The organism is Clostridium hydrogenum, assembly GCF_021432385.1.
Classification (GTDB): Bacteria; Bacillota; Clostridia; order Clostridiales; family Clostridiaceae; genus Clostridium_S; species Clostridium_S hydrogenum.
Genome location: NZ_JAEACT010000002.1, coordinates 1 through 57671, shown reverse-complemented (window position 1 = coordinate 57671; position 57671 = coordinate 1). Strand labels below are relative to the sequence as shown.

The window sequence follows — 57671 nt, the reverse complement described above, 5'->3', positions numbered from 1 at the left end:
AAGTAATTCCAGAAGGGAAATCTTAGTATACTTAAGTATTGTATATGGAATAACATATCTAGCTTTTTGTATTTTTAAAATTATTGGCGTGGTTTTTTGCAAAGTCGACTAATATTAAAAAATACTTTTATTAGTTATTTATTCATTGGAATATGTTGGTCTGTATTTCATTTTCCACAAATATTTGACGGTCTAATGTATCCTGGTAATTTAATAAAAGGTCTTATTATACACACATGTATTTTAGTCTCATTTGGTATACTACTATGCTATATGAGAGAAAAATCAGCTTCACTTATCTGTACTTCAGTAACTCATGGATTATTTAATGTTCTAATTTATACCAAGGCAACAGATGTAATTTCAAGAGGTAATCAGATAATTGAAGGTGTTTTATGGGCAAGTTTATTATTTATAATGGTTGTAATATTAAGGTTTAGAAAGGACAATTAAATTATGTTACATGCGAAAAATTTTATTAAAAAATATAAGCATTTTTTATCTGCTTTCATATTTCTATTTTTAACACTATGGTTTTTTTATTTAAAGAAAACAATAATTCCAAAGCATATAATGGAAGCGCATTTAGATGCAAAAATACCTTTTGTAAGACAGTTTGTTTTAGCTTATTATTTTTGGTTTGCGTATATGGCTATTGGACTTTTGTATCTTGGATTTGTATCAAAAAAAGATTTTTATAAATTGGAGCTATTTCTTTCGTTAGGAATGGTTATATCCTTTATAGTTTTCATATTTTATCCAAATGCACAATTTCCAAGGCCAATGGTGAAAGGTGATGATATATTTTCTCATATGGTTAATTTTATTTATAATCATGATGGTACAAACAATGTATTTCCAAGCATTCATGTTTGTAATGCACTTGGAGTTCATATTTGTCTAATAAATTGTGAAAAATTAAAAGAAAAAAAATTGGTGAAGAAATTATCACTAATGGCATCCTTATTGATTTGCGCTTCAACTGTATTTATAAAACAACATTCTATAATAGATGTTATCGGGGGCATGATACTTGCAGGTATAATTTATTTAGTTATTTATAAGCTTCCAAAACTGCATCGAGAAAAACAAGGAGTAGCCTACGAAGAGCAATAAAAGGATCTATATAGGTACCTAAAACGGTAATAACATTTAAAAGTGCTATTGCTGTTTTGTTTTTTTACAGTATATTTTCTTTAATATGCCTAACTTAAAAAATTTTTTGGTTTGTTATTGACAAAAACAATTAAATTGTGTACAATTAGATTGTAGTCAATTGAAATGATAATAGAATAGCAAGTTAAGAAAATATTTTATAAATTTATTATAAAAAAATTATGGTTTAAATTTAAAGGAGGATTTTGAATTATGGAAATTAAAGCTGTTAAATTGTATGAGGGTGGATTTATGACACAGGATTTTGCTTTTGGAGGTAGTGGAGATAAAGCTATGTTAGATGAGACAAAACAATATCCATCTAGTCTTCAAAATTATCTTATCGATACAGGAAAAGAAGTTATTTTAGTAGATACAAGTGTTCCGTCAGAGTTACCAGAGATGCCGCCAAAGGAAGGACAAAAAATATATCAAGGACGTAAGCTTCAAGATTATTTGTCTGCATTAGATTCACTTGGATATAAAAAGGAACAAGTCACTAAAATATTATTAACTCATAAACATCCAGATCATTCTGGAGAATTAAGAAGTTTTCCTAATGCCAAGATTTATCTTTCAGAAAAAGAAGCAGATGATTTGAAATTAACTGGTGAAAATGTAGTAAGAGTTGCATTTAAGGATGGTTCATATCACAATTTTGATAAAAGTGAAAAGATTGCAGAAGGTATATATCTTGTTTCAGCACCAGGACATACTAATGGAAATTCAATTGTAATTGCAGAAAAAGACGGTATATTCTATATGATGCATGGGGATGTAACTTATACTGATGCTGCACTTTTAGAAAATAAATTATCTATTGTGTTTGAAGATAAAGAAGCTGCCAAGAAAACTCTTGAAAATGTAAGAGAATTTATAAAAAATAATCCAACTGTTTATCTTTCAACACATACACCAGAAGCACTTAAACACTTAGAAGAAAAAGCTATTATGAAATTATAGAATTAAAGATATACCATTGTGAAACTTAAAATTTATGTGTACCAAAATGCCGTCTTCTAGGCATTTTGGTGCATATGAATTTTAATAGTTGAGCTGGTATATCTATAAGTACCTGCATGACTTCGTTAAGATGTCTTATGCAGGTTTTTTATATGATATACTAAAGATAAACCACCTTGAAACTTAAAATTTATTTGTATCAAAATGCCGTCTTCTGGGCATTATGATGCACATGAATTTTAATAGTTGAAATGGTTTATCTATATATAAATATTCTAAAGACAATGAGGTTTTGTATGAATGATAATCTATATAACGATTTATGGCTAAAGCTTTTGAAAAATAATAGTGCCAATATTGATGAAAAAAGCATTTTTTTGCTTCGAGATATTTTTCAACCAAGGACATTAAAAAAGGAAATGCATTTTTTGGAGGCTGGTGAACGATCTACTGAAATGGGTTTTATTTCTAAGGGAGTTTTTCGTTCCTATTACATTGATAAGGCGGGAAATGATATAACAAAATATTTTTATATGGAAGGTGGAATATTATTTTCTTATGAGGCACATCTTTTTCAAAAAGAAGCTGAATATTATATACAAGCGTTGGAAGATAGCGAAATTCTTGTAGCCAAGATTTCAGACTTTGAGAAGGTAGTTGAAGGAAATTATAATCTGCTTTTATTTTATAAAAAAATGATTGATAAAACTCTTGTCATGAAAGAAGAGCATGCAAGCAGCTTTAAATTATTAAATAGTGTAGAACGATATAAAAAGTTTATTTCTAAATATCCAGCTTTAGAAAGGCGAATTAAACAATGCTATTTAGCATCTTACTTAGGAATAACTCCTGTATCACTTAGTAGAATAAGAAAAAAATTAAACATTAACAAATGATAATGAAGAGATCTTCCAAGTGTTTTATAATGTAGAAAAGTTTTTGAGGCTGTCACACAAAATTATTTTATAAATAAATTTTAAAAGTTACATATTAAATAATCTTAGTGTGACAGCCCCTAATTGGAGGTTATCTTTATGAACAATGAAATAGTTGTATTAATTACTGGATGTTCTACAGGGATTGGCAGAGAATTGTGTGAAGCATTATCAGATAGGGGCTGCACTGTTATTGCAACAGCAAGAAATGTTGAAACTTTAAGAGATTTGAAAGCTGCTTTAAAATTGCATATAGATGTTACTGAGAGGGAGTCTATTAATGCAGCAATAAAGGAAGTAATGTTGCAATTTCATAAAATTGATATTCTTATAAATAATGCAGGATATTCAATTCGAGGGGCTTTAGAAGAAATTAATGTGGATGATGCTAAAAATATGTTTGAGGTTAATGTGTTTGGCATAATGAATATGATCCAAGCAGTTATTCCACAAATGAGAGAGAAAAAGTCGGGTAAGATTATAAATATTGGCTCAATTTCAGGGAAATTTGCTCAGTCTATTAATGGGGCTTATTGTGCATCTAAATTTGCAGTTGAGGCATTAAGTGATACATTGCGCTTGGAATTAAACGATTATAATATTCAGTCAACGGTTATTGAACCAGGACCTATAAAAACTAATTTTTTTAAGACCTTGTCTGACAATTCAGATAGCCTTATGTCAAATGAAAAATCATTTTATTCACGTTTTTATAAATCCGATGTTAAATATAGAAAAAATCAAAAACAAGCGAGTCCTACGGAAACCGCAAAAGTTATAAGTAATATAGTTTTGAAAAGAAAGCTTAATTTACGGTATAAAGTTTCAGTTCCATTTTTATATAAATTAATAGCGCATTTTCCTGATTGGTTAAGGGAATATTTAATGAGAAGGCGATAAAATGATGAAGAATATTTTGACTATAATATAAATAACTTGACTTACTATAAGCAATATGCAATAATTAATATATCGGGTTACTAAAAGTAATTAAATATTGTAATAATACAACAAGAGTAAAAGTAAGTGCGAAAGCGAGGTTTTATAGATGAAGGTTGAAAAGGAAACATTAATAAAAGATGTTGTAGGAATAGGACCAGAAGCAGCTCAAATGCTTATGGATTTTGGTATGGGATGTATTGGTTGTCCTGCATCTCAAGCGGAAAGCATAGAAGAAGCATCTATGGTTCATGGTATTGATGTAGAAGAACTACTTAAAAGTTTAAATAGTATTAAAGCATAAAGGAGAGAATAAAATGGAAGATAGTAAAGTTGTATGTGGATGTCATAAAGTTACTGAGGATGATTTAAAAAATGAAGTTAAGAATGGAGCAAAATCTTTTGAAGAAGTACAGGCTGTTACAAAAGTTGGAACTGGATGTGGACATTGCTTAGAAAATAATAAAGAATTAGTAAATGAACTAATTATTAAAAGAAAACTTGATGGAAATGAGATAGTATGTGGCTGCTTTAAGGTTAAAGCTGAAGATGTAGTTAATGCAGTTAAAAATGGAGCTAAATCTTTTGAAGAAGTACAGGCTATTACTAAGGTTGGTACAGGCTGCGGTAGATGTGTAGAAGGAAATAAAGCATTGGTTGATTATTTATTGAAAAAATAGAGAGGAATAATGGCATGGACTATTTAAACAGCATAGAAAAGACCACTAGAGAAATATGTGAGGAATGTCCATATAAAGGAACAGAAAAGTGCAGTTGGAGAACGTGCAATATTGGCTTTGTTCAATATGTTGCTAAAAACATTAAAAACAATTCTACCAATGTTATAGAGGATGGAGAAAATTTAATACCTAAAAGTGATTTTAAATACTATGATGAGAAAGTTATTGCGCGAGGTATAGCTAACACATGCAGGCTATGTAAAGAATGTAATGAAAATCATAATGAAAATTGTGTTATAGCCTTGATAAGACGCTCCTTGGAATGGACTCAATTGAGATATAAGATTGAGTATCCTGGCAATGTACTTACATATCTAATGAATGTATCTAATGAAAAACCACAATTTGCAAAATTAATAAAAGAAGAATATACGAGAATAGAATAAATTATTATTTAAGCTATTATGATGCAAAGATAGTTATTTTATATTAGAAAATTTAAAGAATAGGCTATGTTTTAAAAGAAAGTTGATATGAGCTTATGACAGTAGGCATCTTAAAGAAAATAACAAGTTCAACTTTCGGCTAGTTTTGTGTAATACTTCGTCACTGTAGCACGTTAAGACAACCAGTATTAGCGTGTTACAATTCCTTGTATTACACAAAACTATCTCTCAATTTGGACTTATTATTTTTTTAAAATGCCTTAATGGGCTCTAAGAATTGCTCGTTTATAATTTGCTACTCATTTAGATGTATCGTCCTGATGCCTAAATGGCTTTGACCGTCCTAGTCAAAATTACGCAAATTATAAACGAGCAATCCTAAGAGCCCATAAAAGTGAGCATATCACATCAACATTCTTTTAAAAATAGCTAAACTTACTAAAGGAAGCTATGTTTTAAATAAGTGTGAAAATCAACACTTATTTAAAACATAGCCAAAGAGTGAAACAGCATTAGTATAGATATACAACTTGGAACATTGAAATTGCAAGTACCAAGTTTATCCTGACAAATTACAATTTAACATAGAGTACGGAGTACAGAGTACAACGAAGGATGATTTTTCTCCGTTAACACTGAGAAAAATCTAAAAACTTATTTTTTTATTGCTGCGCAATCGCGCCATACATGGTGCTCAGCGAAGCTGACAACATTAAGTTTAAGATTTACCTAAGCAAAGCGAAAGGTAAATCATCCTTCTTTGTACTCTGTACTTTGTACTTTGTACTCTGATTCAAATTGTAATTTAACAGGATGAATTTCGTATAAACAATTTTAACTTTTTAAATTGTTTATCCATAACGAGTATTATTGCTGTTTTTTTGTTATTGTTTTTATTATTGTAATATAATGGTCTTAATGCAATACAATAATTCATATTATTAAATTAGAAGTAAGTTATGTGAATTTAAAAATAGCCTAAATAAAAGGAATGAATACTACTGGAGAAATGGCAATGTTCTAACTAATAGTTTTAGGGGGTATACACATGGATAAGCGTTTAATGTTTAATGAAGATGTAATAAACTATGATAAGTGGCGTCCAATCTATTGTGAGGAACTGTTTAACGATATAATTGAATATTCTGGGCTTGATCAAAATAAAAAGGCAATTGAAGTTGGAATAGGAACTGGTCAAGCGACTACACCGTTTCTTAAAACAGGTTGTAAATTGACAGCAGTTGAACTAGGTGGAAATTTTACCGAATATGTCAAAGAGAAATTTAAACAGTATAAAAATTTTAATGTATGCAATACTTCATTTGAAGATTTTCAGTTTGAGGATAATAGCGTAGATATAATTTATTCAGCGACAGCATTTCATTGGATACAAGAAGATATAGGTTATAAGAAAGCATTTAAATTATTGAAGGATGGAGGAACTTTAGCTGTATTTTGGAACAAACCATTTGTAAAAAGAGAAGATGATCCATTGCACCAGAAAATTCAAGGAATATATCAAAAATATAGACCATCAACTGCTAAATTTATAGAAAATAATACGTTAAGATATAAGAAAATATCAGAAACTATAAAATCCTTTGGGTTTAAGGAAGTTGAAGTAAAATTATATCATGGAATGCGCAAATTTAACGGTTGTGATTATATTGGTTTGTTGAATACGTATTCAGATCATATAGCTATGCCAGAGTTTACAAAGCAATTATTTGAGAGCGAAATTGAAAGTGCTATTAAAGAGTATGGTAATGTTTTAAAAGTGTATGACACGATAGATTTATATTTGGCAAGGAAAAAAAGTTAAATTTAATTTAGAATATGATGGATGGGACTGGAACAGTAAAATTATTTTATACACAAATTTTAAATATTGCGAACCTTTATTCAGAGTACAACTGACAGAGTACAGAGTACAGTGGAGGATGCTTTTCTTCCGCCTTGCTACAGAAAATCTTATAACTTATTTTTTGATTGCTTACGCAATTTTAATATTTCTTGTTTTCATCTTAAAATTCCGTAGGCACGGAGGAATTTTTTCCTTAAACCACTGTAATTGCGAAGTAAGAGCGTTTTGGAACGATTTAAATGGCATCTTATAAATCTTAGAGGAATATTTTCAAAAGACTTAGAACTTTCAATTGTCTGAACGTTAGTGAGTTATTGAAAGTTCTTAGGCTTTTAAAAATATTCCTCTTAGATTTATTGAGGCAATTTAATGTTCCAGAATGCTCTTACTTCGCAATAGTTTTAAGTTATGTACTAAATAATCCTAGTACAGCAGCTCTTTAGCTATTGACAAAATATAGAAGAGTGTGTACGATAGTAAGTGTACTTACTATATTGAGAGGTGAAAGAAAATATGAAGTTAAATGAGTCTTTTGGATACATTATTAATAGAACAGCTAGAAATATGAAAAAGAGCCTGGATGCGGAGATTAAAAGATTTGATATAACTACATCACAATGGTCAATATTAAAATTATTATCAGAACAAGATGAGTTAACACAAGTTGAGATAGCAGAAAAGTTATCTTCAGATAAGGCGACAACGGGTTCTGTAATTGACAAGCTTGCCAATAAGAAATTAGTTTATAGAGAGCAGTGCGAAAGTGATAAAAGGGCATATAGAATATGTATGTCACCTTATGGAATAGAACTTGTAGATAGGCTTAGTTATGAAGCTGTTAAGTGCAATAAAAAAGCTTTAGAAGGATTTAATGAAAATGAAGTGCAGCAATTAGTAGAGTATTTACATAGAATTGATAATAATTTGAATAAGGAGGCAAAATAATGTCTTGGAAGTTGGAAGTATATAGAGCCTTTTTTCTTGCCTTTGGTGTGTTTCAAGTGATTGCGAATTTAAATTATTTATTACTAAAAGATGGAATAAAACTTGCAAGAAAACAGCATCAAGAGATTCCGAGTACAGTTACTGACAAACAAATGAAAATCAAGGTTACATTAATGTTTAGCTTTGGAATAGTGTTTTTGTCCAATGGAGTAGTCTCTTTTGCCACACATAGTCTTAATCAAACTTATTATGTAATAACTTTAATTTTGTTTGCGGTATATGCATCAGTGGAAGCATTGTATTATAAGTACTGGAGAACTTTTGGATTTTCAATTATAAGTATTTTATTACTTATAGGATTTATAATGTTATAGTTTGCAGCTTGTAAAATATTGGACTATCTAAAGAAGTAGAAGATTATATTTTAAGCTTAAATTAAGAAACTTTAATACTCCTTATTTTAAAATCATAATATTATAATAAGGAAAGTGATTATTAAGGAGTAAAAATATTGGTAGCTATTCTTTTTTTGATATTAGTGGGTATATCAGCATATTTTGTTATGAGTTATAATAAAAAAGTAGAAGATCAAAAGAGAAAAATTATGCTTTTATCAAGGCAAAATAAGAATCTTAAAAATGATTTTGAAAGTAAAATTTTAGAATCAAAACAGCAAGAAAATGTTATTATAAAATTTTCAGCAATTGAATGTACAAAAGGCGTTGTAAATAAGGAAACGGATTTATTAATTGCACCAATTGACAAATCACCTATGCTTGGAAAAGTTTGCAATGGGTTAAGTGTTGAAATACTAGACTCAGGAAGCATAGGGGGAAGTATTTGGTATGAAATTAGATTTGCTTTAAGTGAAAATATAAACAACAAAGGATGGGTACATGCGGAAGATGTGATATTGGCAGAAGATATTATTCCACCAAAATAGTTAACTTTATTGATAATTAAGAGATTTATAGCAAATAATTTTAATCGTAATATAAAATTATTTGCTAATTAAAGCATCAATTACATCAATTCTAAAAATATTTTTTGCAATACACCAAAATTCCGTAGGTACGGAGGAATTTTTACATTAAACTACGTGTAATGCGAAGTAAGTGTATTGCAGGATGATTTAAATAAAATTGTATAAATCTTAGATGAAAAACTTTAAAGGACTTAGATGTTTCAATTGTCTGAGCATTTTTTCAGCGAGTTATTGAAACGTCTTAGGCTTTTAAAGTTTTTCATCTTAGATTTACCAATTTTATTTAACATCCTGTGATATACTTACTTCGTAGAATTGCTTATGCTATTATTTCTTCAAAATTAACTATAAATTTATCTGCTTCATTTTTTATATCTTGCATTTGTGCTAGAGCGTAATCATCATGAACGCCGACTACTTTTGCACCTGCTTTTTTAGCAGAAATTATAGCTGGTAATATATCTTCAAATACAATGCATTCAGATGGAGAAACCCCTAATTTTTTTGCTGCAAGTATATAAATATCGGGAAAATCTTTACCCTTGTTAACTTCATCTGTTGTAGTTATTGAGTCAAAAAAATCATAAATTTCAAGTTTTTTTAAAACAGCTTCAATGAGCATCAAACAGTTGCTTGTAGCAAGTCCTATTTTTGTGCCATTTGCTTTAAGATGTTTTAAGTATTCTTTTACACCATTTTTTAATGTAACATCATTAACATAGTGAGAATATGCCATGTCATTCCACTCTTTTGTGATTTCGTCTATTGAATCTGGAAGATGAAAGCGATTCTTAAAGTATTCTGCAACTTGATAAAAATTCATATGCTCTATATCAGAACGCAAATTATTTGGTATTTCAAGATTCCTTTTTTTTAGAAATTCAACATCTATTTTTTCCCATACCCACATTGAATCTATAAGTGTTCCATCCATATCAAAAATTGCGGCTTTTATTTTCTTTGACAAATTTATCACCTCAATTAATTATAACATTTAATTATATGAAAATGTATATAATTATTGAACACAAGCTTCCGAGAATAGTGCCAAAGATGGTGTCTGTTGGGTAGTGTACGCCTAAGTATATTCTAGAGATTCCTACGAGAGTACTTAGAGTTATGAAAATCCATGATAAGCTTGGAAAGAATAGGCTTAGCATTACAGACATAGTAAATGCTGAAGTTGTATGACCAGAAGGAAATGAATATTTATCTACTCCAATTTTTTTTGCATTTAGGTTATCAAACTTTACATATGGGCGTAATCTATTTACATTTATTTTTATTATATTAGATAGCAGTGTGCTTAATATCATTGAAAAAGTTACTTCTATACCAAAGTTACTTTTAGAAGAAAGAGTTAAAATAAGTGAAATAATACAAAACGAAATCCCAAAGGTTGTAGAGCCAATATAAGTTATGAGGGTCATGAATTTGTCTAGAAAGCTGCATTTTGCTTTGCAGTGTATAATTCGTAAAATTGTCACATCATTTTTTTGGATGTGAGATAAAATTTTATTCATAGTATTTAAGCCCCCTTTTTAAATATAATACTAAGTGTATATAAGAGTAGAGAGTAAAAGGTATAATTAGGTAACAGATGTTATAGGTTTCACAATCGCTTGCGTAAGGAAGAAATATACGTTTGTATTCCCCTTTTACTCTTTACAACTTATCTACGTTCATAATATATTATATTTGATATATGTTAAGGTTGTTTTAACTAATGTGAAATTTAAGATAAATATCTAAAATTCTCTTTCTAATATCTTTACTTTTTCTTCATCTTTAAAATCATCAGTAGAAGTTATGCCAAGTCTCTTTAAAATATCTTTCATGCAATCATTGTCAAGTGAAATTTTTATTTCAGAGTTTTCGGCAACTTCATTTACAGCAGTGGTTCCGTCCTCTTTTGAAACAAGAGCCTTTGGACCACCAACACAGCCACCAATGCACCCCATTCCTTCAAGAAAATTCGATTCAAGTATTCCATTTTGAGTATCACCTAATAATTGTTTACATTCTTTTATTCCATGAACTTTTATAGGCTTAAAGAGTTTACCCTTACTTGGAAAAAGTTTTGTAACAGCTTCGCCTACAGCAGTTGATACGCCACCAGTACGAGCGTATAGTCTGCCTTCTCTTGATGCATAGCTAGTTGATTTGTCAGGTGACAGTTCCGATGGATTTATATTTAAAGCTTCAAATATTTGCTTTGTTTCCTCAAAGGTCAGGACAAAGTCGATAGCTCCAATAAGATCTTTTTCTCTTATTTCTGCTTTTTTGGCAATGCAAGGTCCAATAAAAACAACCTTACAATCAGGATTTAATTTTTTTATAACTCTTCCAGCAGCAATCATTGGAGAAACTGATGGTGAAACATGTTTTACTAAGTCACCATATACTTTTTTTAGCATACCTACCCAAATTGGGCAGCAGCAGGAGGTTATAAGAAAGTCATCCTTTGAACTAACATGTTCATCAAATTCTACTGCTTCTTTTAAAGTAAGCATATCAGCAAAAAAAGCAACTTCAATCATATCGGAAAAGCCAACTTGCTTAAAGGCTGTTCTCAATTTATCAAGTGTTACATTTTCGCCAAATTGACCTGAAATCGCTGGAGCAACAGCAGCTATTACAGTTTCGTTGTTTTTTAACAATTCCATTATTGGCAAAAATTCTGTTTTATCCATTAATGAATTACTAGGGCAAGCATCAATACATTTTCCACAATCTGTACAGAGTTCAGAAGCTATGTATGTTTTTTGCTTTTCCTTGTCTAATAGTATTGCATCAAAAGGACAAGACTTTTGGCAGGAGGTTTTGCCAGTACTATCAGTACAGTTCATGGAACAATCATTTATTTTTTCGACAATTTTCGAACTATGATTATAATTCTTAATTGTTGTTTTTAAAGAGTTTATAAAGTCATCTGTGTTAGTAAATTCAACTTTTGTTCCACATAGGGAAGATATTACTTTAGCTAGTTCCTCTTTGTTTACAGAATCGTCTGAAAGTACGTGATAAACAAAAGAATCGAAAGTGTTTGAATAATAAGAATCAACTAAGGACTTAAATAACTCATTGTATTTTTCAATCAAAATAATCACTCCTTTAGCCTTTAGTATATCCAATTTTAAATGTATCTATTTTGTAAAATATAATTAAATTTTGAATTAAAAGTGGACAAAGAAATCATATTGTTATAAAATTTATTATTGTAGGTAAATAAATAATTTACTGACACGCTATGGGAAAATATAGGGGGGAACTAGTAGTGAAAAATATCGTAAAAAAGGTACTTGTATGTGTTGTTACAGCGTTTTCAATTCAACTATTAGTAGGAGGAAAATTTGTTTTTGCAGAGACAACTAATGGACAAGCTAACTCAGAAAACTTAGTGCAGCAAACAACAAATTCTTCGAGTGCAAACGGAACTAACCAATTTTCAGAAAAAACTGATGTATATTTGGGTAAAATTTGGACGATAAGTTTAAGCAAGCCAGTGGATGCTTCTTCTGTTAGTACTGATACAATTAAAGTTGTTCAGAAGGGAACAAATGTTGCTGTTGGAGTTAACTTGCATGTACAAAGTGGAGATCCAAGTAAAATAACAATAATTCCTAATGATAATTATAAACCTTCTACAGAATATTCGGTTATTATTTCAAAAAACTTAAAGTCACAGGATGGTTCTAATTTAAAAGATGATGTTACAATGGATTTTAGAACTCAAGATTTACCGACATCTGCTGATGATACAAATACGACAGCCATGCAATTTGATAATTATACACTTCCAGATCAAGTAACAGCTAAATTCCCTAATGGAACAACTAAGCAATGGAATGTTCAATGGAATAATGCTACTGTTGATACTAGTATTGTTGGAACCTATACTTTTACTGGTCAATTGGAAGGAACAAATGTAAATGTAAATTTAAATTTAAATGTTACACCTTATCAAATAACTTCTGCAAGTAATGGGACAAGAAATCAATCTGCTATACAAATAAGTCATCTTAATTATTTAATGGCAAGTAAGGCAAATAGAGATTCGGTTGAAGATGCAGCTGCAAAGCTTAATTACAATAGTGAAAGCAATACTTGTGTTTATTTTGCAAGTGAATCATATAGAAGAGTTGGACTTAATATACCTACTTCAGTTTGTAATACTCATGGACTTATTAATCAACTTACAAGTTTTGGATGGCAAAAAGATTCTAATAAGGACGATTTAATTCCTGGAGATCAATGTTTTACAAAAAATGATGGTACAGGCTATCCTACGCATACATACACCTTTGTAAAATGGGTTGATGATAATGATCATACATGGGCTTATATTGTTGATAATCAAAGAAGTTCATTTGGGGATGGATTACACAAAAGAGATATATTGCTTGTTGATACAGATCAATTTGATAAATTTCAATTTTTTATGTACAAACCAAACTAGATCAGAGTACAGTTAAGGTTCATTTACCTTTCCTTACGTCAGGTAAATCTTAAACTTAAATGTTGTCAGCTTTGCTGAACAACATTGATAATATAGCGATTGCGTAAGCAATCAAAATAAGTTTTAAGATTTTCTGTAGCAAGGCGGAAGAAAATCATCATTCACTGTACTCTGTACCCTGTCAGTTGTACTCTGAATAAATATTTTGGTTTAACTATTGATTTTTTATCCAAGTTCATATATAATAGTACATGTTTGCGGGGTGTGGCGCAGATGGGAGCGCGCGTGGTTTGGGACCATGAGGTCGCAGGTTCAATCCCTGTCACCCCGACCAAAAAAAACCTCTTATTATTTAAGAGGTTTTTTTTATATCATAATTAGAAGTTATCCATTTCGTTTAGTTTCGGGGTGTAGCGCAGTGGTAGCGCGCATGCTTCGGGAGCATGATGTCGCAAGTTCAACTCTTGTCACCCCGACCATGGCGAGTATTCTTATAGCATTTGAAAGTGATATAAGAATACTCGTTTTTTATATGCTTATATTTTAATTTGTGGAGAGGAGTAGTTTACAACTGCTTCTTTTTTTACTAAAATGATGATTTTGCAGGTGAATACCTTTATAGATAAAGCAGTTCAACTACCAAAATCAATTTGCATCATAATTCCCAGAAGACGGCATTTTGATACAAATTAATTTTGAAGTTTCAAGTGGTTTATCTTTAGCTACTGTTCTTTTGAGTGAATCAGATTGGAAAGTTGAATTTTGTTTGTTACTTTAAGCTTTTTATATATGCTCTGTACATGGTTATCCACAGTTTTAGGTGAAATAAAAAGGCTCTCCGCAATTTGTTTATAGGTAAGACCAGTCAATGTTAATTCGATGATTTCACTCTCCTTATTTGTGATGCAATACTTTTTAATAAAATATTCGGTTAGTTTATTCTCGGCAATGTAGGCTGGAGTATTGAAGTAAGTGTATGACCATATCAAAGTACCTATGTTTATTATAAAAAAGTAAGTTGGTAAAGAGAGCAGCTTAAACACTTGAGAGTTCTTAAATATATCAACTTCAGAGCAGATATATTCTAAGGCAAGAAATGGTAAAAAAGAAAGTGTTATTATAGAAAATATCCTGCTGGCATGTTTTAGTTCCTTGTCCGTTATCTCATGGTAGTTTGTAATTACCATCAGGGCTTCATATGTAATAACGGTAATCAAGGAAGCCTGTCCGATATACTTCAATATGGAAAGTCCGGTGTTCATATAACATATGGTAATTGCAATCAATTGAAAAGCGGTGATTATCAAAATTAGAATTTGTTTTATTTTTGAAACGCGTTTTCCAAGCAATGCATGGATGAAAAGTAAACCGAAGAAGGTGCTGAATGAGGTGCCAAGTACATCCATGCTGTCAGAAATGATTGACAAAAAAGCCACAGTGCTATTTGTGCGGGCAATATACAAATTTAAGGCAATCATAGACTGAATAATGAATAGGGAAACATCCAGCCCGATAAAATATTTGAGTGCTTTTTTCGTATGTCCTATATTGATAAATACTGCAAGGGTGATGGATGCTACCCCAGCGAACAGCGAGATAATGTAAAAAAGCAGTTGAAAGTCCTCCAATGTATTTCTCCCTTCTATTTATTTCATGATATTAATTATAATATTTTATCAAAGCGGTTTCAAGCAAGGGATAGAGGCAAAACGCTATGTTTCCTTGTCTAGGGGGAAATTCCCTAGGTCTCAATTATAAAAAAACAGGTGATTTTCCTTATTGTTAATCATGTTTTCAAATGTTGTAATAATAGAGACAAAGCGCTTAAGCTTGAAGAGTTGAGAAAGAATAAATGGAGGATAAAGAATAAAATGAAACTTATACATGTTATTATCATTATATTTTGTGTTATTGCGGCAGGTGTTGTTGCCATCGTTCTGGCAATTAAATTCGCACCTAAACATCTGCATCGAAAAATCATCAGGGGCATAGGTATGGGGTTGGTGGGAGTTATTCTACTTTCAATTATTGGTACAGTTGCCGTCATAAGATATGTTCCCACTCACTTAAATGTGCAGTATAAAAGCGCACCACGGTATTACACAACAGCCAAACCTATTGGAAAAGCCCTTGTCATTTATCAGCCTGCATGGACCAATATTACACAAAATGCTGCAGATGCATTGGCTGAAAGTCTTAAAGATAAAGGTTATGATGTAACGGTAAATTATCCAGGAAGCTTCCTGCCTCATGACGTTTCAAACTATGATGTTTTTGTCTTCGGAACACCCATATATAACAGCAAGGGATCTTTGCTTGTGGTGAACTACCTGAAGAGTCTGAAAGGGTTTGCTGGCAAAAAAGTAATCCTTTTTACCACGGGATCTACTACTCCAATGGAAAAAGATCGAGTTTACGATGGCATTGAAAATTATATTAATCATGCATCCAGCGTGCAGCGTATCAAATTTTCAAACAAGACGAATAATAGACAGCTTGCAAATGCTACGGTGGACAAACTATGCAAAAACAAATGATATGGTTGCTACTAATATGATTTTTCTCCGCAAAGCTGATATTATATAAGTTATAAGAGGTTGTAGCATAAAATTATTTTATACACACATTTTAAACATTGGGAACCATTATTCAGAGTACAACTGACAGAGTACAGAGTACAGTGAAGGATGATTTTCTTTCGCCTTGCTACAGAAAATCTTATAACTTATTTTTTGATTGCTTACGCAATTTTAGTATTTCTTGTTTTTATCTTAAAATTCCGTAGGCACGGAGGAATTTTTTCCTTAAAACACTGTAATTGTGAAGTAAGAGCGTTTTGGAACGATTTAAATGGCATCTTATAAATCTTAGAGAAATATTTTCAAAAGCCTTAGAACTTTCAATTGTCTGAACGATAGTGAGTTATTGAAAGTTCTTAGGCTTTTAAAAATATTCCTCTTAGATTTATTGATGCCATTTAATGTTCCAGAATGCTCTTACTTCGCAATAATTTTAAATTATTGTTTAAAAACACTTATCAAAGGGTAAACTACGTACAAAGTATTAAAGTTTAATCGCATTTCAAAATTTTATATAAGGAGTGTTTTTATGGCTAATTTTTTAATTTCAGCGGTAGTTGATATAGTGCTAATTTTTGCAGCATATTTTATATTTAGAAGTGTTATAAGCGGACCAACAAGACATAAAATATATGAAAAATTTATAAGTTCTTTTGCTAGGTTTGTCATATATGTTTTTGTGGTGTCAGCGTTAATAACTGGATTGTCTGCTTTTATTTTATATAAAACTAGATATGTTGTTTATTTAAATATTATAGCACCTGCACTTGTATCTATTTTTATAGGCTTTATAGTATCTACAGTTCCAACAAGGGGAATAGGCGACAAGGGAGCAAATAAAAATAAGGTTAAAGCCAAGGCACACTAGGGGTAATTTTGATTTGAGTTGCATTATTAATAATAATTTTTTATGTACAATTTTTAAATACTAAGAACCAATTAAATCAAAGTACAGAGTACAAAGTACAAAGAAGGATGATTTACCGTTCCTTACGTCAGGTAAATCTTAAACTTAACTGTTGTTAGCTTCGCTGACAACAGTAATGATGCGATTGCGTAAGCAATCAGAATAAGTTATAAGATTTTCTGTAGCAAAGCGGAAGAAAATCATCATTCACTGTACTTTGTACTTTATACTTTGTACTTTGGTTTTAAGAACATTTCTCCAACTTCAACAACATTTCCTGCACCAACTGTAAGTAGAAGATCTCCGTCAGTTAATGTTTTATTTAAGTAAGCTACTATTTCATCAAAACTGTGGAAGTTTTTGCAAGAAATATTTTTTTCTCTTATTGCATCCCCAAGCATATCTGAACTTACTACTCCAGTATCTTTTTCTCTTGCAGCATATATATCAGCAAGAATAAGTTCATCTACATTTGAAAAGGCATTTGAAAATTCTTTAAACAAGCTTAATGTTCTTGAATAAGTGTGAGGTTGGAATACACAGTATAGTTTTTTATGAGGGTAATTTTTTGCAGCGTCTAAAGTTGCCATTATCTCAGTTGGGTGATGTGCATAATCATCTACAACAGTAACACCATTTTTAACACCTTTAAGCTCAAAACGTCTGTGCGTACCACCGAAGCTTTGGAGGCCTGAAACAATTGAATCATATCCAATCTTGAGGACTTTAGCACAAGCTATACTTGCAAGAGCATTTAATACATTATGTTTTCCTGGTACATTTAAATTTATATGAAATAATAAGGTAGAATTTTCATATACATCAAATGAACCACAGCTATGATCATTATATGTTATATTTTTAGCTGTTATTGTACCATTTTCTATTCCAAAAGTTACAACTTTGCACTTTGCTTTTGAAGCAACCTCAGCTGTTCTTGCATCATCTGCATTTGCGATTAAATAACCATCATTAGGTATTAGAGTTACAAACTTAGAAAAAGTATTTTGGATATCATCAATGTCTTTGTAGTAATCTAGGTGATCTGCATCAATATTAAGAATTACACCTATATAAGGGAAAAACTGAAGAAAAGATGCTTTATATTCGCAGGCTTCGGTAATAAAGTATTCACTTTTTCCAGTACGTACATTTCCGTTTATTATATCAAGATCTCCACCAACAAGAATTGTAGGATCAAGATTTTCTTTTAATGTAATATGTGAAATCATAGAGGTTGTTGTTGTTTTACCATGGGTTCCTGATATGGCAACATTATATTTATGACCCTTCATTATTAATCCAAGAAATTCTGCTCTAGTCATAAGTGTAATATTTAACTCTCTAGCATGCATTAGTTCAGGGTTATCATCTGATATGGCAGCAGTATAGATTACAAGATCTACATTATTTATATTTTCAGCTTTTTGACCTATATATATTTCAGCACCATTTTTTTTGAGGTTATCTGTAGTAGGTGAATTTTTCGCATCAGAACCAGAAACTTTATAGCCTCTTTCAAGAAGAATTTCTGCAAGTGCGCTCATGCTGACACCGCCTATTCCAATAAAGTGAACTTTTTTATTCATATCATGTTTAAAACTAAATGACATAAGACTCAACTCCTAAAACTTAGTCAATTCACAATTCACAATTCACAATGCACAATTAATGTTGATTTTTTTACGTTAACGTAAAAAAATCTAAAATTATATTTTAAGATTTTCTGTTACAACAGAAAATCATCCATCATTGTGAACTGTGAATTGTGAATTGTGCATTGTTTTTTTACATTATAATTATATACGAATATACAAAAAAACAATACACAAATTAAAAAAAGTTTTATGTTTTAAGAATAAAGTATTGCTTAAGGAGGAAAATAAGAATAAAATATGAATAATATAAGCGACAAGTTGAGTATAGTTCGTATGTAAATATTATGAAATAGGTGATAAGCATGGAGAAATTCAGCAGAAATCAGAGAATTTCCGCTATAACTAAAATATTAATTGATAATCCTAATTGCAGTATTAACTTAAGTACATTCACAGAGTTATTTAATGCAGCAAAATCAACCATAAGTGAAGATATTGTAATAGTAAGAGATAGTCTTGAACGGTTAAATTATGGTAAGATTGAAACTATTTCTGGTGCTGCAGGTGGTGTTAAGTTTATATGTGATGTATCAAATTCGAAAATACAAGCATTTGTTACAAATTTGTGTTTAATTTTAAGAGAAAAGGAAAGAATAATACCAGGAAACTTTTTATACATGACAGATATAATGTCCGACCCTAAGATAATACATGATGCAGGGCTAATACTTGCTTCTAAATTTAATCATAAAGATTTAGATTATGTAGTGACAGTAGAAACAAAAGGTATTCCACTTGCATATGAAGTGGCAAAGCTATTAGGGGTTCAATTAGTTGTCATAAGGAGAGAAAATAAGGTTACAGAAGGACCAACTGTTACTATAAATTATGTGAGTGGTTCTGGAAAAAGAATTCAGAGTATGTCCTTATCAAGAATGTGCATGAAAAAGGGAAGTAAGTGTATATTTATTGATGACCTAATAAAAGCGGGCGGAACAGCGTTAGGAATAATAGATCTTTTAAAAGAGTTTGATAGTGAACTCCTTGGTACAGGTGTACTCGTTGATAATACAGAAAATCCTGAAAAATTAGTTCAAGAATATTATTCGATTGTTCAATTTAAAGGGATTAGTGAAGATGGTTTACCAATAATAGAACCGTCTGTATAATATAAATAATATAATTTTCAAAAAATTAAATTTTTTTTTAAAATTAAGAAGGAAATACACAATAAATATAGAATATTTATAATAAAATCATAAGGTAAAGCATCTTTGGAGGTGTATTGTATGCAAATTACTGATGTAAGAATAAGAAAAATTACCACAGAAGGAAAAATGAAAGCTATTGTTTCAGTGACTTTTGATAATGAATTTGTTGTTCATGATATAAAAGTTATTGAGGGCCAAAATGGACTTTTCATAGCTATGCCTAGTAGAAAGACACCTGATGGAGAGTTTAAGGATATAGCACATCCAATAAACACTTCAACTAGGGAAAAAATTCAGACTGCTATATTAGGCGAGTATGAAAAAGTAAAAAATGAAGAAGAAACAAAACCTGAAACTGAAGAATAATAAAAGGGAGTTTTTAAAACTCCTTTTTATTTTGGAAAAAAATTTGCGAAGCAACTGAACCAAAGTACAAAGTACAGAGTACAAAGAAGGATGATTTACCTTTCCTTGTGTCAGGTAAATCTTAAACTTAACTGTTGTCAGCTTCACTGACAGCAGTAATGCCGCGATTGCGTAAGCAATTAAAAAATAAGTTATAAGATTTTCTGTAGCAAAGCGGAAGAAAATCATCCTTCACTGTACTTTGTACTCTGTACTCTGTACTTTGAATAAAGATTCGCAATAATTTTAGACTATATATTAAGTACTCCCACTATTGAAATTATATTCTCAATAAAATATAATAAAATATGGGCTATATGTATACAAATTATAGCTAAATATTAAAGTTAAAATAATCTATACTCTAAATTAAATAACGAGAGGAGTTGAAAATCGTTAAGCTGAAATTAAGCTTGGCGATGTCAATATGTATAAGTGTGCGTTAATATTAGCCGCAGGTAAAGGTAAAAGGATGAAATCGGACTTGCCTAAGGTTCTTCATAAAGTATGTGGTAAGGAAATGGTAAACATAGTAATAGATACTATGAAAAAATCTGCAATAAATGATGTGAATGTAATAATAGGAAAAGGAGCAGAACTAGTTAAAGATGCAACAGCTAACATGGAAGTATCTTATTCTTTTCAAGAAGAGCAATTAGGAACAGGTGATGCTGTAAAAAGTGCCAAGGAATTTTTGAAGGGAAAAAAAGGTACAGTTGCAGTATTTACAGGTGATGCTCCTTTAATAACAGAAGCTTCAGTAAAAAGTATACTTGAATTCCATGAAAATGGTGCATATGAGGCTACCATTACAACATCAATTATTGATGACCCTACAGGATATGGTAGAATAATTAGAAATTCAGATAATTCTGTAAAGAAAATAGTTGAGCATAAAGATTGCAGTGAAGATGAGCTTAAGGTTAAAGAAATAAATGCAGGAATGTATTGCTTTAATATAGAAAGTCTTATGGAAACTTTGGAAAAATTGAAAAATGATAATGCTCAAGGTGAGTACTACTTAACTGATGTTGTTGAAATTTTAGAGAGTGAAGGAAAGAAAGTTGGAGCTATATGTGTTCCGTTTGAGCAAACTTTAGGTGTAAATTCAAGAGTACAGCTTTCAGAAGTTGGTCAAATAATGAAAAAAAGAATAAATGAATTTCACATGGAAAATGGAGTTACAATTATAGATCCAAATAATACATACATAGGATTAGATGTTCAAATTGGTTCGGATACTATAATATATCCAGGTAACGTTCTTGAAGGAAATACAGTTATTAAAGAAAATTGTACATTATATCCTAATTCAAGAATAGATAATAGCACTGTAGAAAAAGGTGTTGTAATTCAAAGCTCAGTTATACTTGATAGTCACGTTGGTGAGAATACTACGGTTGGACCATATGCGTACATTAGGCCAGAAAGTAAAATTGGAAGTAATGCTAGAATTGGAGATTTTGTTGAAATTAAAAAATCAACTATTGGAGATAATACTAAAGTATCTCATTTGACATATATAGGTGATGCAGAAGTTGGAAGTGGATGTAATTTTGGATGCGGTACTGTAGTAGTAAATTATGATGGAAAAGTAAAACATAAAACAATTATAGGTAATAATTCATTCATTGGTTGTAATACAAATTTAGTATCACCAGTTACAGTAGAAGATAATACGTATATTGCTGCAGGATCAACTATAACAGATAAAGTTCCAGAAGGTTCACTTGCAATTGCTAGAGCAAGACAGGTGGTAAAAGAGGGATGGAATAAGAAAAAAGGATTGAGTAAATAATTTTAGGAGGGTTTTATATATATGATAAACCATGGAAAAAATATTAAAATTTTTACTGGAAATTCTTATCCTAAACTAGCAAATGATATTGCAGATATAATAGGAGTTACTGTTGGAGAGTCAAAAGTAAGTAAATTTAGCAACGGAGAAATTTCAGTTGATATCAATGAAACGGTAAGAGGTACAGATTTGTTTTTGGTTCAAACCTTGTGTGAGCCAGTAAATGATAGTATCATGGAACTTTTAATTATGCTTGATGCTTTTAAAAGAGCTTCGGCAGGAAGGGTAACAGCAGTTATTCCACATTATGCATATGCAAGACAAGATAGGAAAGCAAAAGCTAGACAGCCAATTACAGCAAAATTAATGGCAGATCTTATTCATGCAGCAGGTGCTGATAGAGTTCTTACTATGGATCTTCATGCACCACAAATACAAGGCTTCTTTGATATACCGGTGGATCATTTAGAAGGTGTTCCAATAATTGCAAAATATTTTAAAGGTTTAAGCATACCAGAAGATGAAATTGTTGTAGTTTCACCAGATATAGGTGGTGTAAAGAGAGCTAGAAAGTTTGCTGAAAAACTTCATGCACCAATTGCAATAATAGATAAAAGAAGACCTAAACCAAATGTTTCAGAAGTTATGAGCTTAATTGGAGACGTAAATGGAAAAAGGGCTATATTAGTTGATGACATGATTGATACAGCAGGTTCAATTGTAAATGCAGCTGAAGCACTCATAAAAATGGGCTCAAAAGAAGTTTACGCTTGCTGCACACATGGAGTTCTTTCAGGACCAGCAATTGAAAGGCTTGAAAAATCGCCTATAAAAGAAGTAGTTACTTTGAACACTATACCAGTTTCAGAGGATAAACTTATAGATAAAATAAAAGTATTATCAGTAGCACCAATATTTGCAGAGGCTATAAGAAGGATTTACGAAGACATTTCGGTAAGTAAAATTTTTCATGAAGAATAGCTAAGGCAGAGTACTTATTTACGTTAAAGGTTGGGGCTGTTGCACGAAATTATTTTACACACAAAGCTTAAACATTGCGAACCATTATTCAGAGTACAACTGACAGAGTACAGAGTACAGTGAAGGATGATTTTCTTCCGCCTTGCTACAGAAAATCTTACAACTTATTTTTTGATTGCTTACGCAATCGCTATATTATCAATGTTGTTCAGGGAAGCTGACAACAGTTAAGTTAAAGATTTACCTGACGCAAGGAAAGGTAAATCATCCTTCACTGTACTCTGTCATCTGTACTCTGTACTCTGTTTTTAATGAACAATTTGTAACATTGATGATTAAATTAAAAAAGTGTGATAAATTATAATTATATATTTGTTAGGAGGGTGACTAAAATGGATAATTCACTCGGTAAAGTATTAATAGTTGATGATGACGAAAATATAAGTGAAGTTATGAAATTGTATCTTGAAAGTAGTGGATACTCAACTAAAGTATGTAGTGATGGAAAAGAAGCAGAGGAAAAATTTTATGAATACAAACCAGATATAGTTCTTTTAGATATAATGCTTCCCAAAATAGATGGGGTTGATGTACTTAAATGGATAAGAAAAGATTCTAATACTCCAGTTATAATGCTTACAGCAAAGGGTGAAACTTTTGATAAAGTCTTAGCTTTAGAACTTGGTGCTGATGATTACATAGTCAAACCTTTTGAACCCAAGGAATTAATAGCTAGAGTTAAAGCAGTACTTAGAAGAACAAGTATGGATGTAGTTTCAAAACAAGAATTAACTTTCGAAGAATTAAAAATAGATATAAGTTCTTATACTGTTATATACAAAGACGAAGAAATAAAAATGCCTCCAAAGGAATTTGAGCTTTTGTATTATCTTGCAAATAATAAAAATAAAGTTTTTACAAGAGAACAATTACTTTGCGAGGTATGGGGATATGATTACCCAGGTGATTCAAGAACAGTTGATGTTCATGTAAAAAGACTTAGAGAAAAGCTAAAAGGCGGCAGAAATTGGCAGATAGAAACAGTGTGGGGTGTTGGATATAAATTTGAGGTGAAATAATTATGAAGAATGGATTATTTTCTAAAATGATAGCAGCATACACTATTATCATTTCACTCAGTTTTGTTATTACCTCAGCTATATTATCCTTGTGGTTTCAAAATTACTATATGGATCAAAGAAGAAGTCAAATTAGCACAGAAGCTGAAATTGTTAAAGGGGTAGCCTTAGCTTATCTTGATGGAAGTGCATCACAGCAGAGAGCAAATGCTACATTGGAAAATGTAGCAGAATATTTGAGCAGTGACATAAAAGCAGATATGTTTATAATGGATATGTATGGTTATATATATGCTGTTTCTGATACTAAATATAACAATCTAATTGGAAAACAAATTCCAAATTCTGATTTAAATGAGCTTAGGAAAAGTGACAATAAGCTCATAGAAAGAGTAAATGCATATAACAAAGTTTTTGGTAAAGCGGTTGATACATATGAAATACCTATATTTTTTAATGGTGATTTTAGTGGAGCAATAATGATTAATACTTCCGTTACAGATATAAAGCATCCATTAAAAAGGGTATACATAATAATATGGATATCTGCCATATTTGCTATAATTACAGCATGCTTTGTTTTATACTATTTTTCTCAAAAAATCATAATTAAACCACTAGAGGAAATAAACAGTGTTGCTAGAAAAATAGCAAAGGGAGAAGTGGAAAAAAGGGTAAATATTAAATCTGATGATGAAATAGGTGAACTTGTTGAGTCATTTAATTTCATGGCTGATTCCGTTGAAAAGGTAGAAAAAAACAGAAGAGAGTTTATATCAAATGTTTCACATGAAATAAGATCTCCAATAACATCTATAAAGGGCTTTATTGGAGGAATACTCGATGGAATAATACCAAGGGACAGAGAAAGATATTATTTATCGCTTACATACGATGAAATTAATAGGCTTACGAGGCTTGTAAATGATTTGTTGGATTTATCGGCAATAGAGGCTGGTCACTTAAAGTTGAATGTTGTAAAGCTAAATATTATTGAGATGATAAAAAATACAGTGATTAAATTTGAAACTAAAATCAATGAGAAAAAGCTAAGTGTAGATGTATGCTTTGACTATGATGAATTATATGTATTAGGTGATGAGGATAGGATAAATCAAGTTCTAACTAATCTTATTGATAATGCAGTAAAATATGTAAATGAAGAAGGAACAATAAGAATAACCACAAAGGTAAAATTCAATAAGGTATATATATCTATATATAATAATGGACCTCAAATAAATGGTGAAGATTTTAAACATATATGGGATAGATTTTATAAATCTGATAAGTCACGTACAAAGAAAATGAGTACAGGGCTCGGGCTTCCAATTGTAAGGAGCATACTTACTCAACATGGAGAAGATATATTTGTTGAAAATAAAAAAGAAGGTGGAGTTGAATTTACCTTTTCTCTTAAAGTTGTGAAATGACAATTTATTGAATTATCATAGTTTATTCATAATTCTGTAAATTAGTAAGTGTATAATATAATGAAATCTATACTTGAACTGAGTTTAACCTATAATAAATAATCCTATGTGGAGGTGCACTGATTGTTAAAGGATGATAATGAAATAAAGGATGTTGCTTGGAAGGAAGTAGATATAAACGAGAAGGATGATAATAATATAGGTAAAATCAATTTTAGGAGAAACAAAAATAAAGCTAGAATGGCTGGAGCTTTGAAGTTTCTTTTAATGCTTGTTGTTGCTTCTGCTTCTGGTGCTGTTACAGCTACTTATATTGTGAATACAAAAAGTTCTGAATTAGCAGCCAAAAATAACACTCCTATATTTCAAAAGAAAAAAGTGGTGAGCGATAATACAAATTATGAGATTCCCGCTAATTCTATTAATAAAGTAGCAGAGGATGTTGGTCCAGCTATAGTATGTATAACAAATAGTGCAGATGATTCTAGTGGAAAGGATGAAAAACAGAATATAGCATCAGGCATAATTTTTAAATCTGATGGATCTATAATAACTAATTATCATGTTATAGAAGGTGCAAAGAAAATAACCGTAAAGCTGTCTAATGGTAAGAATGGAAAGGTGTTTAATGCAAAACTTATTGGCTATGATGTGCCTACGGATTTGGCCATAATAAAAATAGATGCTAAGAATTTACCTACAGTAACATTTGGAGATTCTTCAAAGCTTAGAACTGGTGATGTAGCAATAGCAATAGGCAATACTTTAGGTGATGAATTTAAAGAAACAGTTACTGCTGGTATTGTAAGTGCAACTAATATGAGTGTAAGTGTCCCTGATAATGATACGGGAGAACCGGTTAAGTATAACATTATTCAAACGGATGCAACTATAAATTTTGGTAATAGTGGTGGGGCACTTTGTAATGAAAAGGGAGAAGTCATTGGAATAAATAGTCTTAAAATATCTCCTGAACACAGCAGTGATGGCATAGGATTTGCTATATCAATAAATGAGGTTAAACAAATAATAGACCAGCTTATTAAGAATGGAAAAGTAATTAGACCGTTTCTCGGAGTAGTTGTAGGAACATCGATTCCAGATAAAAACAATGGAATTAGTGGTGCATATATAAAAGAAGTTTTACCAAATGGCGGAGCTGAAAAAGCAGGGATAAAGCCAACGGATATAATAGTAGAATTAGATGGAATAAAAGTTGTAAATAGTGATGATATACGTGATATACTTTATAGTAAAAAAATTGGAGATAAAATTCCTTGCAAGGTATATAGAGAAGGAAAATATAAAAAATTGCAAATCGTATTATCTCAAAATAATGAATAACAGAGAGTAGTGATAAAGTGTTTTTAATAATTGGTCTCGGAAATCCGGGAAAAGAATATGAAAAAACAAGGCATAATGTTGGCTTTGATGCTTTAGAGGTAATTGCAAAAGAGTATAATATTGATATAAATAGGATAAAATTTAAAGGTGTATATGGAGATGGGAAAATAGGTAATGAGAAAGTTATACTTTTAAAGCCAGCTACGTATATGAATTTAAGTGGAGAAAGTGTCATAGAAGTATGCCAGTTTTATAAAATCCCAAATGAAAATATTATAGTTATTTATGATGATATTAGCTTTGAGGTTGGAAGAATGAGGATAAGAAGAAAAGGAAGTGCTGGAGGGCATAATGGAATAAAAAGTATCATACAAAACTTGTCTTCAGATGAATTTATAAGAATAAAAATTGGAGTTGGTGAACCACAAGGTGATCTTGTTAAACATGTATTAGGACGTTTTGCAAATGAAGATAGAGCTAAATTAGAAGAAGTATTTAAAGTAGTTCCTAAAGCAGTTGAATGTATTATGAACAATGATGTTGAAACTGCAATGAACAAATTTAACTGCTTTAAAGTTGAGTAGTTTAAGAGGTGTTAAAATGCGACTTAATGGGCTTATGCAGCCTCTGAAAAATGATAAGAGATTTCAAGATGCTGTTTATAATATTAATAATAATATATTTCCTGTAGAACTATGTGGTATTTCGGAGTCAGGCAAAAGCTATTTACTTAGCGGATTGTATGAAGAAACAGATAGTCCATTTTTAGTGGTTACAGATAGCGATGTTGAAGCAAAAAAGATATATGAAGATTTGTCTTTTTATATGTCAAATGTGTATTATTTTCCTACAAAGGAAATTGTTTTTTATAACATATATGCCGTATCCGGAGATTTAAGGTGGGAACGATTAAAAGTTATAAGACAAATGATTTCTAAAGGTAAAAGGATTGTGGTAACCTCTATAGAGGCATTAGCTTCAACATACATACCAGTGGAATTATATAAAAAATATACATTTAAATTATCAACTGGAGATAATTTAAATCTTGATGATTTTATAATTAAATTAATTCAAAGTGGATATGAAAGAGCAGAAGTTGTTGATGGAAAAGGACAATTTTCTCTTAGGGGAGGAATTCTCGATATATATTCACCTATATCAAATGTTGCCTACAGAGTAGAGATGTTTGGTGATGAAATTGATTCTATTAGAAGTTTCAATGTTGAATCACAAAGGAGCATAGAAAAAGTAAGCAAAATAGAAGTATTTCCAGCAAAAGAAATAATATTGCCAAATGAAAACATTGAAAAGGGTTATGAAAAGATAAAAAGTGAATTAGAACTTTCTATAAAAAGATTTAAAAGCAATAATGAAAATGAAGCTGCAGATAAACTTAATAAATTGATAGAATATAATCTTGAGTTACTTCAAGAAAAGGCTGGATTTGAGACTATAGACAGCTTTTTGCCATATTTCTATGATGGTATGTCTTCATTTTTCGATTATATGAAAGATGCTATTATTTTTGTAGATGATTATGAAAGGTGTAAGGGAAAAATAAAAAGTGTCTACTATGAATTTGAAGAAAATTATAATAGCTTTCTTCAAAGGGGAGATATACTTCCGGGACAAGGTAATTTAATTATACCAAAAGAACAAATTACTTCTGTACTTGAAGAAGATAAGGTAGTAAGATTATTTTCACTTGAAAGATCATCTTCCAAAATTCCATCTAGTAGAATTTTTTATTTTAAAGAATCTACAATGCTAAGTTATAACGATCAATTTGATATGCTTATAGCTGACATAAAAGAAAAAAAGGAAAATCAATATAGAATCTTAATATTAAGTGGAACAAAGGCTAAAGGTGAAAGATTAGTTGGTACTTTAAGAGATAGAGGGATAGAAAGTATATACAGAGATGATGTTTCTGTTATAAATAGAGGAGAAATTGTAATTACCTATGGAACACAACTTAATGGGTTTGAATATTCCGAACTTAAACTATGTGTAATAGCTGATAAAAAAGTATTTGGAGAATCTAAAAAGAAAAAGGTTAGAAGAAAAAATCAAAAAGGTGCAAGCAAAATTAAAAGCTTCACAGAATTAAAACCCGGAGATTATGTTGTACATGTTAACCATGGTATAGGAGTATTTAAAGGTATTAAACAGCTTGATGTTCAGGGACATAAAAAGGACTACTTAGAGTTGACCTATGCAGTAGATGATAAGCTTTACGTGCCAGTTGAGCAGCTTGATTTAGTTCAAAAGTATGTTGGAAGCGAAGGAAAAGCTCCTAAAGTAAGTAAGCTTGGTGGCAACGAGTGGATAAAGGCAAAGAATAAGGTAAGGAAATCTATAAATGAAATTGCAGATGAACTTGTAAAATTATATGCTGTAAGAACAACTGTATCTGGTTTTAAATTTTCAAAGGATACTGTTTGGCAAAAGCAATTTGAGGATGAATTCCCTTACAATGAAACTCCAGATCAAAATCTAGCCATAGAAGAAATTAAAAAGGATATGGAAACAGGCAAAGTTATGGATAGGCTTGTATGTGGAGATGTTGGTTATGGAAAAACAGAAGTTGCAATAAGAGCTGCATTTAAAGCAGTTATGGATGGCAAACAAGTTGCGTTTTTAGTACCAACTACTATTCTAGCAGAACAGCATTATAATAATTTTAAGAAAAGATTTGCAGATTTTCCGGTTACAATTGATATGATTAGCAGATTTAGAACAGCTGCTCAGCAAAGAGTTACATTAAAAGAGCTTAAAGAAGGTAATGTAGATATAATTATAGGTACACATAGAATTTTAAACAAAGAAATAAAATTTAAAGATTTAGGGCTTTTAATAATTGATGAGGAGCAAAGATTTGGTGTTAACCATAAGGAAAAGCTAAAACAGTTTAAAAAGAATATAGATGTAATTACTTTATCTGCAACACCTATTCCTAGAACACTTCATATGTCACTTACTGGTGTTAGGGATATAAGTGTTATTGAAACACCTCCAGAAGAAAGATATCCTGTTCAAACTTATGTAGTTGAATACAATGATCAACTTATAAGAGATGCTGTAATGAGGGAATTTAATAGAAAAGGGCAAGTATTTTTCGTCTATAACAGAGTTGAGTCTATAAGAGAAATGAGTGCATATATAGCTAAATTAATACCAGAAGCTAGAATAGCAATAGCTCATGGGCAAATGACAGAAAGAGAATTAGAAAAGGTTATGCTGGAATTCATGAATAATGAATATGATATTCTCCTATGTACTACAATAATCGAAACAGGTATAGATATACCCAATGTAAATACGATGATAATATATGATGCAGATAAAATGGGACTTTCACAGCTTTATCAGCTTAGAGGGAGAGTCGGTAGGACAAACAGGATGGCATATGCGTATTTCACATACAGGAAGGATAAAATACTTACAGAGGTTGCAGAAAAAAGGTTAAAGGCTATAAAGGAATTTACAGAACTTGGCTCTGGTTTTAAAATAGCAATGAAGGACTTGGAAATAAGGGGAGCAGGTAACATAATGGGTTCAGCGCAACATGGTCATATGGCATCTATTGGATATGATTTATATTGCAGAATGCTTGAAAACACTATTAAGCAAGTAAAGGGAGAAATAGATAAAGAGCCAGTAGAAGCCACAGTTGAACTTAAAGTTGACGCCTATATACCTTCATCTTATATACAAGATGAAACGCAAAAAATTTCAATATACAAAAAAATAGCATCAATAGATTCGTATGAAGAGTTATTGGATGTTCAGGAAGAACTTGAAGACAGATTTTCTGATATACCAAAGTCGGTTGATAATCTTATGCAGATAGCGTATTTGAAAGGTATAGCAAGTAAACTTGGTATACTTACTGTAAAAGATAAGAATACTAGTATAGAACTTGAATTTGAAAGTAATGAAAAAATTAACGAAAGTTTAATAAAAGGAATGCTTAACAATTATAATAGGACAATTACCTTTAAAATGGGTGAAAAGCCGATTATAGTATATAGTTTAAGTGCAATAAAGAGGGAAGAATTGCTTGAAAAATTAAAGGAACTTTTACAATATATGAATTCACTAGTTGAAACAACTTGATTTTATGATACAATAAAATCTGTGTTTATAATTAAATTCTTAAATAAATATGAGAAACGGGGTAATGGTATGAAAAATGCTAAAAAAATAATAACTGCATTAATCGTTGGAATGTTTGCATTTTCGGCTGTCGGATGTGATATGATAGCTAAAACACCAGAAGGAATATCAAAAAGCGTAGTAGCAAAGGTAAATGGAGAGAGCATAACTAGAGGAGAACTTGATGAAGCTGTTGATCAGCAAGGAGTAATTGCTCAAATCGAACAAGAATATGGCGCAAATTACAAAAGCAATGCAGATGCAATGGCTGCTTTAAAGCAACAAAAGGAAACTATTCTTGACAATATGATTACTGAAGTGTTATTTCTTCAAAAAGGAAAAGAAAAAAATTTAATTCCTAGCGATACAGAACTAAATAAAGAAGTAAATACGCAATATCAAACATACAAAAAAAATTATAAAACAGACGCAGAATGGAAAGCAGCATTAAGTCAAGCTAAATTAACAGATGCTACATTTAAAGAACAAGTAAAAAAATCAATTAAACTTCAAAAGGTTGTAGCTTACGTAGAAAAAGGTATAACAATATCGGATGCAAAAGCAAAAGCATACTATGATAAAAATCCAAGCAATTATACTGAGAAGACAAATACTGTTAATTTGTCACATATTTTACTTAAAACAGAGGCTGACGCACAGCAGGTTGAAGCTAGAATTAAAAAAGGAGAAGATTTTGCAACTATAGCAAAGTCAGTTTCTACAGATACTGGTTCAAAAGCTAGCGGCGGATCATTAGGAGATATTCCAGTAAATACTCAAGATTATGATGCAACATTTATGGCAGCAGCTCTAAAATTAAAAGCTGGAGAAGTAAGCCAGCCTGTTCAAACTCAATTTGGATGGCATGTAATAAAGTGTAACAGCAAGACAAATTATCCTGTTAAGCCATTTGATAGTGTTAAAGCAGATATCAAGAATACACTTTTAACACAACAAAAACAGACTGTATTACAAAGTACTATAACTAGTTGGAAAAAGGCAGCAAGCATTACAAAGTACGATAAAAACATAATATAGCATAAAGAACCATGCATTTTAGTGCATGGTTCTTTTTTTTATAGGTATACCAGTTCAACTATCGAAATTCATGTGCACAATAATGCTCAGAAGACAGCATTTTGGTAGAAATGAATTTCGAGTTTCACAGTGGTATATCTTTATATGAAGAAAACTATGCATATATGCATAAAATTTCAAAATAAGTAGGATACTATAAACGTAAAAATATTTTGTATAAAATTTAGGAGGGAAACAAGTGATGAAAGCAACAGGAATTGTTAGACGTATAGACGATCTTGGAAGGGTTGTAATACCAAAGGAAATAAGAAGAACACTTAGAATAAGGGAAGGAGATCCTTTAGAAATATTCACTGATAGAGAAGGGGGAGTTATTTTAAAGAAATATTCTCCAATAAATGAATTAAGTGATTTTGCAAAAGAATATGCAGAATCATTAAATGCATCAATTGGCCATATTATAGCAGTTGCTGATAAAGATGCAATAATTTCTGTTAGTGGATCAGCTAAGAAGGAATATATTGATAAACGTGTAAGCGATGAACTTGAGAATTTAATGGACGAAAGAAAAACTTATAATATGTCAGAAGAAGGAAAAGCTGTACCTTTATATGAAGATGATGAAGCTGAAGGAAAATATACAGCTCAAGTAATAAGCCCAATAATAGCTGGAGGTGATGCAGTAGGTGCAGTAGCTATATTCTCCAAGGATGAGGATACAAAGTTTGGAGACCTAGAAATAAAAATGGCTGAAACAGCAGCTTCATTTTTAGGAAAACAAATGGAACAATAGGAATAATACCTTCAAAATTTAAATAATAATATTAAGGTATACTATGAATTTTAGTTATTGGTTATTATACATAAATTAATAATCAATTGACTCAATTTTGCACATACAAGATTGACTAAATACTTAAATAATGCGAAACCTTTTTTCAAAGTACAAAGTATAAAGTACAGAGAAGGAAGATTTTCTTCCGCTTTGCTACAGAAAATCTTAAAACTTATTTTTTAATTGCTTATGCAATCGCGGCATTAATGTTGTTCAGCGAAGATGACAACATTTAAGTTTAAGGTTTACCTGACGTAAGGAAAGGTAAATCATTCTTCATTGTACTCTGTACTTTGTACTCTGGTTTAAAGTTTCGCATTAATTTTAAAGTGTGAAAAGCGGTTAATTAAAGATAAACCACCGTGAAACTTGAAATTCACTTGTACTAAAATGCCGTCTTCTTGGCATTATGGTGCACATGAATTTCAATAGTTGAACTGGTATATCTATAACGTTAAAACTTGTAGTCAGAATTAAATATGCCTTATATAAATTTTGGAGGTATTTTATTATGAAGAAGCAATCTTTAATAAAAGGTACAATCATACTTGGGGTAGCGGGGATAATTGCAAAATTTTTAGGGTTATTCTTTAGATTGCCACTTGTTATGCTTATTGGCGATGAAGGAATAGGCTATTATCAAATGTCATATCCTCTGTATACCTTTTTCCTTGCAACAGCATCAGGAATACCAGTAGCTGTATCAAAAATGGTTTCAGAAAGAAATGCTGTAGGGGATAGAGAGGGAGTACTTATTGTTCTTAGAAAGGCAATACTTATGATGAGTATTCTTGGAGGAGGATTTACGATATTCCTTCTAGTATTTTCTAAAAATTTAGTTACATTTCTTAATTGGGATCATAAATCGTTTTACTCTTTGCTTGGAATATCTTTTGCACCATTATTTATTTCTATAGTGACTCCATTTAGAGGCTTTTTTCAGGGACTTCAGAATATGACACCAACTGCTGTTTCGCAAATAATAGAGCAAATAGGTAGGGTTTTGGTTGGAGTTGGACTAGCATACCTTCTTTTAGGAAAAGGAGTTGAATTTTCAGCTGGTGGTGCTGCTTTTGGTGCTACTTTTGGAGCAGTTATTGCTGGAATATATTTGATAATTAAATATGTTAGAACTATAAAGCAATTTGGAAATTTAAAAGTTAAAAATGATATGTCTGTTTTAACTAAACTCATATATACAGCTATTCCAATATCTATTGGTTCTGCTGTTAGTAGTGTCATGAGTTTATTGGATTCAATACTTGTTCCTCAAAATTTAATAAAAGCAGGTTTTAGTTATAAAGGAGCAGCTGAATTATATGGACAACTTACCGGAAAAGCTTTTGTATTAATAAATGTGCCACTTACATTATCAATGGCATTATGTATATCAATTGTGCCTGTTATTTCCGCAGCATTTGTGTTAAATAGAAGGACTGAACTTATAAGTAAGCTGGAAACTTCACTTAGAATATCAATGGCGATAGGGATTCCTTCATTTTTAGGATTATTTTTTATGGCTAATCCTGTAATGAATTTAATATTTCCTGGACATGCCTCAGGCAGTTATATTTTGAGATATTTAAGTATAAGTATACCATTTATTGTTCTTTCGCAAACAACTACAGCTATTCTTCAAGGCGTGGGCAAATATTCATTGCCTGTAATTAACCTTTTGATTGGTTGTACGGCGAAAGTAATTATAACCTCTAATTTAGTACCTTTACCGTCATTTAATGTATACGGCGCTATTATAGGGACTATAGTTGGTTATTTGGTAGCAGCTATACTTAATTTAATAGCAATAAAGGTTAATTTTAAGGTTAAATTAAAATACTATGATATTATAATAAAACCTGCCTATGCATCAGCTATTATGATATTAGGAGTTGTATTTCTTTATACGTATGTTTATAATAGAACAATGAATAATGCTATAAGCTGTGTAATATCAATTTTTTCGGGTATTATTATTTATGCAATTTTTATTATTTTGTTTGGGATATTTAGCTATGAGGATATAAAAAGAAGGCTAGTGAAAAAAAGGTGAAAAGAGGAGAGTTTTATTGATTAAAGTTGTTGGATTAGGCCCTGGTTCTAAGGATGCTTTGACTTTGGGAACTTTTGAACTTATAAAAAATAGCAAAAATGTGTTTTTTAGAACAAGTAAGCATCCTACTGTTGATTACTTAAACGAACTTGGGATTGAGATTAAAACTTATGATGAAAAATATGAAAATAGTGAAAGCTTTGATGATGTTTATAATTCTATTGCTGAAGATTTGCTGAAAAGGCATGAGGAAACTCAAGATGTAGTTTATGCTGTTCCAGGACATCCGCTTGTTGCAGAAAAATCTGTTTCAATATTAATAGAATTATGTAAACAAAAAGAAATAGAAATAGAAATATTGCCTGCTGTAAGTTTTATAGATGCAGTGATGGAAAGAATACAAATAGATCCTGTAAAAGGACTTAAAGTAATTGATGCTTTTGATATAAAAAATCAAATTTTAGATAAAAGAGTCGGCACAATAATAACACAAGTATATAACAAATTTATAGCATCAGATGTTAAGCTTGCACTTTTTGATTATTATAAAGACGAAACAGAAATATATTTTATAAGAGCTGCGGGAATTAAGGAAATAGAGAGTATAAGAAAAATACCTTTATATGAGCTAGATAGGCAAGAAGATATAGACTATTTAACTTCCATATACATCCCAGAGGACAGAGATAATTATAAAGATTTTAATGATTTACTTAACATAATAAATATCTTGAGAAGTGAAAACGGATGTCCATGGGATATGGAACAAACTCATGAATCTATAAAGAGAGCATTGATTGAAGAAAGTTATGAAGTTGTCGAAGCTATAGAAAAAAAAGATGATGATGCGATTGTTGAGGAATTAGGAGATGTACTCCTTCAAGTTGTTTTTCATGCACAAATTGGAAAAGAAGAAGGTATGTTTAATATTAAAGATATAATTACGGCTATATGTGACAAGATGATATATAGGCATCCACATGTTTTTGGCAATGTGAATTGTGAAAATAGTGAGAAGGTACTTAAAAACTGGGACGAAATTAAGAAAAAAGAGCAAGGGTTGGAAACATATACTGATGAACTTAAACATGTACCTAAAAATTTTCCAGCACTTATAAGAGCAGAAAAGGTTCAAAAAAAGGCTGCAAAAATAGGATTTGATATGGACAAAGTTGAAAGTGCATTAGATAAGGTTTTAGAAGAATTTTATGAGGTAAAAAATGAATATAAAAGCATAAAAAGGGAAAGAATATTAGAAGAAGTGGGCGATTTAATATTTTCTGTAGTAAATGTTGCAAGATTCCTTGACATTGATAGTGAATTTGCATTAAATTATACTATAGACAAATTTATTAACCGTTTTGAGTACATAGAGAACAAAGCATCCCAAAAAGGACTTAAACTTGAAAATATGACTTTGGATGAAATGGATAAACTATGGAATGAATCAAAATTGCGTGAAACAGATAAAATTTAATAAAAATATCTTTCAAAAGAAGGATTTTTATATTTAATGAAGAATATGCTAATGTATAATTAAAGCATACTCTCAAAATTTAAGGAGGTAACAAAAGTGAATAAAGCAGAATTAATAGCTAGTATAGCAGAAAAAGGAAATTTAACAAAGAAAGATGCAGAAACAGCATTAAAGGCATTTATAGAAAGTATTGAAGAAACTTTAGAAAAAAATGAAAAGGTTCAACTTGTTGGTTTTGGAACTTTCGAAACTAGAGAAAGAGCAGAAAGAAAAGGAAGAAACCCAAGATCAAAAGAAGAAATAACAATACCAGCTTCTACTGTACCAGTATTTAAAGCAGGTAAAGAATTCAAAGAAAGAGTAAATAAATAATAAGCTTAAGAGTAAATTAAAGAAATCCCGGTTTGAACCGGGATTTTTTGTAGCTGGAGGTATTATGAGATTAGATAAATATTTAAAAGTTTCTAGAATTATAAAAAGAAGAACTGTTGCTAAAGAAGCATGTGAAAGTGGCAGAGTTTCTATTAATGGTAAAGTTGCAAAACCTAGAACGGAAGTTAAAGAAGATGATATTATTGAAATAAGATATGCATCCAAGGTTTTAACGGCAAAAATTTTAAATATATCAAATCATGTACTAAAAGAAGAAGCAAAACAAATGTACGAAATAATATCAGGTGAAGAGATTTAAGTTATAACTTTGTCCTATTTTACATATATATTAAAATGTAGAATAGGAGGTAATTTGCCATGGAATCAAAAAAAGATATGAATGCAGAAAATAGTAAAAAAAGTCTTATGACTATAGAGAATAGAAAAAAACTTTTGCTTACAGGGGTAAGTGAGGTTGTTAGTTTTAATGATGAGCAGATTGAGCTTAATACTAATCTAGGTTTTCTTATTATTAAGGGCAGAGAACTTAAAATGAATAAATTAGATGTTCAAAATGGTGATATAGTTATAATAGGTCTTATAAACTCATGTGCATATACTGGAAGTGACAATAAAAGCAATAAAGACAGTATTATATCAAGATTATTTAAATAGGGTTAAGATGAATTATGATATTAACAATATATAATCAATTTGTGTTTTTGATATTTAACTTTATTGCGGGGATTTTAGCAGCTTCCTTATTTGATGTGTACAGAGTTATAAGAAGATTTGGAAATAATAATAAAATATTAACTGTTATACAGGACATCTTATTTTTAATTTTATCTGCCATAATTATATTTACTTTTTTATTATATACAAATGAGGCATATCTCAATGGATATGTATATATTTTTATGCTGATTGGTGTATTTTTCTACATGAAATTACTAAGTAAGATATATATAAAATTTGTAAGTTTTATTTTTAATAGATTGCTAAAAACACTTAGGATATGCAAAAATTTCATGGTATTTATTTTTGAATGTATATTCTTAAACAAAAAATAATAAATTACTTAAATAAATATCTTGAATAAATCACAAAAACATTTTAAAATATATATGAGTGCAATATTTCAGCTCTAGGGGAGAATGAGATATATGATTAAGAAATCAAAAATTAAAATGCTAATATGTGCTGTAATTATAATAAATATAGGTTATATAATTTTAAATCAGCAGATTACCATGCATAGAATAAAAAATAGTATTGTGGCTAAACAAAGCTCAGTTAAAAATCTTAAGGCTCAAAGTAAAAAATTACAGGATCAAATTAAGTTATCCAAAACTGATAAATATTCAGAAGTACTTGCAAGAGAACGACTAAATCTTATAAAAGAAGGCGAAACTCCTGTAATAGATACAAATAATAAATAGTTTAATAATATAAAATATATATATAATCAAGGAGGATTCTTTTTAATATGACCTTAAAGGCTGGAAGTATTTTAGAAGGTACTGTTGTTAATATCACTAATTTTGGAGCATTTGTTGAAATCGATGGGAAAACTGGACTTGTTCATATATCCGAGGTTGCAGATTCATTTGTTAAGGATATACGAGAGTATCTAAAAGAAAAAGATAAAGTGAAGGTAAAAGTTCTTTCTGTAGATGATAATGGTAAGATAAGTTTGTCAATAAAGCAAGCTTCTGCACCAAAAAAACCATCAGTAAAGCCAGTTGAAATAGATTGGGCAAAAAAGAACAAGGCACCAAGCGTAAATTTTGAAGATAAAATATCTAGGTTTTTAAAAGACAGCGAAGAAAAATTTGCAGACTTGAAAAAACATCAAGATTCTAGAGCTAGAGGCTATAGAAAAGGTTCAAACTAACTAGATAATTTTTACGATTGTTATATAGTGAAGCTAGCTCAACTATAAACTACATATGCACCATAATCCTTTGAAGATTAGTATTTTGGAACATAAGTGGTTTGAGTCTTGCAGTAGTTTCACTTTAGATATATCAGTTCAACTACCAAAATCAATTTGCATCATAATGCCTAGAAGACGGTATTTTGATACAAATTAATTTTGAAGTTTCAAGTGGTTTATCTTTAAAAACACGGAACTTTAATTTTGATGATGTTTCGTGTTTTTTTATTGCTTTCGCAATAGAACTATTTATGGTGCTAAGCGAAGCTTATACTATTTAAATTTAAGATTTACCTGACGAAAGGAAGGCAAATCATCCTTCATTGTACTCTGTACTTTGTACTTTGTACTCTGATTTATTGTGCTTAAACCCTTGATTTTACTTGGCTTTATTAATGTCCTAAAAAAATATGAAAAAAAGTTAAAAAAATTGTTGACAATAATATAGGGATGCTATATAATAGTTATTGTCGCTGATGAGTGATGCGAATTAAGCGCTAACAAGTGACATGCCGAAGTGGCGGAACTGGCAGACGCACAGGACTTAAAATCCTGCGATGCTAATACCATCGTACCGGTTCGATTCCGGTCTTCGGCACCACATATCGCGGGGTGGAGCAGCTGGCAGCTCGTCGGGCTCATAACCCGAAGGTCACAGGTTCAAGTCCTGTCCCCGCAACCATAAAATTTTATATTTTGCCGAAGTGGCGGAACTGGCAGACGCACAGGACTTAAAATCCTGCGATGCTAATACCATCGTACCGGTTCGATTCCGGTCTTCGGCACCACAATATCGCGGGGTGGAGCAGCTGGCAGCTCGTCGGGCTCATAACCCGAAGGTCACAGGTTCAAGTCCTGTCCCCGCAACCATACATGGCGGAATAGCTCAGCTGGCTAGAGCATTCGGTTCATACCCGAAGTGTCGTAGGTTCAAGTCCTATTTCCGCTACCATAACAAAGACTATTTCAATTTTGAAATAGTCTTTTGTTGTTTTAAGGATAAACCACTGTGAAACTTTAAATATAGAAATTACAATTTAACACAGAGTACGGTGAATGTAAAGTTTTGGTGATTGTGTGTACATATAGGAAAAACGGTTCAACTATTAAGATATCCATGTTCCAAAATGCCTTAAAGATTGGCATTTTGGAACATGGATATCTTAAGTTTTACCTTGGTTTCATCTTAGTAATGAATAAATAAATTATTCTAGGGATAAATGTCTTAAAAAAAATGTACAAGCATCCATCGATTGACAAACATTTCCAGTTACATCTGCTATAATTGAGTTTACCGATTGAGATAGTTTCACTATATATGGGTGGGAGATGTTAAAATGCAATACGATAGTGATGTTTTAACGTATGAGAGAGTAAATAAAAATAATAAAAAAAATACTAAAGTAAATGTAATAAACAAAACGTTTATAATTAAGTTGATTTTATATGTAATTAGCTCATTTTTTATAAGTAGGGTTATAATAATAAATTCTATGGCTCCATTTGGAATAGCCTTTATTATTGTGATTTTAAACTTAAAAGATGAAAGTAAATTTAATAGTATATCTTCACTTTCTGCGCTTCTTGGATATATTTCATTGCATAATGTACTTAAAGATTTTGAAATGTATGTAATTGCAATTTTGATTGTTACAGCTGTTTTGTGTGCTTTCAGAAAAGTTAAATTAAAAAAGAAATTGGCACTTACATTTGTAATGATTCTTTTTGAGTTTTGTTTATTCAAGTTTTTTGCTTTAAATTTAGATATAAGCTCAGCTGTTTTGTTATCATCTATTCAACTGGTAACAATAATTTCTATATACTATATTCTAAATTACTCTATGATATGCTTTGAAAATGTAAATTTAAAACATTTTTTTTCTGATGAAGAGATTATATGTATGGCAGTTATGATTTCGGTTATTATTTCAGGTACAAAGGGAGTAGGTTTCTATGATTTATCTGCTAGAAACATATTATCTATGTTTTTTATAATAGTTTTATCATATGTGAGCGGTAGTGCAATAGGAGGGGCATCGGGAATTGCCTTGGGTGCAATAATTGGAATGAATACAAATAATATACTAGTATATACGGGTATTTTAGGCGCATGTGGACTTATTGTAGGTGTGTTTAAAGAATTCGGAAAATGGATAAGTGGTATATCTTATTTAATTATAATTTCAATTTTAGTGCTTTATTGTGAAAATCATGCGGATTTTAAGTTTATAGAAGCTATGATAGCATGCGCTATATTTTTTGTAGTGCCTAATAAAATTTATAATAAACTTATGATGGAATTTAATTGGAGTAAAAAGCAAGAAGCTATGAGTGAAAATTATTGCGAAAAGATAAAAGATGCTTTTACAAATAGATTTAACAACTTCTCTAAAGTGCTTTTTACAATGTCAGATATATTGAATAACTTATCTGATAATGATAAGCTTGCACTTAAAACTAAAAGCTGTGGACTTATAGAAAATCTTGCAGATAGAGTTTGCAGCACATGTAATATGAAATGTATTTGTTGGAAAAGAGAAACTTACTATACTTATGCTGCATTTGAGGAACTAATACAAAATTTTCAGGATAATAATTTAAAGGTTCCTGAAGAAATAGAAAGAAAATGCATAAAGAGATCATCGATAATAAAAAATACAGAAGCAATAGTTAATGATTATGTTATGAATGAAATGTGGAGAATGCAGCTTAGTAAAGGAAGAGAGGTTATGTCTTCGCAAATAAATAATATGGGAACGTCGATAAACGAAATACTTTCGGAGTTTAACAATGAAATTAAATTTGATAATGAAATAGAAAAAAAGATTACAAAAGTGTTGTGTAAAAACAATATTGAATTTTCAGATCTAACTTGCCTAAAAAATGATAAGGATAGAGTTACTATAAAGTTATCTATGAAAGCATGTGGTGGAAGACAAATATGTGTAAAGGATGTATTGCCAATCATAAATAAGTCGGTTGAAAAAATCATGTGTGTTGGAGATGATGGATGTACAATATCACCAGATAGTAATTTATGTAATGTTTCATTTGAAGAAGCACCGAAATTTTATGTGGCATCGCATGTTAGTAGAGTTTGCAAATATGGCGAAAAGCAAAATGGCGATAGTTATAGTTTTGGAAAAATACGAGAAGGAAATTATATGGTGGTAATAAGTGACGGAATGGGATATGGTCCTCAAGCAGAGAAGGAAAGTAAATCTGTAATAGATTTAATAGAAAAGTTTACGACAGCTGGACTAAATAAGCTTACAGCAATAAATGCAGTGAATTCGATAATGTCACTTAAATTTACGGAAGATGAAAAATTTTCAACAGTTGATTTGTGCAACATAGACTTATATTCAGGCGATATTGAATTCTTAAAAGTTGGAGGTGTAAAGAGTTTTATAAAAAGAAAAAACAAGGTACAGGCTATTAATTCTAAAACGTTGCCAATAGGAGTATTGGATAAGGCAGATGTTGAGGTGACCAATAAAAAAGTACAAAATGGAGATATAATAGTTATGATAAGTGATGGAGTTATTGATTGTTCACATGACAAAGCAGGAGAATCAGATTGGCTAGTTAATACTCTAAGTAAAAATGATGGAACTAAACCTAAAGAATTAGCTGACGATATATTAAAAAAGGCCCTAGAATTATGTGGTGGTAAAGCTAAAGATGATATGACGGTAATAGTAAACAAAGTATATAATTTATATTGAAGTGTGCTATAATTAAAGAACAAGTGACGGAATACTAATATTCAGAGTACAGAGTACAGAGTACAGATGACAGAGTACAGTTAAGGTTGATTTACCTTTCCTTACATCAGGTAAATCTTAAACTTAAATGATATAAGCTTCGCTTATAGATATACCGTTTCAACTACCAAAAATCAATTTGTATCAAAATGCAATAAGACGGCATTTTGATATAAATTAATTTTGAAGTTTTAAGTGGTGTATCGCTAACAACATTGATGCTAGGATTGCGCAAGCAATCAAAAATAAGTTTTTAGATTTTTCGTAGTGGTAGCAGAGAAAAATCATCCTTCACTGTACTTTGTACTCTGTACTCTGTACTCTGAATAATTGATATTGGAGTGTTTTTTTTGATAAATAAAGTTATTAATACTATAATAAAAAACAATATGTTTAATAAAGGTGATAGAGTTGTAGTAGCAGTATCTGGCGGGCCTGATTCAATATGTTTACTTGATTTACTATATAAACTAAAATCACGATTTGAAATACAGATATGTGCAGCTCATGTTAATCACTGCTTGAGAGGCAAAGAAGCCGATGAAGATGAAAGGTATGTTGAGGATTTTTGCAAGGAATTAAATATAAAATTTTTTTGTAAAAAGGTAGATGTAAATTTAATTGCAAGTGAAAAAAAGCTATCAAGTGAAATGGCTGGTAGGGAAGTTAGATATAACTTTTTTGAAGAAGTTAAAGAAAAATTTAATGCAAATAAAATAGCAATTGCACATAATGCAAATGATAATGCTGAAACTATGCTTATGAGAATAATAAGAGGCACAGGGTTATCAGGAATGGTTGGAATAAAGGCAATAAGAGACGGATATTTTGTTAGACCTCTTATAGAAATAAGCAGACAGGAAATAGAAGACTATTGTATAGAAAATAGAATAACACCTAGAATTGATAAAACAAACAATGAAAGATTATACTCCAGAAATAAGATAAGGTTAGATTTAATACCTTATATCAAAAGTAATTTTAACGAAGACATAATTTCGGCTTTAAATAGATTGGGTGATTTAATAAAAGTTGATGATGACTATTTGCAAAAAAAATCTTATGAAAAATACAATAATTACTGTTGCTTTGATGGAAAAAATATTATAATAAATAAGGACGCTTTTAGTGAGCATGAAGCTATACTATCTAGAATAATTAGAAAAGCAGTTTATGATTTAAATGGAAGTACATATAATCTTGAGAAAAAACATATAGATGATATAATATACCTTCAGAAAATAGGAACTGGAAAAAAGCTAAATCTCCCTAATAAAATTGTTATTAGCAATAATTATGGAGATATCTGTTTGCATGTTAAAAATGAGGATATAATTAAAAATGAGAGTATATACAATGTTGATATAGAAGAAGCTGGCGAAATAAAATATCAAGACATTAAAATTAAATGTGAATTATTGTATAATAAAGATGAAATTAAAGTTAAAAGTGATAGATATACAAAGTATTTTGATGCTGATAAGACTGGAAAGAATATGTCAATAAGGTGCAGAAGAGAAGGCGACAGATTTATGCCTCTTGGAATGAAATCATATAAAAAGTTAAAAGATATATTTATTAATTTAAAGATTCCAAGAGATGATAGAAATAATATTCCAATGGTGTGTTTTGAAGATGAAATAGGATGGATTATTGGATATAAAGTGAGTGAGAAATTTAAAATAGATGATAAAACTCAAAAAATATTAAAACTAAAAATCGAAAGAGAGGATTACTAATGAGAGAAGACATTAAAAAAATATTACTTGATGAGGAGAAAATAAGTAAAAAAATCAAAGAAATTGGCAAGAATATAAGTGAAGACTATAAGGGAAAGGAGTTAATACTTATTGGAGTGCTAAAAGGTTCAGTCATGTATATGGCAGAACTTATGAAACAAATAGATATTCCGTGTACTATGGATTTTATGTCAGTATCAAGTTATGGAAATTCAACTACTTCATCTGGAGTTGTTAAAATTCTTAAAGACTTAGATGCAAGTATTGAAGGAAAAGATGTTTTAATAGTTGAAGATATAATAGATTCGGGAATAACTCTTAAATATTTAGCACAGTACCTTAGAGCTAAAAATCCAAATAGTTTAGAAATTACAACACTATTGAATAAACCTGAAAGGAGGAAGGCTGACATAGAGGTTAAATATATTGGATTTGAAGTTCCGGATTACTTTTTAGTTGGATACGGACTTGATTACGCAGAAAAATATAGAAACCTGCCATTCATTGGGATATTAAAAGAAGAAATTTATAAATAATTAATATATATGTTGTTGTAAACAATATTTTGTTATGATACAATTTTTAAATAGCTATACATAGAGAGGGGGGCCTAGAGTGAAAAAATTATCTAGTGCTACAGTTTGGATAGTAGTAACTATAGTCGTTATTTTGACTGTTCTTACATTATCACAATCAAATAAAACTAGTAATACTATAAGTTTTAATGAATTTCAAAAACAATATACACAAAATAATATAAAAAGCTTCCAAATGAAGGATGACAAAATGACAGTTGACGGAAAAATGAAAGATGGAAGTACTTTTGAAACTATTGTACCTTTAACAAGGTTAAATCAGTTTCTTTCTGTTCATCCTAATACTGATGTTGAAGAGTCATATATTCCACCTGCAAATATACCGGCTTGGTTTAGCTGGATACCTAATATTTTGCTGATTTTAATGATGGTTGTACTTTGGGTTATGTTCATGCAGCAGGCACAAGGAGGCAGTGGTAAGGGAGTTATGGGCTTTGGAAAAAGCAAAGCTAAAATGACTACGCCTAATGAATCTAAAAAAAGGGTTACCTTTGAAGATGTTGCTGGTGCCGATGAGGAAAAAGCTGAACTTGAAGAGGTAGTGGACTTTTTAAAAGAACCTAAAAGGTATGTTGAAATGGGAGCTAGAATTCCTAAAGGTGTACTTTTAGTTGGACCTCCAGGAACAGGAAAAACGCTTCTTGCAAAAGCTGTTGCTGGTGAAGCAGGAAGACCTTTCTTTAGTATTTCTGGTTCTGATTTTGTTGAGATGTTTGTTGGTGTAGGTGCATCAAGAGTTAGAGACTTGTTTGAGCAAGCAAAGAAAAATGCTCCATGTATAATTTTTATAGATGAGATTGATGCCGTTGGAAGACAAAGAGGAGCTGGCCTTGGCGGTGGACACGATGAAAGAGAACAAACTCTTAACCAACTTCTTGTTGAAATGGATGGATTTGGAGCAAATGAGGGCATAATAATACTTGCAGCAACTAATAGACCAGATATACTTGACCATGCACTTTTAAGACCAGGTAGATTTGATAGACAGATAGTAGTAGGTGCTCCAGATGTTAAAGGTAGAGAAGAGATACTTAAAGTTCACTCGAAAAATAAACATTTGGATGATGAAATTAAGTTAGATGTACTTGCTAAGAGCACTCCTGGTTTTACTGGAGCTGATCTTGAAAACTTAATGAATGAAGCAGCACTTTTAGCTGTTAGAGATAAGAAAACTTCAATTGGAATGGTTGAATTGGAAGAGGCTGTTAAAAGGGTTATAATGGGTCCTGAAAAGAAGAGCAGAATAGTAGATGAAGAAGATAGAAAACTTACAGCTTATCATGAATCAGGTCACGCAGTTTTGGGTAAATTACTTCCAAATGGAGATCCTGTTCACCAAATAAGCATAATTCCTAGAGGTATGGCTGGCGGATATACAATGCATCTTCCAGAAAAGGATAGTTCATATATGTCTAAGAGTAAGTTACTTGATGAAATGGTTGGACTTCTTGGTGGAAGAGTTGCAGAAAAATTAGTTATCGGAGATATAAGTACTGGTGCTAAAAGCGATATAGATAGAGCAACAAGTATCGCAAGGAAGATGGTAATGGAATATGGTATGAGTGAAGCACTTGGTACTATTAGCTTTGGAAAAGATCAAGATGAGGTATTCCTTGGAAGAGATCTTGGAACAAGTAGAAATTTTAGTGAAGAAATTGCTGCTAAAATAGATAGAGAAATAAAGAGACTTATAGATGATGCATATAGCAGAGCAGAAAGATTATTATCAGAAAATATGCCAAAGTTAGATGCAGTTGCTAGAGCGTTACTTGAAAAAGAAAAACTTGAAGCTGATGAATTTGAAGAAATATTTCAAAACAGTTAGGGATAAAGATGGAGAATTTTCTCCATCTTTTTTTATATACCTAAGTGTGAAAATCAATACTTATTTAAAACATAGCCATATTGAAAAAAAAGATATTGTGCTATAATATAAAAGGTTAATTATTATTAAAACGGGAAATATAACTATATAATTTTAAGAAGGGGCGATATTTACTTATGAAAACTGATATTGAAATAGCTCAGGAAGCTAAAATGGAGCCTATAGCTAAGGTAGCAGAAAAAATTGGATTGACAGAAGATGACATTGATTTATATGGTAAATATAAATGTAAGATATCACTAGATGTTTTGAAAAAAAATGAAAATAAAAAAGACGGAAAGCTTATACTTGTTACAGCTATAAATCCAACTCCAGCAGGAGAAGGAAAATCAACTGTAACAGTTGGTCTTGGAGAAGCTTTAAGCCAAATGAATAAAAATGCTGTAATAGCACTTAGAGAACCTTCACTTGGACCAGTATTTGGTATTAAAGGGGGAGCAGCCGGTGGTGGATATGCTCAAGTAGTACCTATGGAAGATATAAACCTGCATTTTACAGGCGATATGCATGCAATAACATCGGCAAATAATTTGTTATGTGCAGCTATAGATAATCACTTACATCAAGGAAATTCGCTTAGAATAGATCAAAGAAGAATAGTTTTTAAAAGAGTTATGGATATGAATGACAGGGCTCTTAGAGAAATAGTTGTTGGGCTTGGCGGGAAGATTAACGGTTTTCCAAGAGAAGATGGTTTCATGATTACTGTTGCCTCTGAAATAATGGCTATATTATGCCTTGCAACTAGTCTTATGGATTTAAAGGAAAGAATGGGTAAAATATTAATTGCGTATGATTTAGATGGCAATCCAGTATATTGCAAAGATTTAAATGTTCAAGGCGCAATGGCACTTTTGATGAAAGATGCTATAAGACCAAATTTAGTTCAAACGCTTGAAAATACTCCAGCAATAATTCATGGTGGTCCATTTGCTAATATAGCTCATGGTTGTAACAGTATACTTGCAACAAAAATGGCTTTAAAATTAGGTGATTATGTAATTACTGAGGCAGGTTTTGGTGCAGACTTAGGTGCTGAAAAGTTTCTAGATATAAAATGCAGGTATGGTAAACTTAATCCTGATTGTGTAGTAATTGTTGCAACAATAAGAGCATTAAAACATCACGGAGGAGTAGATAAGAAAGAATTAAATATTCCTAATGTTGAAGCTCTTAAAAAAGGCCTTGCAAATCTTCAAAAACAAATTGAGAATATAAAGAAATATGGTGTGCCTGTAGTTGTTGCTATAAATAAGTTTATAACTGATAGTGAAGATGAAGTAAAATGCATAGAAGAATTCTGTAAAAACGAAGGGGTTAAAGTTGCTCTTGCTGAAGTTTGGGAAAAAGGCGGAGAAGGTGGCCTAGAACTTGCAAAAGAAGTATTAGATGTAATTGAAAATGAAAAAAGCAATTTTAAATATTTATATGATGAAAAATTAAGTATCAAGGAAAAGTTGAATATTATAGCAAAAGAAATATACGGAGCTGATGGTGTAGATTTTACAACTCAAGCTCAAAAGCAAGTTAGTGAATTAGAAAGGTTTAATTTGGATAAACTTCCTATATGTGTAGCAAAGACTCAATACTCATTATCAGATAATCCAGCACTTCTAGCTAGACCAGAAGGTTTTAGAATTACTGTTAAAGAAGTGAGAGTATCAAATGGTGCTGGGTTTATAGTTGTTATGACTGGAAATATAATGACTATGCCAGGACTTCCAAAGGTACCTGCGGCTGAAAGAATGGATATAGCAGAAGATGGATCTATTGTAGGACTTTTCTAGAAAGTGTTTTATGTTTTATTGAATAAATAGGTAAACCAGTTCAACTATTGAAATATGGTATAGCTTTATTACAATAAAACTGCATGGAAGGTTTGATTTATTTAGCAAATTATACGAGAGTGGCTGTACACAATATTAAAAGCCACTCTTATTTTTAAGGAGTGTATTAATTTGATATTGGTTCTGGATGTTGGAAATACTAATATAGTTTTAGGCGTATATAATTCTGAAAAGCTTGTTGCTGAGTGGAGATTGTCTACTATTGCTGCAAGGACTTCTGATGAATATGGAATTCAGGTTTTGAATTTATTTCAATACAATAAGCTTGAACCTACAAAGGTTGAGGGTGCTATAATATCCTCAGTTGTTCCCAATATTATGTATTCACTTGAGCACATGGTAAGAAAATACTTTGAAATTGAACCTGTAGTAGTTGGACCTGGAGTTAAAACAGGTATTAATGTAAAATATGATAACCCGAGGGAAGTTGGTGCAGATAGAATAGTAAATGCTGTAGCAGCACATGAAATATATAAGAGATCCTTGATAATAATAGATTTTGGTACTGCTACTACATTCTGTGCAGTAAGGGGAAATGGAGATTACCTTGGAGGAGCTATATGTCCAGGTGTAACTATATCATCAGAGGCTTTGGTTCAAAAAGCAGCAAAGTTGCCTAGGGTTGAACTTGCTAAAACACCTAGTCTTATTTGTAAAAATACAATAGCAAGCATGCAAGCTGGCATAGTTTATGGATATATAGGGCAAGTTGAATATATAGTAAAGTTAATGAAAAAAGAATTGATGGAACTTAAAGAAAAAGAACCTCTAGTGGTTGCAACAGGAGGGCTTGCAAAACTTATAAGTGAAGAATCGGAGTATGTTGATGTTATAAATCCATTTCTTACTTTAGAAGGATTAAGAATAATATATGAGAAAAATAAAAAGTAGGTGATGTTTTGAATATATCAAATATTAGGTTTGATAATAATGTGTTTTTGGCACCTATGGCAGGAGTTACAGATATTATATTTAGAAGCATATGCAAGCAAATGGGATGCGGACTTACATATACAGAAATGGTAAGTGCAAAAGCTTTGTATTATGGCAGCGAAAAGACAGAAGAATTATTTCAAATATCAGAGCAAGAAGGAAAAGCTGCTGTTCAGATATTTGGAAGTGAGCCGCTTGTAATGGCAAAAAGCTGCGAATATTTTAATAAAAATGATAAAATAAGTATAATAGATATAAACATGGGGTGCCCTGCGCCTAAAATAGTTAAAAATGGTGAAGGTTCAGCGCTTATGAAAAATCCTAAACTTGCATATTCAATAGTAAAGGAAGTTAAGAAGGCAACCTTCAAACCAGTTACAGTTAAGTTTAGAAAAGGATTTAATGAGGATAATATAAATGCAGTTGATTTTGCAAAAACTATGGAAGAAGCAGGCGCAGATGCTATAACAGTGCATGGCAGAACAGCTGCTCAAATGTATACAGGAACAGCTGATTTAGATATAATAAAAAAGGTTAAAGAAAGTGTTAATATACCTGTAACAGGCAATGGAGATATATTCTCACCTGAAGATGCTATAAAGATGATTAATTACACAAATTGTGATGCCGTAATGGTCGCTAGAGGGGCAATGGGAAATCCATGGATATTTAGTGAGATATTGGACAAAATAAATAAACGTGAAGTGAAATATCCATCAGATGTAGAAAGAATAGATATGTGTATTAAGCATTATAAAATGGCTTTAAATCACTACGATGAGAATAGGGTAGTAAGAGAAATGAGAAAACAGATAGCGTGGTATATAAAAGGGTTGAAGAATTGTACTGAAATTAAATGCAGTATTAATATTGAAAATAATAGTAGTGAAGTAATAAAGAAGCTTGAGGAATATAGAGAAAGTTTCACTTAAGTCATTTTAAAGAAAATAACAAGTCCAACTTTCGACTATTTTGCGTAATACTTCGTCACCATAGCACGCTAAGCCGACCAGTAGTAAAATGTTACAGCTCCTTGCATTACACAAAGGCATTTCTCAATTTGAAATTATTATTTTTTAATATGCCTAAATTGTGTAATTAAAAATAAAAAACGGAATAAATATATTGTAAAGTAAAAGATACAATATTGACAATAACAAGGTGCTGTTCTATAATTACTTAAACCAGCGTAGTTAAAAAAGGGTTATAATTAAATATTACGTAAAGGGGAGAATTTGTAATGAGTGAAGGTAAAAAATACGTGCTCACTTATGAAGGAGTAAAAAAATTAGAAGAGGAACTACAATATTTAAAAACTACAAAAAGAAAAGAAATAACAGAAAAAATTAAAGTAGCACTTTCGTTTGGCGATTTAAGTGAAAACTCAGAGTATGATGAAGCTAAGAATGACCAGGCATTTCTTGAAGGTAAAATAGCGCAAATTGAAAATACCCTTAAAAATGCTGTTGTTATAGATGAAAGCGAACTTAAAAATGATATTGTTAGTGTTGGATCTAAAGTTAAAGTTTTGGACTATGAGTTTGACGAAGAAATAGTATTCTCTATAGTAGGATCTGCAGAAGCTGAACCTATGGAAAATAAAATTTCTAATGAATCTCCTGTTGGAAGCGCACTTATAGGTAAAAAAGTGGGAGATGTTGTAGAGGCAGAAGTTCCTGATGGCGTAAATAAATACAAAATTTTGGACATAACAAGATAAAAGTGGAGGTGTCGTAATGTCAAATGAGGAAAAGCAATTGACAAAAGAAGAAATAAAGAGAAGAAAGCTTGAAGCAAAAGCTGAAGCTGAAATGAATGATCTTTTAAGAGAGAGAAGACAGAAACTTTCTGACTTACAAGCTCAAGGTAAAGATCCTTTTGACGTTTATAAGGTTGAAAGATCGCATACTTCTGAAAAAATAAGAGAAGACTATGATGAATTAGAAGGAAAAGAAGTATCCGTAGCTGGAAGACTTATGTCTAAAAGGGTTCACGGAAAAGCTGGTTTCTCTGATATATATGATAGGTATGGTAAGATTCAACTTTATATAAAAATAGATGATGTTGGAGAAGAAAAGTTAAAAGAATACAAAACTTTTGATATAGGTGATTTTGTTTTAATAAAGGGAAAAGTATTTAAAACAAAAACCGGAGAAATAACTATACATATAACTGATTTTCAGTTGTTAGCTAAATCTCTAAAGCCATTACCAGAAAAATTCCATGGTCTTAAGGATCCAGATTTAAGATATAGACAAAGATATATAGACTTAATAATAAATCAAGATGTAAGAGAAACTTTTTTAAAGAGAACAGCTATAATTAAGGCAATAAGAGAATTCTTAGATAAAAGGGATTACTTAGAGGTAGAAACACCTATATTATCTCCAATTGCCGGTGGTGCAGCTGCTAAACCATTTGTAACTCATCATAATGCTCTTGATATAGATATGTATCTTAGAATTGCAACAGAATTATATTTAAAGAGATTAATAGTAGGCGGATTTGAAAGAGTTTATGAAATCGGTAAGAATTTCAGAAATGAAGGTATAGATGTAAGACATAATCCAGAATTTACAGCTATGGAATTATACGAAGCATTTTCTGATTATAATGATATGATGGAGCTTACTGAAAACTTAGTTGCATACGTTTGTGAAAAAGTTAATGGAACTACCAAGGTTACTTATGAGGAAACAGAAATAGATTTTGCACCACCATGGAGAAGAATAACTATGGTAGATGCAGTAAAAGAATATTCAGGAGTAGACTTCAATACTATAAAAACTGATGAAGAAGCAAGGGCTATTGCCAAAGAAAAGAAGATTGAACTTAAGAAGAAACTTGAAGATTGTACAAAAGGCGATATATTAAATGCATTATACGAAGAGTACGGTGAAAAGAATATGATACAGCCTACTTTTGTATATGATTACCCAGTTGAAATATCACCACTTACAAAGAAGAAAAGGGGAAATCCTGAGTTTACAGAAAGATTTGAAGGCTTTGTATATGGAAGAGAAATATGCAATGCTTACTCAGAATTAAATGATCCTATAGTTCAGAAAGATAGATTTTTACAGCAATTAAAGGAAAGAGAACTTGGTGATGATGAAGCATATATGATGGATGATGACTTCATAAATTCTTTGGAAATAGGAATGCCTCCAACAGGCGGACTTGGAATAGGAATAGATAGACTTATCATGTTCTTAACTAATGCGTCATCTATAAGAGATGTAATACTATTCCCTACTATGAAACCAGCACCACAAGAATAAAATTAATTCTTACAGGAATAAGGCATCTGAAAGAAAATAACAAATTGAGATTGCAAGATGATTTTTTAAGATGCTTAAATATAAAATAAAGGGGTTATCGGTTGATAGCTCCTTTATTATTAATCATTCTAATGAATTTGAAATTTATATAAAAAAATTAAAATAAGGTATTGCATTTTATAAAAAACCTGATATAATATTATTTGTAAGTCATTCCGCGATAGCTCAATGGTGGAGCACTCGGCTGTTAACCGATAGGTTGAAGGTTCGAATCCTTTTCGCGGAGCCATTTACTTTTTTGAAAAAAATAATATTTGTGCGATGATAAAGATTAGTAACTGTGTTTTCTTTAAGAGAGATTGTGGTTGGTGAAAACAATTAAGAGAATTTAGCGAATTGGAATCTTTGGAGTATTATTAAATAGTTGAAAAGTAGGGCTATTGCCAAGAAGGGTGGAACCGCGGAATTTTATTTCGTCCCTTTGAGGTAGTAGTCTTTTTGCATATAAATATTTAGGAGGTTGTTAAAATGGCTTGTGAAAAGACTATGGATAAAATAGTTGCATTAGCAAAAAGTAGGGGGTTTGTTTATCCTGGATCAGAAATATACGGAGGACTAGCTAATTCTTGGGATTACGGTCCTTTGGGTGTTGAATTGAAAAATAACGTTAAAAAAGCATGGTGGAAGAAGTTTGTACAAGAAAGTCCATATAATGTAGGATTAGATTGTGCTATCCTCATGAATAGAGAAGTATGGGTAGCATCTGGCCATATTGGAGGCTTTTCAGATCCTCTTATGGATTGTAAAGAATGTAAAGCTAGATTTAGAGCAGATAAGCTTGTAGAAGAACATTTAGCTGCACAAGGAAAAGATAATGTAAGCGCTGATGGATGGACAAATGAGCAATTAAAAGATTACATAGAACAAAATGGAATAGAATGTCCTAAATGCGGAGCAAAGAATTTTACAGATATAAGAAAGTTTAATTTGATGTTTAAGACATTTCAAGGAGTAACAGAAGATGCAACATCTGAAGTATACTTAAGACCAGAAACAGCACAAGGTATATTTGTCAACTTCAAAAATGTTCAAAGAACATCAAGAAAAAAAGTGCCATTTGGAATAGGTCAAATAGGTAAGGCGTTTAGAAACGAAATAACACCTGGAAACTTTATTTTCAGAATAAGAGAATTTGAACAAATGGAACTTGAATTTTTCTGCAAGCCAGGAACAGATTTAGAGTGGCACAAGTATTGGAAAGATTATGCTTGGGACTTTCTTATGAAACTTGGAATAAGTAAAGAAAATTTAAGATTTAGAGATCATGCAGCAGAAGAACTTGTATTCTATAGTAAAGCTACATCTGATATAGAATATCTTTTCCCATTTGGATGGGGTGAACTTTGGGGTATAGCAGATAGAACAGATTACGATTTAACACAACATATGAACCATTCTGGCAGTGATATGAATTATCTAGATCCAGTGACAAATGAAAAATATATACCTTATGTTATAGAACCATCACTTGGTGCTGACAGAGTTACATTGGCGTTTTTAGTAGATGCTTATGATGAAGAGGAATTAGAAGGCGGAGATGTAAGAACAGTAATGCACTTCAGTCCTGCACTTGCTCCTATAAAAGCTGCTATTTTACCATTAAGTAAAAAACTTTCTGATAAGGCATTAGAAGTTCATGCTAAATTAAGTAAGAGATTCAATGTAGAATTTGATGAAGCAGGAAGCATAGGAAAAAGATATAGAAGACAAGATGAAATTGGAACTCCTTATTGTATTACTATAGATTTTGACACTTTAAACGATGAAGCTGTAACAGTAAGAGATAGGGATACAATGACACAAGTAAGATTAAAAATAGATGAATTAGAAAAGTTTATAGAAGAAAAATTAGAATTTTAAAAAAGGCTATGTTTTAAAATAATGTTGATATGAGTTTATGACATTAATGGACTCTAAGAATTGCTCGTTTATAATTTGCTACCCATTTAGATGCATCGTCCTGATGCCTAAATGGCTTTGACCGTCCTAGTCAAAATTACGAAAATTATAAACGAGCAACCCTAAGAGTTCATAAAAGTCAACACATCACATCAACATTCTTTTAAAAATAGCAAACATACTAAAGGAAGCTATGTTTTAAATAAGTGTGAAAATCAACACTTATTTAAAACATAGCCTAAAAAATGAAGATGTACCATTTAGGTGGTGCATCTTTATTTTCTAGAGCACAGTAGTTTGATTTTGTTATAACAGAGAATAATATTAAGAAGGTCAAGACTTTAAATGGTCAAAGATGCGCAAAAAAAGAAAAATGCCGGATAAAAATCCGGCAAAATAGGGTTTAATCATGGGGATATGTTATATGTTCAATTAAAACTTGGGGAATTATATTAATGTTTTCCTTACGGCACGAATATATTATAACATAATATATTATTATTTTTCAATAGCCAACAAGAAAGTTTTTATATTTATTAAATTGAAAAAATTTCGACAAATAAGGCAGCTTAAAGAATAATAAGTCTATATTAAGAGATAGTTTTGTGTAATACAAGAAACTGTAACACGTTAATACCAGTTGCCTTAGCGTGTTACAGTGACTAAGTATTACGCAAAAATAGCCGAAAGTTGGACTTGTTATTTTCTTTAAGATGCTTAAAAGCAATATAAAAGTATTATCCTATTCTTACCGAAAGTGGTATAATAAAAAATTAGAAATGGGAGGGATGAAAAATGAAGAAGAACTTTTGTGAATTTAAAGATTATATTAAAGGGAAAAAAACAGCTGTTGTAGGTATGGGCATAAGTAATAGACCACTTATACATTTCCTAGTTAAACTAGGTGCTAATGTAACTGCTTTTGATAAGAAAAATAAAGAACAATTAGGCATTGATGTAGTAGATGAATTTGAAAAAATAGGGGTAAAATTAGAACTTGGAGAAAATTATTTAGATAAGTTAACAGGTTTTCAAGTGATATTTAAGACTCCTTCAATGAGGTTAGATAGTCCTGCCTTGGTTAAGGCAAAACAGGAAGGTTCTTTTATAACTTCAGAAATGGGTGAATTTATAAAGTATTGCCCTGCGAAAGTATTTGCTGTAACAGGTAGTGATGGAAAAACAACTACAACAACTCTTATATATAATATGTTAAAAGCTCAAGGCTATAAAACATGGGTTGGAGGAAATATAGGAACGCCATTATTTTCGCAAATAGAAGAAATTAAATCAGAAGATAAGGTAGTGCTAGAACTTTCAAGTTTTCAACTTATGAATATAAATGAGCCTATAGAAGTGGCTGTTGTTACAAATTTGAGTCCAAACCACTTAGATATACACAAAGATATGAATGAGTATGTAGAAGCTAAAAAGAATGTTTTTAAATATCAAAAAGAGGATGGTCTACTAGTCCTCAATATAGATAATGATATTACTAGGACAATGGTTTCAGAAGCTAAAGGAAGAGTTGTTACTTTTAGTAGAAAGCAGAAAGTTGATAATGGAGCTTATTATGCGGATGGAACTTTGTTTGTAGATGAAAAAGAAGTTTGCAAAAAAGATGAAATAGTAATCAAGGGTATGGATAATGTTGAAAATTATCTTGCAGCATTTTGCGCGGTAAGTAATGATGTAGAAATAGAAAATATGAAAAAGGTAGCAGAAACTTTCGCGGGAGTAGAGCATCGACGTGAATTTGTTAGAGAACTTGATGGAGTTAAATACTATAATGATTCAATAGCTACAAGCCCAACAAGAACTCTATCTGGACTTAATGCATATGGCAAACCGGTAATATTAATAGCAGGTGGATATGACAAACATATTCCATTTGAGCCACTTGCGGAAAATGGATATGATAAAATAAAAACTTTAATTTTGGTTGGAGCTACTAAAAACAAGATTAAAGCTGTATTTGATAAGCTTGAAGCAGAAAAAAACATTAAGGTTAATATGATATTAGCAGATACTTTTGAAGAAGCGGTTAATGAAGCAAGAAGAGTAAGTACTAAAGGTGATATAGTAACATTATCTCCAGCATGTGCTGGCTTTGATTTGTTTGCTAACTTTGAAGAAAGAGGAAAGACATTTAAGAAGATAGTAAATAGTTTTAAATAGGTAAAGTTTAATGGAATACAATCAGTATTTTTTAGAAATTCTAAATTAAGTTGTTCAATTAGAGAGTAAATTTAAGTTTGTAAGTATGGCTTAGATTTACTCTCTAATATTTTGTATACAAACACTCTACTCTTGGATTTCAAAACGTTAGGGTATTGAAATAGCCTATGGCATAATCAAAAATAAACTTCATATCGAAAATATTTCTGGTAAAAAACAATAATAGTCGAACAGGATTTTTATGTCGTCCAAATGTTGTTATTTAACTTAATTCAGGATTTAAAAAATGATTCCAACTATATTGTAAATGAGAATAAAAATAAAAAATGAAAATTAAAATATTGCTATAAGGTCAATATGAATATATTAGTCGACAACTTTAGAGAATATATAATTAAAATGGTTATAAAAGAGGATAAGGCAAAAAAGAAGCCTTGTAGACATATAGATGAATGAAATTAGAAAAAGCTTAGTTCCAATTAGATCTGGGAGAAGTAAGGCACGTATAAAATATAAAGGTAGAAATAGGTATATGCAAAACATCAAGCTAAATAGTTAAAAAACAAAAAGATTAATATGTAAAAAATCTATTTAGTTCAAATAATTAAATGGATTATTTGTGTCGTTATTTTTTAAATCAATTTTATATTAATTGAACTTATGGGAAGCTTCCTTAAGTTGATGATATTGAATACTTAAACCCATAGTATGTGTCCACATTTCCAAGAGTATCTATATGATTAAAAGAGAGTATTTTTGATATAAATGAAGTATAAGTGAGGTATTTATTTATAATAATAAAGTAGAATACAAATGGAAATGTAAAATGTGATATTATATTATTCGTCGTCAGCAAGCGACAACAAATCACAATTAAATCTTGAAAAACGAAATTTGAAAACAAATTA

The 57671-nt window shown here is 30.8% G+C and carries 50 protein-coding genes and 8 tRNA genes; 53 read left to right on the top strand and 5 right to left on the bottom strand.

Features of this window, described 5'->3' with window-relative positions; genetic code table 11:
- Positions 1-96: 96 nt before the first annotated feature.
- From CUEA01_RS24795 to CUEA01_RS00285, 12 genes are all read left to right on the top strand, one after another.
- The gene (locus CUEA01_RS24795; protein WP_329603914.1) at positions 97-453 is read left to right on the top strand and encodes a CPBP family glutamic-type intramembrane protease; all 357 of its coding nucleotides are present in this window, start codon (positions 97-99) and stop codon (positions 451-453) included.
- A gap of 3 nt (positions 454-456) precedes the next feature.
- On the top strand, positions 457-1116 hold the full coding sequence (locus CUEA01_RS00335; RefSeq protein ID WP_234117122.1) for a phosphatase PAP2 family protein: 660 nt from the start codon (positions 457-459) through the stop codon (positions 1114-1116).
- Between the two features lie 252 nt (positions 1117-1368).
- Positions 1369-2118 (top strand): MBL fold metallo-hydrolase, encoded by a 750-nt coding sequence (locus tag CUEA01_RS00330; protein ID WP_234117119.1) that lies wholly within the window; start codon positions 1369-1371, stop codon positions 2116-2118.
- A 296-nt stretch (positions 2119-2414) separates the two neighbouring features.
- Positions 2415-3014, top strand: coding sequence for a Crp/Fnr family transcriptional regulator (locus CUEA01_RS00325; protein ID WP_234117117.1), 600 nt, complete (start codon positions 2415-2417; stop codon positions 3012-3014).
- A gap of 138 nt (positions 3015-3152) precedes the next feature.
- Positions 3153-3953 carry an SDR family oxidoreductase gene (locus CUEA01_RS00320; RefSeq protein WP_234117115.1) on the top strand — a complete coding sequence of 267 codons (801 nt, stop codon included), beginning with the start codon at positions 3153-3155 and terminating at the stop codon, positions 3951-3953.
- Between the two features lie 148 nt (positions 3954-4101).
- The gene (locus CUEA01_RS00315; protein ID WP_234117107.1) at positions 4102-4296 is read left to right on the top strand and encodes a DUF1858 domain-containing protein; all 195 of its coding nucleotides are present in this window, start codon (positions 4102-4104) and stop codon (positions 4294-4296) included.
- A gap of 13 nt (positions 4297-4309) precedes the next feature.
- Entirely contained in the window at positions 4310-4672 is a 363-nt protein-coding gene (locus tag CUEA01_RS00310) for a (2Fe-2S)-binding protein (RefSeq protein WP_234117105.1), read from the top strand.
- Positions 4673-4686: 14 nt separating this feature from the next.
- Positions 4687-5118, top strand: coding sequence for a hypothetical protein (locus CUEA01_RS00305; RefSeq protein WP_234117102.1), 432 nt, complete (start codon positions 4687-4689; stop codon positions 5116-5118).
- 1048 nt (positions 5119-6166) lie between these two features.
- Positions 6167-6940 carry a class I SAM-dependent methyltransferase gene (locus tag CUEA01_RS00300; protein WP_234117100.1) on the top strand — a complete coding sequence of 258 codons (774 nt, stop codon included), beginning with the start codon at positions 6167-6169 and terminating at the stop codon, positions 6938-6940.
- A 555-nt stretch (positions 6941-7495) separates the two neighbouring features.
- A complete protein-coding gene (locus CUEA01_RS00295) occupies positions 7496-7927 on the top strand; it encodes a MarR family winged helix-turn-helix transcriptional regulator (protein WP_234117098.1) in 432 nt (143 codons plus the stop codon).
- Positions 7927-8301, top strand: a complete 375-nt coding sequence (locus tag CUEA01_RS00290; protein WP_234117094.1) for a hypothetical protein — start codon at positions 7927-7929, stop codon at positions 8299-8301. Before CUEA01_RS00295 ends, CUEA01_RS00290 begins: the two co-directional genes overlap by 1 nt.
- Before the next feature lie 188 nt (positions 8302-8489).
- Positions 8490-8870: a hypothetical protein gene (locus CUEA01_RS00285; RefSeq protein WP_234117092.1), complete on the top strand. Its 381-nt coding sequence runs from the start codon at positions 8490-8492 to the stop codon at positions 8868-8870.
- A 361-nt stretch (positions 8871-9231) separates the two neighbouring features.
- On the opposite strand, the gene CUEA01_RS00280 is transcribed toward CUEA01_RS00285, so the two are convergent.
- From CUEA01_RS00280 to CUEA01_RS00270, 3 genes are all read right to left on the bottom strand, one after another.
- A complete protein-coding gene (locus CUEA01_RS00280) occupies positions 9232-9879 on the bottom strand; it encodes an HAD family hydrolase (protein WP_234117090.1) in 648 nt (215 codons plus the stop codon).
- A 31-nt stretch (positions 9880-9910) separates the two neighbouring features.
- Positions 9911-10435: a phosphatase PAP2 family protein gene (locus CUEA01_RS00275; protein WP_234117089.1), complete on the bottom strand. Its 525-nt coding sequence runs from the start codon at positions 10433-10435 to the stop codon at positions 9911-9913.
- 225 nt (positions 10436-10660) lie between these two features.
- Positions 10661-12013, bottom strand: a complete 1353-nt coding sequence (locus CUEA01_RS00270) for a [Fe-Fe] hydrogenase large subunit C-terminal domain-containing protein (RefSeq protein ID WP_234117087.1) — start codon at positions 12011-12013, stop codon at positions 10661-10663.
- 176 nt (positions 12014-12189) lie between these two features.
- Between CUEA01_RS00270 and CUEA01_RS00265 the strand changes: the two genes are divergently transcribed.
- The 3 genes from CUEA01_RS00265 to CUEA01_RS00255 all read left to right on the top strand — a co-directional run bounded on the left by CUEA01_RS00265 (position 12190) and on the right by CUEA01_RS00255 (position 13850).
- Positions 12190-13371, top strand: coding sequence for an Ig-like domain-containing protein (locus tag CUEA01_RS00265; RefSeq protein WP_234117085.1), 1182 nt, complete (start codon positions 12190-12192; stop codon positions 13369-13371).
- Positions 13372-13629: 258 nt separating this feature from the next.
- A tRNA-Pro gene (locus CUEA01_RS00260) sits at positions 13630-13705 on the top strand.
- Between the two features lie 70 nt (positions 13706-13775).
- Positions 13776-13850: transfer RNA gene (locus CUEA01_RS00255), tRNA-Pro, on the top strand.
- Between the two features lie 243 nt (positions 13851-14093).
- Here CUEA01_RS00255 and CUEA01_RS00250 read toward each other — a convergent pair.
- Positions 14094-14999, bottom strand: a complete 906-nt coding sequence (locus tag CUEA01_RS00250; protein ID WP_234117083.1) for a response regulator transcription factor — start codon at positions 14997-14999, stop codon at positions 14094-14096.
- A gap of 243 nt (positions 15000-15242) precedes the next feature.
- On the opposite strand from CUEA01_RS00250, the gene CUEA01_RS00245 reads away from it, so the two are divergent.
- Together CUEA01_RS00245 and CUEA01_RS00240 are read left to right on the top strand one after the other, a co-directional pair.
- The gene (locus tag CUEA01_RS00245; protein ID WP_234117082.1) at positions 15243-15908 is read left to right on the top strand and encodes a flavodoxin family protein; all 666 of its coding nucleotides are present in this window, start codon (positions 15243-15245) and stop codon (positions 15906-15908) included.
- Positions 15909-16479: 571 nt separating this feature from the next.
- Complete coding sequence (locus CUEA01_RS00240; RefSeq protein ID WP_234117081.1) at positions 16480-16818, top strand: hypothetical protein; 339 nt, start codon at positions 16480-16482, stop codon at positions 16816-16818.
- A 263-nt stretch (positions 16819-17081) separates the two neighbouring features.
- On the opposite strand, the gene murC is transcribed toward CUEA01_RS00240, so the two are convergent.
- Positions 17082-18470 carry a UDP-N-acetylmuramate--L-alanine ligase gene (murC, locus tag CUEA01_RS00235; protein ID WP_234117079.1) on the bottom strand — a complete coding sequence of 463 codons (1389 nt, stop codon included), beginning with the start codon at positions 18468-18470 and terminating at the stop codon, positions 17082-17084.
- A 347-nt stretch (positions 18471-18817) separates the two neighbouring features.
- Between murC and purR the strand changes: the two genes are divergently transcribed.
- From purR to murD, 36 genes are all read left to right on the top strand, one after another.
- Entirely contained in the window at positions 18818-19624 is an 807-nt protein-coding gene (gene purR / locus CUEA01_RS00230; protein ID WP_234117078.1) for a pur operon repressor, read from the top strand.
- A 120-nt stretch (positions 19625-19744) separates the two neighbouring features.
- Positions 19745-20032 (top strand): septation regulator SpoVG, encoded by a 288-nt coding sequence (gene spoVG / locus CUEA01_RS00225; RefSeq protein WP_234117076.1) that lies wholly within the window; start codon positions 19745-19747, stop codon positions 20030-20032.
- Between the two features lie 466 nt (positions 20033-20498).
- Positions 20499-21869, top strand: coding sequence for a bifunctional UDP-N-acetylglucosamine diphosphorylase/glucosamine-1-phosphate N-acetyltransferase GlmU (glmU, locus tag CUEA01_RS00220; protein ID WP_234117072.1), 1371 nt, complete (start codon positions 20499-20501; stop codon positions 21867-21869).
- 21 nt (positions 21870-21890) lie between these two features.
- Entirely contained in the window at positions 21891-22850 is a 960-nt protein-coding gene (locus CUEA01_RS00215) for a ribose-phosphate diphosphokinase (protein ID WP_234117071.1), read from the top strand.
- 392 nt (positions 22851-23242) lie between these two features.
- On the top strand, positions 23243-23929 hold the full coding sequence (locus CUEA01_RS00210) for a response regulator transcription factor (RefSeq protein WP_234117068.1): 687 nt from the start codon (positions 23243-23245) through the stop codon (positions 23927-23929).
- A gap of 2 nt (positions 23930-23931) precedes the next feature.
- Positions 23932-25362: a sensor histidine kinase gene (locus CUEA01_RS00205; protein WP_234117066.1), complete on the top strand. Its 1431-nt coding sequence runs from the start codon at positions 23932-23934 to the stop codon at positions 25360-25362.
- Positions 25363-25485: 123 nt separating this feature from the next.
- Positions 25486-26706 (top strand): S1C family serine protease, encoded by a 1221-nt coding sequence (locus CUEA01_RS00200; RefSeq protein WP_235699798.1) that lies wholly within the window; start codon positions 25486-25488, stop codon positions 26704-26706.
- Between the two features lie 17 nt (positions 26707-26723).
- Positions 26724-27290 (top strand): aminoacyl-tRNA hydrolase, encoded by a 567-nt coding sequence (pth, locus tag CUEA01_RS00195; RefSeq protein WP_234117065.1) that lies wholly within the window; start codon positions 26724-26726, stop codon positions 27288-27290.
- Between the two features lie 16 nt (positions 27291-27306).
- Entirely contained in the window at positions 27307-30828 is a 3522-nt protein-coding gene (gene mfd / locus CUEA01_RS00190; RefSeq protein ID WP_234122088.1) for a transcription-repair coupling factor, read from the top strand.
- Between the two features lie 69 nt (positions 30829-30897).
- Complete coding sequence (locus CUEA01_RS00185) at positions 30898-31905, top strand: peptidylprolyl isomerase (protein ID WP_234117059.1); 1008 nt, start codon at positions 30898-30900, stop codon at positions 31903-31905.
- 241 nt (positions 31906-32146) lie between these two features.
- A complete protein-coding gene (gene spoVT / locus CUEA01_RS00180) occupies positions 32147-32698 on the top strand; it encodes a stage V sporulation protein T (protein WP_234122087.1) in 552 nt (183 codons plus the stop codon).
- 553 nt (positions 32699-33251) lie between these two features.
- On the top strand, positions 33252-34790 hold the full coding sequence (locus CUEA01_RS00175; RefSeq protein WP_234117057.1) for a putative polysaccharide biosynthesis protein: 1539 nt from the start codon (positions 33252-33254) through the stop codon (positions 34788-34790).
- Between the two features lie 16 nt (positions 34791-34806).
- Positions 34807-36267, top strand: coding sequence for a bifunctional methyltransferase/pyrophosphohydrolase YabN (yabN, locus tag CUEA01_RS00170; RefSeq protein ID WP_234117055.1), 1461 nt, complete (start codon positions 34807-34809; stop codon positions 36265-36267).
- A gap of 96 nt (positions 36268-36363) precedes the next feature.
- On the top strand, positions 36364-36639 hold the full coding sequence (locus tag CUEA01_RS00165; protein ID WP_234117053.1) for an HU family DNA-binding protein: 276 nt from the start codon (positions 36364-36366) through the stop codon (positions 36637-36639).
- Positions 36640-36703: 64 nt separating this feature from the next.
- Positions 36704-36958, top strand: a complete 255-nt coding sequence (locus CUEA01_RS00160; RefSeq protein WP_234117052.1) for an RNA-binding S4 domain-containing protein — start codon at positions 36704-36706, stop codon at positions 36956-36958.
- 59 nt (positions 36959-37017) lie between these two features.
- The gene (gene yabP, locus CUEA01_RS00155) at positions 37018-37314 is read left to right on the top strand and encodes a sporulation protein YabP (RefSeq protein ID WP_234117051.1); all 297 of its coding nucleotides are present in this window, start codon (positions 37018-37020) and stop codon (positions 37312-37314) included.
- Positions 37315-37328: 14 nt separating this feature from the next.
- Complete coding sequence (yabQ, locus tag CUEA01_RS00150; protein ID WP_234117049.1) at positions 37329-37712, top strand: spore cortex biosynthesis protein YabQ; 384 nt, start codon at positions 37329-37331, stop codon at positions 37710-37712.
- A gap of 96 nt (positions 37713-37808) precedes the next feature.
- Positions 37809-38081 (top strand): FtsB family cell division protein, encoded by a 273-nt coding sequence (locus CUEA01_RS00145; RefSeq protein WP_234122086.1) that lies wholly within the window; start codon positions 37809-37811, stop codon positions 38079-38081.
- Positions 38082-38128: 47 nt separating this feature from the next.
- On the top strand, positions 38129-38536 hold the full coding sequence (locus CUEA01_RS00140; RefSeq protein ID WP_234117047.1) for a S1 domain-containing RNA-binding protein: 408 nt from the start codon (positions 38129-38131) through the stop codon (positions 38534-38536).
- 553 nt (positions 38537-39089) lie between these two features.
- A tRNA-Leu gene (locus CUEA01_RS00135) sits at positions 39090-39179 on the top strand.
- 5 nt (positions 39180-39184) lie between these two features.
- Positions 39185-39260: transfer RNA gene (locus CUEA01_RS00130), tRNA-Met, on the top strand.
- 16 nt (positions 39261-39276) lie between these two features.
- Positions 39277-39366: transfer RNA gene (locus CUEA01_RS00125), tRNA-Leu, on the top strand.
- A gap of 6 nt (positions 39367-39372) precedes the next feature.
- Positions 39373-39448: transfer RNA gene (locus tag CUEA01_RS00120), tRNA-Met, on the top strand.
- A gap of 5 nt (positions 39449-39453) precedes the next feature.
- A tRNA-Met gene (locus tag CUEA01_RS00115) sits at positions 39454-39530 on the top strand.
- A gap of 385 nt (positions 39531-39915) precedes the next feature.
- Positions 39916-42306, top strand: a complete 2391-nt coding sequence (spoIIE, locus tag CUEA01_RS00110; RefSeq protein ID WP_234117045.1) for a stage II sporulation protein E — start codon at positions 39916-39918, stop codon at positions 42304-42306.
- Positions 42307-42695: 389 nt separating this feature from the next.
- The gene (gene tilS, locus CUEA01_RS00105) at positions 42696-44084 is read left to right on the top strand and encodes a tRNA lysidine(34) synthetase TilS (protein ID WP_234117043.1); all 1389 of its coding nucleotides are present in this window, start codon (positions 42696-42698) and stop codon (positions 44082-44084) included.
- On the top strand, positions 44084-44620 hold the full coding sequence (hpt, locus tag CUEA01_RS00100) for a hypoxanthine phosphoribosyltransferase (RefSeq protein WP_234117040.1): 537 nt from the start codon (positions 44084-44086) through the stop codon (positions 44618-44620). The genes tilS and hpt overlap by 1 nt, the downstream gene beginning before the upstream one ends.
- Positions 44621-44699: 79 nt before the next feature.
- A complete protein-coding gene (gene ftsH / locus CUEA01_RS00095; RefSeq protein WP_234117037.1) occupies positions 44700-46505 on the top strand; it encodes an ATP-dependent zinc metalloprotease FtsH in 1806 nt (601 codons plus the stop codon).
- 176 nt (positions 46506-46681) lie between these two features.
- Complete coding sequence (locus tag CUEA01_RS00090) at positions 46682-48352, top strand: formate--tetrahydrofolate ligase (RefSeq protein WP_234117034.1); 1671 nt, start codon at positions 46682-46684, stop codon at positions 48350-48352.
- A 171-nt stretch (positions 48353-48523) separates the two neighbouring features.
- Complete coding sequence (locus CUEA01_RS00085) at positions 48524-49303, top strand: type III pantothenate kinase (protein ID WP_234117032.1); 780 nt, start codon at positions 48524-48526, stop codon at positions 49301-49303.
- A gap of 8 nt (positions 49304-49311) precedes the next feature.
- Positions 49312-50277, top strand: a complete 966-nt coding sequence (gene dusB / locus CUEA01_RS00080) for a tRNA dihydrouridine synthase DusB (protein ID WP_234117031.1) — start codon at positions 49312-49314, stop codon at positions 50275-50277.
- A gap of 308 nt (positions 50278-50585) precedes the next feature.
- Complete coding sequence (gene greA / locus CUEA01_RS00075; protein WP_234117026.1) at positions 50586-51065, top strand: transcription elongation factor GreA; 480 nt, start codon at positions 50586-50588, stop codon at positions 51063-51065.
- Between the two features lie 16 nt (positions 51066-51081).
- Positions 51082-52626, top strand: coding sequence for a lysine--tRNA ligase (lysS, locus tag CUEA01_RS00070; protein ID WP_234117024.1), 1545 nt, complete (start codon positions 51082-51084; stop codon positions 52624-52626).
- 214 nt (positions 52627-52840) lie between these two features.
- A tRNA-Asn gene (locus CUEA01_RS00065) sits at positions 52841-52915 on the top strand.
- A 239-nt stretch (positions 52916-53154) separates the two neighbouring features.
- A complete protein-coding gene (locus CUEA01_RS00060) occupies positions 53155-54546 on the top strand; it encodes a glycine--tRNA ligase (protein WP_234117022.1) in 1392 nt (463 codons plus the stop codon).
- Between the two features lie 834 nt (positions 54547-55380).
- Positions 55381-56763 (top strand): UDP-N-acetylmuramoyl-L-alanine--D-glutamate ligase, encoded by a 1383-nt coding sequence (gene murD, locus CUEA01_RS00055; RefSeq protein ID WP_234117020.1) that lies wholly within the window; start codon positions 55381-55383, stop codon positions 56761-56763.
- The last annotated feature ends 908 nt before the right edge of the window (positions 56764-57671 follow it).

Coding starts and splice junctions, on each gene's coding strand:
- yabQ (WP_234117049.1), top strand. CDS start 37,329: ATGATATTAACAATATATAATCAATTTGTGTTTTTGATATTTAACTTT.
- CUEA01_RS00185 (WP_234117059.1), top strand. CDS start 30,898: ATGAAAAATGCTAAAAAAATAATAACTGCATTAATCGTTGGAATGTTT.
- CUEA01_RS00140 (WP_234117047.1), top strand. CDS start 38,129: ATGACCTTAAAGGCTGGAAGTATTTTAGAAGGTACTGTTGTTAATATC.
- CUEA01_RS00290 (WP_234117094.1), top strand. CDS start 7,927: ATGTCTTGGAAGTTGGAAGTATATAGAGCCTTTTTTCTTGCCTTTGGT.
- murD (WP_234117020.1), top strand. CDS start 55,381: ATGAAGAAGAACTTTTGTGAATTTAAAGATTATATTAAAGGGAAAAAA.
- spoIIE (WP_234117045.1), top strand. CDS start 39,916: ATGCAATACGATAGTGATGTTTTAACGTATGAGAGAGTAAATAAAAAT.
- CUEA01_RS00285 (WP_234117092.1), top strand. CDS start 8,490: ATGAGTTATAATAAAAAAGTAGAAGATCAAAAGAGAAAAATTATGCTT.
- CUEA01_RS00060 (WP_234117022.1), top strand. CDS start 53,155: ATGGCTTGTGAAAAGACTATGGATAAAATAGTTGCATTAGCAAAAAGT.
- CUEA01_RS00295 (WP_234117098.1), top strand. CDS start 7,496: ATGAAGTTAAATGAGTCTTTTGGATACATTATTAATAGAACAGCTAGA.
- CUEA01_RS00320 (WP_234117115.1), top strand. CDS start 3,153: ATGAACAATGAAATAGTTGTATTAATTACTGGATGTTCTACAGGGATT.
- purR (WP_234117078.1), top strand. CDS start 18,818: ATGGAGAAATTCAGCAGAAATCAGAGAATTTCCGCTATAACTAAAATA.
- CUEA01_RS00175 (WP_234117057.1), top strand. CDS start 33,252: ATGAAGAAGCAATCTTTAATAAAAGGTACAATCATACTTGGGGTAGCG.
- CUEA01_RS00205 (WP_234117066.1), top strand. CDS start 23,932: ATGAAGAATGGATTATTTTCTAAAATGATAGCAGCATACACTATTATC.
- hpt (WP_234117040.1), top strand. CDS start 44,084: ATGAGAGAAGACATTAAAAAAATATTACTTGATGAGGAGAAAATAAGT.
- CUEA01_RS00160 (WP_234117052.1), top strand. CDS start 36,704: ATGAGATTAGATAAATATTTAAAAGTTTCTAGAATTATAAAAAGAAGA.
- murC (WP_234117079.1), bottom strand. CDS start 18,470: ATGTCATTTAGTTTTAAACATGATATGAATAAAAAAGTTCACTTTATT.
- CUEA01_RS00210 (WP_234117068.1), top strand. CDS start 23,243: ATGGATAATTCACTCGGTAAAGTATTAATAGTTGATGATGACGAAAAT.
- CUEA01_RS00325 (WP_234117117.1), top strand. CDS start 2,415: ATGAATGATAATCTATATAACGATTTATGGCTAAAGCTTTTGAAAAAT.
- CUEA01_RS00090 (WP_234117034.1), top strand. CDS start 46,682: ATGAAAACTGATATTGAAATAGCTCAGGAAGCTAAAATGGAGCCTATA.
- spoVT (WP_234122087.1), top strand. CDS start 32,147: ATGAAAGCAACAGGAATTGTTAGACGTATAGACGATCTTGGAAGGGTT.
- CUEA01_RS00305 (WP_234117102.1), top strand. CDS start 4,687: ATGGACTATTTAAACAGCATAGAAAAGACCACTAGAGAAATATGTGAG.
- mfd (WP_234122088.1), top strand. CDS start 27,307: ATGCGACTTAATGGGCTTATGCAGCCTCTGAAAAATGATAAGAGATTT.
- CUEA01_RS00315 (WP_234117107.1), top strand. CDS start 4,102: ATGAAGGTTGAAAAGGAAACATTAATAAAAGATGTTGTAGGAATAGGA.
- glmU (WP_234117072.1), top strand. CDS start 20,499: ATGTATAAGTGTGCGTTAATATTAGCCGCAGGTAAAGGTAAAAGGATG.
- CUEA01_RS00240 (WP_234117081.1), top strand. CDS start 16,480: ATGGCTAATTTTTTAATTTCAGCGGTAGTTGATATAGTGCTAATTTTT.
- CUEA01_RS00300 (WP_234117100.1), top strand. CDS start 6,167: ATGGATAAGCGTTTAATGTTTAATGAAGATGTAATAAACTATGATAAG.
- CUEA01_RS00275 (WP_234117089.1), bottom strand. CDS start 10,435: ATGAATAAAATTTTATCTCACATCCAAAAAAATGATGTGACAATTTTA.
- greA (WP_234117026.1), top strand. CDS start 50,586: ATGAGTGAAGGTAAAAAATACGTGCTCACTTATGAAGGAGTAAAAAAA.
- CUEA01_RS00245 (WP_234117082.1), top strand. CDS start 15,243: ATGAAACTTATACATGTTATTATCATTATATTTTGTGTTATTGCGGCA.
- CUEA01_RS00215 (WP_234117071.1), top strand. CDS start 21,891: ATGATAAACCATGGAAAAAATATTAAAATTTTTACTGGAAATTCTTAT.
- spoVG (WP_234117076.1), top strand. CDS start 19,745: ATGCAAATTACTGATGTAAGAATAAGAAAAATTACCACAGAAGGAAAA.
- CUEA01_RS00335 (WP_234117122.1), top strand. CDS start 457: ATGTTACATGCGAAAAATTTTATTAAAAAATATAAGCATTTTTTATCT.
- CUEA01_RS00310 (WP_234117105.1), top strand. CDS start 4,310: ATGGAAGATAGTAAAGTTGTATGTGGATGTCATAAAGTTACTGAGGAT.
- yabP (WP_234117051.1), top strand. CDS start 37,018: ATGGAATCAAAAAAAGATATGAATGCAGAAAATAGTAAAAAAAGTCTT.
- CUEA01_RS00330 (WP_234117119.1), top strand. CDS start 1,369: ATGGAAATTAAAGCTGTTAAATTGTATGAGGGTGGATTTATGACACAG.
- lysS (WP_234117024.1), top strand. CDS start 51,082: ATGTCAAATGAGGAAAAGCAATTGACAAAAGAAGAAATAAAGAGAAGA.